Here is a 56,250-nt window from a genome sequence, read left to right on the forward strand (position 1 = left end):
CGCGCAGGACGGACAGCGCACCCGCTGCGGCGCGCGCCGCCTGATACACGGCGTGCGGCCGGCGGGTGGTTATGGCGTCTTCGTCGCGGCGCAAATCGTGCGCTTCGTCGGCGACGTCTCGACTTCCGGGGAAATGGATGGGCGCAATCGGGGCACCGCGCCCGCGCCGAGGGCACCCGCATCCCCCGACCGGCACGACCCTTCCCGCTCCTGGACGGGCCCGTGGATCGTGCCGGGCCCCGCCCCGTTCCCCCTCACCCGCTCCATCGGACCGTCCCCCCCGTCCGCCGGTGTCGACCCCTGGACCGCGCCCGCCGCTTCGGCGGGCGCCTAGGGGTTCGTCGCCGGTGAGACCCCTCCTGTCACGCCCGGCCGCTCAGCGGCGCCGGCGGGTGGGCCGGCTCAAACGTGGGCAGGGTCGGGTGAATCAGGTCGACATATTTCATGCCCGCTCCGGTGTTGAACAGGACCACCCGCTCGTCGGAACGGATCAGCCCGTCCTGGACCAGCGCCTTCAGCGCCGAGTACGTGGCCGCTCCCTCCGGGCAGGCGAACAATCCTTCCGCGCGGGCGAGTTCTTGCATATCGGCCAGGATCTGCTCGTCCGTTACCGCATACGACGTCCCGCCGCTGTCGCGGACGGCCTGCAGGATCAGATAGTCCCCGATCGCCTCGGGCACGCGGAGCCCTGCGGCGACGGTGTGGGCGTCCTTCCACGGCTCCGCATGTTCTCGCCCATCCCGGTGTGCGCGCACCATGGGCGCGCAGCCCGCCGCCTGCACGATGACCATCCGCGGGCGCTGGGCGCCGATCCACCCCAACGTCTGCATCTCGTCGAAGGCCTTCCACATGCCAACGATCCCCGTCCCGCCTCCGGTCGGGTAGATGATCACGTCCGGCAGGCTCCATCCGAACTGTTCGGCCAGTTCATACCCCATCGTTTTTTTGCCCTCAACGCGGTAGGGCTCCTTGAGCGTTGACATGTCAAACCAGCCCTGCGCCTCGACCCCACCACGCAGGCTTCGGCCGGCGTCGTTGATCAGCCCGCGGATCAGAAAGGTGTGTGCGCCGCACACATCGCACTCCACCTGGTTCACGTGCGGCACGTCGACCGGCATCACCAGATAGAGGTCGATGCCGGCCCGAGCGCAGTAAGCCGACGCCGCCGATCCCGCATTCCCCGCCGACGGCATCGACGCCATGCGGACCCCGAGCTCCTTGGCCTTGCTCACGGCCGTGGAGAGCCCGCGCGCCTTGAACGAGCCCGTGGGATTGAGCCCCTCTTCCTTCACGAAGACGTGGGTGAGCCCCAGCCGCTTTCCGATCGCGCGAAGAGGCAGCAGGGGCGTCATCCCTTCCCCGAGCGTCATCACGTTCGCCGGGTCGTCGATCGGCATCAGCTCGCGGTAGCGCCACATCGATAGCTCGCGGCCCGCGAACTGCTCGCGCGACACCTCGGCGCGGACCCGGTCCAGGTCGTAGCGGGGGAACAGCACTTTGCCGCACCGGGGACACACGTTGTGCAGTTCCTGCGCGGAATACTGCGCGTGACAGTGGGTGCACTCCAGGTGGTGCAGGTATCCCATGAGACCCCCCCAAGCGAAAAGGCCCGCGCCCGGGGGCACGGACCATCAACTGGCAGGTATTATATCATAAACGCTCAGCGTTTGGAAGAGGCAGATGAGGTCTATCGACACAATAGACCACACCGACATCGATGAAAATGCCGTTGCAAATCACTCCTGTCGCGCTTTCCACCGGAATTTCCCGTAGACATCGACTGGGGTGCGAAGGGAGTGTCCCGCGCCGGCCGCGGTCGAAGAGCTGGGTAGCGGTTAGACTGGGGACTGAGCGATGAACTGCAGCCAGAACCGGGGGACGCCTCCGGTGATCTTGGCGTCGCGCATGGCGGGCCGAACGGCCTGTGCCAAGGCGTCCGCGCCGATCTCGAGCGGCACATCGGGCAGCGCACCGTGGACGAAGAGGGAAAACTGCCCGATATCCTCGAGGCTCTCCGGGGAGAGCGTCACCTGGTGGAGCCGCCACGAGGGCTCCACAAACCCCGCCGCGCTCACCAAGGCTCCATACTCCTCAGGGGTGACCCATTTGAGTGAATCGGTCCGCTCGGTCCGGAGAACGGAAATTCCGCGCTCTCGGAGGTAGTGGGCAGCCCGAAGGACCCAATACCGATAGAATCGTTCTGTCCCCGGGGGGTAGCAGCCCCGGAAGAAGGTGGTATTGAAGGCAAACGTTCCGCCCGACCGCAACACCTTGCGAATCTCGCTCAGCACCTGCCCTTTGTCCTTGATGAGGTGAATCGCGTTGCAGAAGACGACGACGTCGACCTGCGGGACGAGGCGGCTCAGGTTTTCCGCGCTCCCTTGGATGAATTCGACCAACCCGGAGGCGATGCGGCGCCTGGCACGATCGAGCTCGGAGATGGAAGGATCGACGGCATAGACCAGACCCCGGCCGTGCTCCATCAGCTTCTGGACGATCAGCTCGGTGACCGCGCCGGGGCCGCAGGCCAGATCCACAAACCGGTGACCGAGCTCGCCCACCCGCTCGACGAGCCAGCGGTTGACCTCTTCGAAGAACGGGTGGCTGGCAAAGCGGGAAAACCCATAACGGTCGTTCTCCGCAGCGGTGGCCTCGACGTCCTGCGGGTACGTCTCGCTCACGACTCCACCCCCACGCCGGTGTGTCTTGAGTATATCCGCGGGGACCGTCCGCGACAACCCCAGGGGCCGCCAACGACCGGCGTCAAATTACTCGCCCGTCGCCACGGCCTTTGATTCGCGGCTTGCGATCGCGACGTAGATCGGATTGCGGAGGTATCGCCCCACCATGGTCCTCACCGGGTCCGGCACGGTTGAGGCAAAGAGCGCGGTCTGCCGGGTTGACGGGGTCCGCACCAGAATCTGCTCGACGTCGGACCGGAAACCCATCTCAAGCATGCGATCCGCGGCATCGAGGACCAGGAGCGTCACGCTGCGCAGGGTGAGGGTCCCACGGCCCAGATGATCGAGGACGCGCCCGGGAGTGCCCACGACGATGTGCGGCTTGTCGCGCAGGTGCGTCACCTGTCGGGCGCTTGGCTCTCCCTCGGAGATGGCGACGATCCGCAGGCGTGTGTGCGCGCCGAGTGCCCCCAGGGCGGCGGCGACTTCGCGAGCCAGATCACGGTTCGGCACAAGCACGAGCCCCTGAACGGCTTTGCTCCGCGGATCCAGGCGCTGCAGCATCGGGATGCCGAACGCGGCGGTTCGTGCGGACCCCGCCTCGGCCCGAGCCACCAGGTCCCGGCCGGTCTTCAGCGCCGGGATGACCTGTGCCTGTATCGGGGTGGGCGAAGACCATCCCAGCTCGCGGATCGCCTTCTGGAGCCGAGCGTCGACCAACCCGTCGAACCCTACCCCACGCGCTTGTCCCGCCATCAACTCCACCCACCGAGGTTCGCGCCATCGACCCAGACGGACCTACGTGGGAGGTCCCGGGGACAGGTACAACGGGAGAGCCCAAGCTCTCCCGCCGTCAACGGACGCAATTTTGAGTTGGTCGGCATCTGTGGCCCTATTATTCTATAATAGAGAGGCTCGGCGGTCAAATAGCGGGAGGGACGGTGGGTGACGGCGGCGCGGAAACGGGCGGTGCGGCAAGAGCACTCCGGCAAGGCGCAGCCGACGGCATCCGGGAAGAGCCGTCCGGGGGCGGTGGCCCCTGCACCCGACTTCCGGTTGGAGATCCGCGACACCCAGGCGGTTCGGTCCGGGCTCCTCAAGTGGTTCCCATACGAGTATGCGGGATCGCCCGCCACCGTCGAGATTACCACGGATGAGTTCACGGCGGTCTGCCCGTGGTCGGGGCTCCCCGACTTCGGCACGGTGACCGTCCGGTACCTCCCGCGCGCGCGGGTGTTGGAACTGCGCTCGTTCAAATACTACCTCCTCACCTACCGCAACGTCGGGATCTATCAGGAGCACGCCGCGAACAGGATCCTCTCGGACCTCGTGCGCGTCACGGTGCCAAAGTGGTTGGAGTTGGAGCTGGATTACCGCATCCGCGGGGGCGTGCACACGGTCGTCCGCGCGCGCTGGCCGACCTGACCCGTGGCGCCACGAACGGCCCGCATCGCAGAGATCGGCGTGGTGGGGGCAGCCTACGCGGCCCTCACCCTGCTCGTGGCCCCCGCGTCGTACGGCCCTCTACAGTTGCGCTTTGCTGAAATGCTGAAACCCCTGGTGATCTGGGAGCCCGCGTTGATCCCGGCGTTCGTCATCGGCAATTTCCTGAGCAACCTCCCGAGCCCATTCGTCGGGCCGTGGGAACTCCTCTGGATGCCGCTGGCTAACCTCGTCGGTGGATGGGCCGGCTGGCGGGTCGGGCGGGTCAACGCCTACCTCGGCGCCACCGTGTACGCGGTCATCATCGGCGCCGCGGTCACGACGATGCTCTCCGTGCTGCTCCGGGCGCCTTTCCGAGCGCTGATCACCCCGCTGATCGGAAGCGAGGTGATCCTCTTGATCGCCGGGGTCCCCATGATGCACCCCGTGCACGTCGCGCTCCAACGGCTGCGTGGGCGGACGGCGGGGAGCGCCGCGCCTCGCTAGCGGGCGGCAGCGCCAGCCTCCGAGTTCAGCCGGGTCGATCCGGGTCAGCGTTCCTCGGGCGGCTCGGGGGGACGTCGCTCGTGCCATGGGGTTGCCCGCTCATAGGCATGGGCGATGGCGAGGATCGTGGCCTCGTCCATCGGGCGGCCCACGATCTGCAGCCCAATGGGCAGGCCGTCGTCGCCGAAGCCGCACGGAACCGAGATCGCAGGAAGCCCCACGAGGTTGATGAGCCGTGAGAACCGGGTAAGGAAGCCGCGCACTTCGATCTGGCGCCCACCGACCTCGAGCGTGCGCTGGCCTATTGGCGGCGCCGTGGTGGGCACGGAGGGAAGAACGACCGCCGCGTAAGGGGCCAGCCATTCATCGACCTCGCCCAGCAGCAGCGCGCGAACTTTCTGGGCGCGCAGGTATTGGCTGGCCGTGACGAAGGCTCCCTGGCGCAGCAGGTCGAGCGTCTCCGGACCGTAGTCCCCGGGCCGCTCACGCATCCATCCCTCGTGCACGCTGGCGGCCTCGGCCAAAATGACGGCGGTGGCCGCGGCCCGGGCTTCGTTCGGTCGGGGGAACGGGACGTCCTCCAGCCGCAGGCCCAGGGATCTCAAGACCTCGAGCGCGGCGCGAAACCGGGACCGCACCTCCTCGGTCATCTCCTGATGGTACTCGTCGTCGAGCACACCCAGGCGCCCACCCCGGGGGGGCCCACCGAGCCCGGCGTAAAAATCCGGCACGGCATGGCCGAGGGTTGACGGATCGGCGGGGTCCGGGCCGGCGATCGCCCGAAGCACCAAGGCGGCATCCTCCACGCTCCGGGTGAGCGGCCCGATGTGGTCGAGGGTCCACGAGAGCGGAAACACCCCGTGGCGGCTGACGCGGCCGTAGGTAGGTTTGAGCCCCACCACGCCGCACACCGCCGCCGGGATGCGGATGCTCCCGCCGGTGTCCGTCCCCAGTGACACCGGACCCAATCCCGCGGCGACGGCCGCACCTGAGCCCCCGCTCGATCCCCCCGGAATGCGGTCGATGTCCCACGGGTTGCGTGTCGGACCGTAGTGCGGATTGTTGGACGTCACCCCGAACGCGAACTCGTGCAGCGCGTTCTTCCCAAGAAGAACCGCACCCGCCTCCCGCAACCGCATCGTGACGGTGGCGTCGCGGATGGGGACGTGCTCGGCCAGGATCCGCGAGCCGCACGTCGTGCGCGTCCCACGCGTATCGATGAGATCCTTGAGCGAAACGGGAATCCCGTGCAGCGGTCCCCGGTACTGCCCGCCGGCAATCTCCCGTTCCGCCTCCCTGGCCTGGGCCAGGGCCACATCAGCCGTTACGGTGATGAACGCATTCAGCACCCGACACCGCTCGATGCGAGCGAGGAGCGACTCCACGAGCGCCACCGGCGAGAGCGCCCTGGCCCGGATCTGAGGCGCCAGTTCGGCGGCGGTCGCGTAGGCCAGTTCGCTCACCGGGGGCGGCTTCCCGGGGTCATCTCCCCCCACGGTTTGGGGGTGAACGCCGGCTCCAGATCGGCGATCGGCAACGCCGTCAACCGGTCGAGGTCCACGTAGAGGGCGTCCACAAGCGGGAGTAACCGCTCCAGGTCGACTTGGGTCATCCGGACCCCGGCCAGGTGCGCGATCCGCCCCAGGTCACCGATCGTGAGCATGCCGGGCGCGCCCCCTTAGACGCGCGCCCGGGCCTGTCCGACCTGCACCCGCTTCCAGGAGAGGAGCACGGCAAGGGAAATGATCACGGCGACGATGATCTCGGGGATACCGTGGGTGAAGGCCACGGTCCACGCCACCTTACCCGGCAGGTAGTGGCGGGCCACACCGAGCCCGAGCACAAGGATGGTGTTCGTGGCGGTGCCGACGATCGCGGCGACCGTGATTCCCCACCACTCCCCGGCCCGACGGGCGGCGAAATAGGCCCAGGCGGCAAAGACGCCGATGAAAATCCGTGGCACGATCGCCACGATCGGATCCTTGAACATCGGGGTCGTCGCCTGCAGAAAACTATAGATGCCGAAGATGATGCCGATCAGTCCGCCGACGATGGGTCCTTCCAAAATCCCTCCGATGATCGCCGGCACGTGCATGATCGTGGCGTTGATCCCGGTCGGCATCGGGATAAAACCGAGACGGGTGGCTCCAAGGAAGATGGCAATCGCCCCGAGGACCCCAGAGATCACGATCCCGCGCGTCGAGAGCCCTCCCTGACGTACCTCCTGCATCTCCTCACCCCCTCCCGGACCTCCCCGTCAGGAACCCGGGGCCGGTTGCCGGATGTACTGGCACATTCCCTGCCGGATCTGAGCCCCCCTGCCGCCGAGGCCGCCACTCGCCGTGGCGGGCGTCACGCCTGGAATCGCCCGCGCCTAGAAGGGAAAGCGGACGAACAGCATGGCCACAAGAAAGGCCAACGCCGCGACGGGGGCGAGCCAGTCCAGCGGCCGCCCGGGGAGAATGGCGTAGGTGGTTCGACCTTCCCCCCCCATATACGCCCGCGCTTCCATCGCGACGATCAGCTCTTCCCCGCGGCGGAGCGCGAACGTGAACAAGGGGACGAGGACGGGGAGAAGACGCCGGGTGGCCGCCACGAAGTTCCCGCGCCGGCCGCGAATGGTGCCGCCGCGGGAGGCCTGGGCTTTCAGGAGCCGCTCCGCCTCCAAGGCAATCGTCGGGATGAATCGAAGCGCGATCGTGACCACCAGGGCCAGTTCGTGCGAGGGCACCCGCAGCCGCCGGAAGGGACGGAGCAGCCGTTCGATGCCGTGCGTGAGCTCGGTCGTTCGGGTCGATAGGGTGAACACGCTCGTCACGAGGAGCAACTCGACGAAACGCGCTGCGGAGATCACGACCAGGCGGGCGACCGCCGCGGTCACGACAATCCACCCCCAGTGAAAGATCACCGGGCTGGTGGGATCATAGTTGCGGCCGAAAAACAGCAGCTGCAGCAGCGCGAGGATGAGCAGGAGCGGAACGGCCGGGATCAACCCGCGCAGGGCGTACGAGAAGGGGATGCGGCCGAGCACCACGACCGCCGAGCAGGCGATCAGCAGAGAGGCATTGCCGAGAATGCTGGGCGTGAAGCTCACCGCTGCGGTCAGCAGGACCGCGGCAATGATCTTCGCCCGCGGGTCCAGCCGGTGCAGGTACGAGCCGGTCGGCAGATACTGGCCGATCGTAATGTTGCGCAGCAGCTCGAACTCGTTCACGGACCCTCGCTCAACAGGGGCGCCAGGGCCTGCTCGGCCTCCTCTACGGTCAGCGCGTCGCCGCGAACGTGGTACCCTCGCGCGCGCAGTCGCTGGACGACCTGGGTCGCCTCGGGGGGGGCGAGGCCGAGTTCGGCGAGGCGCGCGCCGTCGACGAACACCTCCCGCGGGGTGCCGGTTGCCACCACCGCTCCGTCGTGCAGGATGTAGAGGCGGTCGCTCAGCCGAGCCACCTCCTCCATATCGTGCGAGACGAGCACCAGCGTCATCCCCTCGCGCGTGCGGAGATCCCGGATGCGCCCCCGAAGCTCCTCGCGGGCCCCCGGATCCAACCCCGACGTCGGCTCGTCGACCACCAGCACCCGAGGCCGCAACGCGAGCACGCCGGCAAGCGCCGCCTTTCGCAACTCGCCGCCGCTCAGCGTGAAGGTGTACCGGTCCTTGAAAGCGTCGAAGGGGAGACCGACCGTCTCCATCGCCCACCGGACACGTTCACGGATCTCGAGGAATGGAAGGCGAAGCTGGCGGGGTCCGTACGCGATGTCGTCGCCGACCAGGCGCTCGAACACCTGGGTCTCCGGTTCCTGGAAGACGAGGCCCACGATGCGCCTGACGGCGGCCAGATCGACATCCGGCCTCCCCAGATCATGCCCCGCGACCAGGACCCGGCCGCGGATGGGACGCATCAGGCCGTTGAAATACTGGATTAGGGTGGACTTTCCGGACCCGGTCTGGCCGATGACCCCGACGGCTTCGCCGGGATAGATGTTCAGGCTGATGCCGCGCAGGGCTTGGTGCTCGAACGGGGTCCCCGCCATGTAGGTATGCCAAAGGTTCTCCACCGCGATGAGCGGAGACACCCCCGGCCGCGCGGCGGTGAGGGTTCCGGCGTGCTCCCCCCGGTCGATCACCGGGGAATCGAGGCCCGTGCCGCCACCGCCTGCACCATCTCATCCACGGTCAGCAGGCCGGCGGGAAACGTCGGGACCCGGCGGTGCAGCCTGCCGGCGAGCGCGGCCACAGGGGGGAGGTCGAGCCCGATGCGGTGCAGCTCATCCACCTGGGCGAACACCCTGCGCGGCGTCCCCGCCAGCCGGATCGTCCCTCGGTCGAGGACGATCACCCGATCGGCCACGGCGGCCTCGCTCATCAGGTGGGTGATGGTCACGATCGCCGTCCCGCCGCGGCGCAGGGCCGCGACCACCTCGGCCACCTCTCCTCGCCCGCGCGGGTCCAGCATGGAGGTCGCTTCGTCGAGGACCAGGCACTCAGGCTGCATGGCCAGCACGCCGGCGATAGCCACCCGCTGCTTCTGACCGGCCGACAGCAGGTGGGGCGGACGATCTCGTGCCTCCCACATTCCAACGGTCTCCAAGGCCCGGCGAACCCGCCGCCGCAACTCGGCGTGGGGCACCCCGAGGTTCTCGGGGCCGAAGGCGACGTCTTCCTCCACGATCGTCGCCACCATCTGGCTCTCCGGGTGCTGGAACACCATTCCAACGGTCTGCCGGATGGCCCGCAGGCTGCCTGGGTCGGCGGTGTCCATGCCGCGGACTCGGACCGTTCCGCGCTGGGGCCGCAGCAGCCCGTTCAGGTGGCGGGCGAGGGTGGATTTCCCGGACCCGTTCGGCCCGATGATCGCCAGGTGCTCGCCCGGGGTGACCTCAAGCGAGACGCCGCGGAGCACCCGGGCATCCGAGCCCGGCTCGCCGCCTTGCGGCGCCCCGGCGGCAGATGCGGCATACGAAAACTCCACGCCGTCGCAGACGATCAGGGGGCCCGGCATCAGGCGGCACCGCCGAGAGCGTAGCAGGCGGCCACGGCGAAGATCCGGCAGGCTTCGACGAGGTCGGTCACCCGGATAAACTCATCGACCTGGTGAGGAATCGTCACGTCTCCCGGGCCGATCGTCACGATGGGAATGTGGGCCCAGGCGTGCAGGAAGGTCCCATCGGTGGCGCCGGGCACCCCTCGGTATCGCGGCGGCCGGGCTTGGACCCGCCGGCAGGCGTGCTCGACCGCCGAGACGATCGACGCGTCCCGGGGAGTCTCCGTCCACGGCCGCTCCTCGAACACCTCGAGGTCGCCCGTGCAGCCCGGGAGGGCCGCGACCGCGGCGTCGACGGCCGCGGCGAGGTCGCGGCGGATCTCCGCGTCCGCTTGACCAGGAATCGTTCGGATATCCAGTCCGACCAGGGCCTGATCGTGCATGACGTTGAGTTGTGCCACGCTCCCCGCCGCCAGCACGGTGGGCGTGACGCTGGGCTCGCCGAGCAGCGGATGGCTCCCGTGGCGCGCCACGTATCGCTCCTCGAGCGTCCGCATCCCGGCGACAAACGCCGCCGCCGCTGGGATGGGGTTGAGGCCGCTCTTCGGCATCGCGCCGTGCGCCATCTTTCCCCTGAACCGCGCCAGCGCCCGGAGCGCGCCCTTCTGAACGAGGCAGATGTTGTTGGCTTCGGGCTCGCAGATAATCGCCCCGCAGGCCCCCTCAGCCCACCCGTTCCGGATGAACGACTTGATGCCGAGCATCATCCCCTCTTCGTCGGCAACAACCGCGATCCGGATCCGGCCGGGCAACGTGACCCCGGCGTCGCGGATCGCGCGCACCGCGGCGATCGCGGCGGCGACCCCCCCCTTCATATCGGCAGCCCCCCGCCCGTAGAGGCGCCCGTCGGCGACCACGCCGCCGAATGGCGGTACCGACCACGCCGAGGCGTCGCCCTCGGTCACCACGTCGCTGTGACCTTCCAGAATCAGGAGCGGTCCCGCCCCCCGTCCTCGCCAGTCCCCGATGACGTTGGGGCGACCCGGAGCCGCTTCCTCGCAGTGCACCTCGAGCCCGAGCCGCCGCAACTCATCGGCGACGAGCGACGCGGCGGCGGTTTCGTTGGCGAGGGGATCCTCTGGCCGGAACACGCTCGGAGTCCTCACCAGTCGGCAGGCCAGATCGATGAGATACGGCTCGTCAACCGCCGTCACCACCGCATCGACCGCCGTATCGAACGCGCGCATCGAGGGGCTCAGTAGATATTCGACTGCCGCACCCGCCCGGTATAGTCCCAGAACACGCTCTTGATCTCAGTGAAGAATTCCAATCCTTCCTCCGCCATCTCCCGGCCGCCGACGCCGCTCCACTTGATGCCGCCGAACGGGATCTGGGCCTCACCCCCAACGGTGGGGGAGTTCACGTGGACCATGCCGACCTCGACGCCGTCGATGAAGCGCATGATCGCGTTGGCGTCGGACGCGTAGATCGAGGAAGAGAGACCGTAGCGAAGACCATTGGTGACCGCGAGGGCCTCGTCGAGGGACGCGACTTCGATCACCGACAGCACCGGGCCGAAGATTTCTTCCCGCGCGATCCGGTGGCCGGGCTGGACGTCCGCAAACACGGTGGGCTCGACGAAGTATCCCCGGGCGTACGCACCATCGGCCAAGCGCCGACCTCCGCAGAGCAGGCGCGCGCCCTCGGCCCGCCCGGCCTCGATGTAGCCGAGAACCGTGGTGAGCTGGTGCGAATCCACGAGCGGGCCCATGCCGACGCCGGCCTCCAGACCGTTGCCGACGCGGATGCTCCGGGCCCGATCGACAATCGCGTCGGCGAGCCGCGCGCGCACGTCCCGGTGCACCACACATAGGCTGGTGGCGGTACAGCGCTGGCCGGTGCTGCCAAAGGCACCCTGGACGATCCCGGCGACCGCGAGTTCCAGATCGGCATCGGGCATGACGACGACAGCGTTCTTGCCCCCCATTTCGCAGGTGACCTTCGCCAACCGGCGGGCCGCGCGCGCGTAGACCTCTCCCCCAATCTCACAGGACCCGGTGAAGGAGACGGCCCGCACCATCGGATGGGTGACCAACGCATCGCCAACTTCGGGACCCGGCCCGACGATGATGGTCAGCACGCCCCGCGGGAGCCCGGCCTCCTCGAGGATATCCCGGTACCGCTGGGCGACGAGCGGCGTCAACGATGCCGGTTTGAGGATGACGGCGTTTCCCGCCACGAGGGCCGGGGCGACCTTCCAGGCCGGCTCCGCCCAAGGGAAGTTCCAGGGAGTGATCACCGCGACGACCCCGAGCGGTTCCCGCAACGTCATCAGCACCGTCGTGGGCATCTCCGACGGCCGGGTTTTGCCGCCCATCCGAAAGCCCTCGCCGGCGTACCACTCGAGCAGAGCAATCCCCTTGAGCACCTCTCCGCGTGCCTCGCTGAGGATCTTGCCTTCTTCGCGAGTGAGCAAGCCCGCGAGTTCGTCGAGCCGGGACCGGGCAAGCTCGGCCGCCCTCGCCAGGACACGCCCCCGCTCCGGCGCCGGGGTCGCGCGCCAGATCCGATACGCCCCTTGGGCCCGCTCCACGGCCCGGATCACATCCTGCGCGGTGTGCTGCGGAATCTCCGCCAACACCTCAGCGGTATCGGCGGGGTTGGTATCGATGACCGTGCGGGGACCTCTACCCCCGGTCCCGGCACGCCGAGACTCTGGAAGATCGCGGGTCGTGCTCATCCACGCCCTCCTTCTGGTGCGCATCGGCGGGTTTCCGGGCACCGGCGGCCGTGTTCAGTTCCGCCTGAGGAAAGTCCTTCCGCGGGAAGCGTTCGCGCAGGCGCGCGCGTTACGCACGGTGTGGGCAGTTTCGCCGATTCGTAGGGAGGAGTCGGGGTGCAGGGACAACCACTCGAGCACGCACGGGCGAAGGGGTTCGCCAGCCCTCCGCCGCGGAAGATCAGGGGCCCCATTGTCGATGTGCACACACACACCACGGAGCCGGCCACGAATCACGAGCTGATCGAGGCGGCACGGCTCTACGGGATCACCACGCTTGTGGCGATCGCCCCGCTCGACGTCGGCCGCGCGATACAAAACAGATACCCAAAGGAAATTGTGCTGGCGGTCCGGCCGATTCTGAATGAACCAAACGGTCAGATCGCGCTCCTGGACCGGGCGGTGGAAACCGTGCACCAAGCCCGAGCGCTGGGCGCCCCGCTGATCAAATTTTGGTTCGCCCCCCGAATCCGCGATCGGCTGGACTTTCTCCTGGACTCGCCACGGTTGGATCCGGTGTTCCGGGCGATCGATGAAGAAGGGCTGGGAGTCCTCGTACACGTCAGCGATCCCGACCGGTGGTTCAAGCATAAGTACGACCCCGCCAAATACGGGACGAAGGCGGACCAGTACCCAATGCTTGAGACCCGGCTCCGGCAGTTCCCGCGGATTCCATTTCTCGCGGCGCATATGGGCGGGGATCCGGAACACCTCGATCACCTGGCAGACCTGCTGACCCGGTACCCGAATCTCTACCTCGATACGAGCGCCACCAAATGGATCGTCCGCGAGCTCGGCCGGCAGCGGGAGGCCGCGCGAACCTTCTTTCACCGGTGGGCGGACCGGATCTGCTTCGGGACGGATCAGGTCGTGCTCAAGGAATCCGATCCCACCCGGTACCTCGTACGGTACTGGGTGCACCAGATGTTTTGGGAAACGGATCTGCAGTGCCCGTCGCCGATCCCCGATCCTGACAGCGACGGGCCTCCCTCGCTACGCGGACTCGATCTGCCTGAGGGCGTGCTGGGTGAGATTTATTCGAAAACCGCGGAACGGGCCTTCGGAATTCAAGCCCGCCGACCTGAGGGAGCGCAGACGCACTCCACAACGAAGACCGCTAGCGAATGATCAAGTGCCCGGTGGCCCAAAGGGCAAGGCCAATCAGCGCAAGGATCCCTGCGAGAAGCACGACCTTCACCTCCTCCCGAAACTTCTCTCGCCGCCCTGTATCTTACCCCGTGGGGGTCCCGGTCAAACTTTACGGTCCATCCCCTTGGTCTCCCCACCGCGCCTGCGCCCGCTAAGGCTCGAGGGCTTTCTCCACGTCCTGCCGAGTGAGGTCTTCCCCAAGTTCGCCCGACCACCGGAGCAGAGCCTGCACCACTTCTTCCTGGGCCATCCCCAAACTCGATGTCATCTCTTGGACGCACATCTCGACCACATACTCCAGGCGCCCGCTCCACCCGGCATCCTTCGCCTCGGCGATCAGGGAGACGACGACACCAGCGAGCAGCGGTTCGGCCCAGGCGCGGCGATCACTCGCAGCGTCGGGAGCGGCCGTGGCCCCCTTCCCCTCTGCCATACGGCCGTCATCCTCCACAGTGCACCTCCCGTTTCCATCCCCCGCGGGCGCCTCGCCGATGCCCGCGGTCAGCCGGCACGCCCCCCTGCGGTGCGGAAGAACACCTCAAACCCCAAGAACAGCACCCCGGCCGCACCGCCGATGAGCCCCACATACCACAAGAACGGCCGCCGGACGATCGCCGCTACCGAGCAAACCACGATTCCGATCTGAAAGAAGGCGACGGCGAGGGACAAGCGTTGGTACCGCTCGTCAAATCGCTGCGCGACGACTTTGGCCTCATCGCGCTCGCGCTCGCGCGCTTTCGCCTCCTTCGCGATCTCGTCTTGGTCGAGCGCATACCGCTTGATCTCCTTCTCGTACGCCGTGACCTGCGCGGCCGCCCCCGGCGTCGAGTTCAAACGCAACACGTCTCTCTCGACCTCGAAGACGTGTCGTTTGATGCCTTTGGCCTGATAGAAATTCCACTGGTCTGATGCCAGATTCTGGGCGATCGCCGCCCCGTTCAACTCGGCCAGCGAGTGATGTGCGGCACGCCCGGCGAGCAGGCTGCTCAGCGCCGCACAAACCGCGAGCGCCGCAGTGGTGACGGCAATCGCGGTGATCAACCACGCCCCGTGAGCGTCGCCGGCGCCCTCCAGGCGCGCCTCGACTTCGAACCCTTCTTCGCTCATCTAACATCTGTTCGGGGTTACGTCTGCGCACTCCTGCGGCGCCGACGCGTGGGGAGCGCTACTGTTGCGGGATGAACGTCCCGGTCCAGGTTGTCTGGCGATGATGGATCAACCCGCCGACTTTGTACCGCAGCATCCCCAACAGCCGGCCGATGACGCCGGCGCGGCCAACGGCTGCCGCGGCCACAACGGGTGACGTGGCAAGGACAGACGACGGCGTCCGAACCGTCAGCGTGCCGATTTGCTGCCCCTGCTGGAAGGGCGCGATCGGGCGGACGCTGATCTCCTCTGAAACCGTGATTGGAGTGCGATCGTCCCGCGGGAGGATGACGTCGAGCGCGTGGGAGGCCGCCAGCGACAACCGCCCGGCGTTCCCGCCGTAGACCCTGATCGCGTTGGGCACGAACTGCTGCCACGGCACCGCGACTATCTCGTATCGGGCAAACCCCATGTTGAGCAAGGCTTCGACCGCAGCGGTGCGGCGTATCAGGGTATGCGCCCCCATCGTGACGGCGATGAAGCGCAGCCCCCCCTGCCGTGCGGTGGCGACGATGTGATAGCCCGCTGCTTCGGTGAACCCGGTCTTCATGCCGTCGACCCGCGCATCCCGAAAGAGGAGGTTGTTCCAATTTGCCTGACGGATCCCGCCGTACGTCTCGTAGCGAGGGCTGGTGTAGGTTAGGGCGTCGGGGTACTCCACCAAGATCTGCCGCGCCAGGTGGCCCATGTCCCACGCGCTCGTGTGCTCGCCCGGGGTCGGAAGCCCGTGCGGGGTGACAAAGTGAGTGTCGTGCATGCCCAGGCGGGCCGCGGTCGCGTTCATTTCCGCGACGAACTGCTCACCGGATCCGGCCAGGGTTTCGGCGAGCGTCTCGGCCGCGTCGTTGCCGGAGGCGATCATCAACCCGTGCAGGAGTTGGTCGACCGTGACCGTATCGCCCGCGTTCAAGAACATGCGGCTGCTGCCCGGAGTGCGCCCAATCCGCCACGCCTCGGCGCTGACGGTAACCGGTGTGGTCAAGGCGATCCGACCGGTCTTGATCGCCCCGAGGGTCAAGTAGAAAGTCATCAGCTTGTCCAGGCTCGCCGGGGGGCGCTGTCGGTGGGGATCCGTGGCCGCGAGGATCTGTCCGGTGGACACTTCAATGAGCAGGGTCGAGGGCGGGCCGGGCAGCCCCACCTGCCGGGGAAGGACAGCGGCGCCAGGGCGCGGCGCCGCCCACGCCACGACGGCGGCTCGAGGGCCCACCCCCACGAAGGCCTGCAGGATCATCGCCAGAATCACACCAGTGCCGAGCCCCCGGATGCCCATCGCTCGCCTCTCCCTCCTCACCGGTCCATCACCAGGATGCCGCGCAGGCCGTCCCCGCGGTCGAGCGCGGCCACCGCGTCGTTGACCCGATCCAGCGGGTACGTCGCCGTCACGAGCTCGTCCAACAACAACCGCTTCCCCTGGTAGAGAGCGAGGAGTCGCGGAATATCAGCCCGAAGGTGCGCGGACCCGTAGAAACAGGCGTGCAGCGTTTTCTCGTTGAGGACAAACGCCGGCCCGCCAACCGCATACTCCTCGCGGGCGGGGGGAATCCCGACCGCGACCGCAACGCCGCCCCGGGCGAGGCTATCGACCGCTTGCCGGACGACCGCGGCCCGGCCGATCACTTCAAACGCATAATCGACCCCGCCCCCGGTCAGGTGCTGGATCGCCCGCACCGGGTCTTCCTCCGATGCCAAGACGGTGTGGGTCGCGCCAAACCGCTTCGCCGACTCCAGGCGGTGTTCGAGGAGGTCGACGGCAATGATCGTCGCCGCCCCGGCGAGGCGCGCCCCCTGCACGACATTAATGCCCACCCCTCCCGCGCCGAAGACCGCCACGCTGCTCCCGGGCCGTACCCGCGCCGTGTTCACCACCGCGCCCACCCCCGTGGTCACGGCGCACCCCAACAGCGCGGCGACGGTCAGCGGGACTTCCTCGCTGATCCGCAGGACCCCCGCTTCGGGAACCACCGCCATCTCCGCCCACGACGACACGCAGGTGAAGTGGTGTACCTCCTGCCCGCGCCACCGCAGGCGGGTGGTGCCGTCCGGCATCTTCCCCCGCACCCGGTACCGCATCTCGCAGAGATGGGGCCGCCCCGTATCGCAGTACCGGCAGCGTCCGCAGGCGGGGGCAAAGAGCAGCACGACGTGATCCCCGGGACGGACCGACTCCACTCCCTCGCCCACGGCGTCCACGATCCCGGCGGCCTCGTGCCCCAGGATGACTGGCAGGGGCATGGCTAGGTCGCCTTTGATGTAGTGCAGGTCGCTGTGGCACACTCCGGTAGCCAAGATCCGAACCGCGACTTCGCGGCGACGCGGTCCCTCGATCTCCACCGTGTCGATTGCCAGCGGCTTCCCCACCTCGTAGAGCACGGCGGCGCGCATGCGCGTTCACCTCTTCGAAGATGTCGAAACACTGTTCCCCCTCCCCGCAGGGATTCCTCCGGGAGGAGGCGAACGCTACGAACGCATGGGTTCCGCCCGCTCCGCTCCTCATTGAGCCGCCTCCACTCCCACCCGGCCCTGGGGAATCTCCTCCTCTTGCTCGTTCCGGTCGTGTGGGGACTGAACTTCATCATTATTAAAGCCGCGCTCAACCAGTTCTCCTCACCCCAGAGCTTCAACGCCCTGCGCTGGATCCTCGCCTCGGGCATCCTGGGGATCGCCGTCGCGGTGCGCCGGGACTCCCTTCGGATCGCTCCCCGGGATTGGGGGAGGATCATCGCCGTCGCGATCCTCGGGAACGTCCTGCAACAGGTGACGTTCATCAACGGGATTCGGCTGACCACCGCCGGTCACTCCGCCCTGATGATGGGGCTTTCACCCCTTGTGGTGGCGCTGGTCAGCGCGGCGAGGGGTCTCGAGGACGTCCGGGCCCGGACCTGGGCGGGGATCGGCCTTTCTCTCTTCGGCCTCGTCATCTTGGTGCGGCCCGCGACCGACCAGGGAGGGTCCGGGATGTTCGTCGGCGACCTGCTGACGCTTGCCTCAGCGGCCTGTTGGGCCGTGTACTCGCTCTTGGCACGGCGGCTCACCCTCGCGTATTCCCCGACCGTGGTCACGGCCGTCGCCATGGGAACCGCCACGATCGTCCTCGTGGCCATCGGCCTGCCGGACCTCCGCACTCAATCCTGGACCTCCGTCCGTTGGACCGGGTGGGCCAGTCTGGCCTACTCCGGGGGGCTCACGATCGCGTTCGGATATCTGGCCTGGGGGTTGGCCATCCGGCGGGTGGGATCGACCCGCACTTCGATCGTCTCCAACCTGACCCCGGTAGTCGCGCTGATCGCGGCGTGGGCACTGCTCGGCGAGCGGTTGGACCCATGGCAGATGCTCGGGGCGGGCATGGTCGTGGGAGGCACCGCGCTGGCGCGGGGAGGAGATGCGGCATCATCGTAAAGCTTGCGGCAAACCTGCAGGAAATCTTCCGCAGATCTTCGAAGCGTAAGGCGGGGGGGGAAGTTCGGAGGGCAGGCTAGGTCCACACCAGGGGACGGAGGGGAGACATGGATCTGCGGGATTTCGTCCACAAGCTCACCGATTTCATTTGGGATCGGGAACACCAGAGTCAGAAATCGGTCGACGCCGCGATCCTGAGCTATGTCCAGGATGCGGTCATCGCCGAGCTCGAATACCGACGACGCATGCAGGATCTCGATCGAAGGATCGCCGAACTCGACGCCTTGGCCGTGGCCGGCGTGCATTCCTAGGGCAACACGGGTTCCCTCATCGAAGCCACGGCGCCCACCGACCACGGAGGTCGGTGGGCGCGTGATTTGGCGCGCGATCCGCGGGAGGGTCGCCCGCGGCGGCAATCCGAATCCCCTGTCGAGTGGGCCGGCTTCCTCGTCTGAAGCCCGCCGCGGCTCATTCCGAAGACTGTCCCTGTCAACGCAAGGCTGCCGTTCCATCGGGGTCGTCTAAGCCTCCCGGCCGACGACCCGGAGTCGCACGGCGCGCCAGCCAGGCGACGGGCACCCACGGGAACGGGGCCCGGATCCCTCGGGAGCCACCCGTAACGATCCTCGACCGCGCCCGCCGGCTCGCGCCAGATCACGGCATGGCCACGCCCTACCCTCCCAATTACCTCCTGTGATCCTCCTTCGGCATCGAGGACCGACGCGTCTAGGTCGGGTGCACTAAGGGCATGGAGGTAAGGAGCCTTCATATCGACCTTGTCGTACTTGGGAGGGTGACCGATGCGCTCGTTCCGCTTGCTGTCGATGATCGTCGCCGTGATCCTGGGGACCTGTGGAGTTGTAGCCGCGGGCGCCCAATCGCCGGGCATGCAGGTGGCCGCGGACCCCAGCGGACGGTTTACGATCAGCTTCCCGTCGGGCTGGAAAGTGGTCACCCGAGAAAACAGCCTCCCGGCGATCATCGGGGTGGCCCCCGACGCCCCAGGGGGGTTCCACGCCAATGTGAACGTGGTCGTCGAAACTCTCCCAACGGAACTGTCGGCCAAAGCCTACGCCGACCTCAGCGAGCCCGCTCTCCGGGCGATGTTCCACGATTTCACGATTGTCGACCAGGGCCCCGCCAGGATCGCCGGTCGAGGAGCATATTACCGGTATTTCACGTGGCAGCCGAACCGCGGGGGCGTCCTCTACCAAGTCCAAGCCTACTTTACGGTCGGCGCCAAGGGCTTCGTACTCACGGGGACCACCTTGAACGACGACACCCGCATTCGTCGCGATTTCAGCCTGATTTCCCAGATCTTCGAGACGTTTAGGCCGGCGTCGAGCCGCGCCACCGCTTCGTCCCGCCGCGTTTCGCTCTAGGGCCGCCTTCGCGCTCGGCGGCCGGGCTTTGGGTCCGTCCATCTCCCGGACCTGTGGGACCACACCGCCACCTCGATGATACGCGCTGGAGAGAGCGCGGGGGAAGCTTGAAGGCGAAGGCGTCGGGGTGAATCGCCGAGGCCAGAATCTCCAGGCCATCGACGAGTCGGGGACCGGGACGGTTGAAATACGAAGACGCGTCGGTGAGATAGACGCGGCCGTTTCGAACGGAGGGGAGATCGCACCATCCGGGGCGGGCGGCCATCGCGGGGAACTCACGGCGTGTGCGGGCGAGGTCGAACCCGCACGGCATCAGCATCAGCACCTCCGGGGTTGAGGCGGACACCACCTCCCACCCCACCACGCGGGACGGCTCGCGGCCGTGCCCGAGCACGTCCAGGCCACCCGCGGCCTCCACCATCTCGGGCAGCCAGTGCCCACCGACATAGATCGGGTCGAGCCACTCCAGACAGGCAACCCGGGGGCGCACACCGGTGGCCCGCGCCCGGGCTCGCACCGCATCGATCCGCCCTTGCAGTCGGTCGACCACCGCCCGCGCGCGGCGCGCGGTCCCGGTGAGCTCACCGATGAGCATGATGTTGTCCAGCACATCGAACAACCCGTGCGGCTCCAGCGAGACGAGCTTGGGCTCCCTCGCCAGAAGGTTTGCCGCGTGCCGCACGAGCGTGTAGGCGGGGGCACACACCGTGCAGAGTTCCTGGGTGATGATCAGGTCGGGAGCCAGCCCGGCCAGCGCCGCCTCGTCCAGATGATACACGCTCCTGCCGGTGTGGACCGCCCCACGGATCCGGGCCTCGATCATCGGGCTGGGCATCGAGGGACCGACGATCGCCTCGCTGAGTACGGGCTTCCCGCGAACCCCCGGCGGAAAGTCGCAGTCGTGCGAGATGCCGACAAGAGCGTCGGCGAGACCGAGCGCACAGACGATCTCGGTGGCGCTGGGGAGCAGCGACACGATCCGCACAGTCATATCCCCCCAACCGGGGTCCGCTCACCTGCCCGGACGGGCACGGACAAGCGGTTGAGGGGCGGTGCCAGCGGGCAGACCCATCTTGCGTCATAGGCACATGACGGATTGTACGCAAAATTGAAGTCGAGGATGAGCCGCCCGCCCTCCGCCGCGCCCAGATCGGCTCCCTTGACGGTGTCGAGGAGGTAACGGCCCGCACCGTACGTTTCGGTGCCGCTAGTGACATCGCGAAAAGGCAGAAAGAGCCCCCCACCATACCCCCCCAGCCAGTACAGCTCGAGCTCGCACCGCGATCCCCACAGGTCGAACCTCGCGATGGCCGTCCGGGTGAACGGGTACGCATCGTCTCCGCTGGTGGGGATGGTGCAGGGAACCGGGGTCGTGTCGACGATCTCCCCCAGCACCCGAGCGGAAGGATCGTACTCGAAGTAGAGGAGGCCGGCGAATCCGCCGCGCCGGGCGTCTGGAATCGGCGACATGGGGTGCCCGGCGAACAACCGATTCCGTACGGCGCGCCAGCCGTCCCAGGCCGCGGCCGGGTCGGGAGAGGCGCGGATGTGCTGGTACAGCTCGAACACCTGACGTTTCCAGTCCAGCAACTCGAGTCGTTCACCGATCATCTTACCGTCCAGTCTAGCAGATCCGAAACCTCACCACGCCGCGACTGGGGAGAGGGCTTCGCGTCCCCCACCATGAAGAACGCTACGGGGACGAGACTTGGATCATGGGGAGGATGACGTGGGTCCTGAGGAACTGTGTTGGACGCCGGCCGCCGAACTGGCGCGCCTGATTCGGGCAAAGGACATTTCGCCGGTCGAAGTGGTCGAAGCGGTCCTCGGCCGGATCGAGCGTATCAACCCCGCGATCAACGCGTACTGCACGGTGGCCGCGGACCAGGCGCGGGCCGCCGCCCGAGACGCGGAGGCGGCGGTGATCCGCGGTGGGCCCCTGGGCCCGCTGCACGGGGTGCCGTTCTCGATCAAGGACCTGACCCCGACGAAGGGCATCCGCACGACGATGGGATCCAAAATCTTCGAGGGCAACGTGCCGGAAGAGGACGCGCTGCTCGTGGAGCGGCTGCGCGCCGCGGGCGGGATCCTGATCGGGAAGACGAACACCCCCGAATTCGGCTGCAAACCATTTACCGACAACCGCCTGTTTGGCGCCACCGCCAATCCGTGGATGACGACGCATTCGGCGGGAGGGTCGAGCGGAGGAGCCGCGGCGGCCGTGGCCGCCGGTCTCGGTCCGCTCGCGGAGGGGAGCGATCTGGCAGGGTCGATCCGCCATCCCGCGGCGTGGTGCGGCGTCGTCGGCTTCAAACCTTCGCAAGGACGTATCGCGCGCTATCCGAACGCGGCGGCGTGGAACGCGATGTCGACCAACGGCCCGATCACCCGCACGGTGGGGGACGCCGCCGTGATGTTCGCCGCCATGGTCGGCCCGGACCCGCGGGACCCTCTCGCCCTCCCCCACACCGGCGAGGACTGGGCCCGGCTCCCTCAGGGAGCGAGCATCCGGGGAGCGCGGGTCGCCTGGACGCCGGATCTCGGCGGGGCGACGCCGGTGGATCCCGCCGTGGCGTCGATCTGCGAAACCGCGGCGGGGGCCTTCGCGGACCTGGGGTGCTCCCTCGAGGTGGCCTCCCCGGAGATCGGCAGCATCAAGGAGCCGTTCCTCGCACTGAACGCCGCCCTCCGCCAGGCCACGGTCGGCAAGTACCTTGAGCGATGGCGGGATCAGATGGATCCGATCCTCGTCCGCCGGATTGAGATCAGCAGGACCCTGACCACCGAGGACATCGGACGTGCGGAAGTTGAGCGGTCGGCCTACCACCAGCGCCTGCGCCGATTCTTCGAGCGCTACGACCTCCTGGTGCTCCCCACGACGACCATCGCGGCATCCCCGCTCGACGCCCTCCTTCCCAAGGAAATCGCCGGCCGCCCGATCCACGACCACCTCGACATGCTGATCCCGACCTACGCCTTCAACCTCAGCGCGCATCCGGCGCTCTCGGTTCCCTGCGGCTGGACGGAAACGGGTTTGCCGGTGGGCCTCCAAATTGTCGGTGGGTGGCGGCAGGACGCCCTCGTCCTACGGGCCGCGGTGTGCTTTGAAGCAGCCGCCCCCTGGACCAGCAAGCGGCCTCAGCTGAGGTAGCGAACCGCGAAGGAGCGCGAATCGCCATGGACTACCGAAGTCTCGGCAATACGGGATTGCGCGTGTCGGCGCTCGGGTACGGATCGGGAGCGATCGGCGGATTGTTCGTCCGGGGCGATCCCGAAGAACAGCGGCGGGCGGCGGCCCGGGCCCTCGACGCGGGGATTACCTACTTCGATACCGCGCCGAGTTACGGCGACGGACGCTCCGAGACGAATCTCGGCCGCGTGTTTCGGGACCTGGCCGCCTGGGGGCGCGTCGTCGTGGGAACGAAGGTCCGCCTCCGGCCGGCCGACCTCCGGAACCCTAAGGACGCGGTCCTCCGATCGGCCACAGAGAGCCTGAAGCGGCTGGGGCGCGATTCGATCGACCTGCTGCAACTTCACAACCCCGTGCGCGCCGACGGCGGGGCCACCGGCGGGAACGCCCTCGACCTCGGGACCGTGCTGGGGGAGGTCGCCGATGGATTGCACGAAGCGTCGCGGCAGGGGCTGGCCGCCCACGTCGGCCTCACGGGATTGGGGGAAGCCGCACCCCTCCTCGCGGTGATCGGGTCAGGCCGGTTCGCGACGATCCAGACGTACTTCAACGCGCTGAACCCGAGCGCGGGGTTCGCGGGCGCGAGCGGCGGCGGGCAGGATTTCGGTGGACTGATCGACGCCGCGGCGGCCGCGGCGATGGGCGTGATCGCCATCCGGGTGATGGCGGCGGGAGCGGTGTCCGGCGCGCCGGAGCGGCACGCCAACGCCGGGGACCCCGGAGACCCCCTGGCGCGCGGCGCCGAGTACAACCGGGATCTCGAGCGGGCGCGCGGGCTCGTCGCGCTCGCCCGGGAGGTCGGGGTGGAAGGCCCGCTGGAACTGGCCCTGCGCTTCGCGCTGGCCAAGCCGGCGGTCTCCACCGTGCTCGTGGGGTACTCGGACCTGGCTCAACTCGAGGACGCGATCCGCTGGACCGCGCGCGGACCACTGCCCCCGGATGCCGTCAACCGCACCCTCGCCGTTGCCCGGTAGCGGAATCGACCTCCCACCCCCGCTCCCCCGCGCTCAGCGGACGTCCTTCGAGGCCGTCAACGAAAACATCAGGGGAATGTCCCCGCTCCCGGGAGGCAGCTCCCAGCAGCCGTCCGATCGTGCCTCCATCCAGGGGAGCATCGCCCATCCCATGAACGGGTATTCCTCGAATGTGTCGATCCGCAGCCCGGCGCGGAGGAGCGATCCGATGATATCCGACATCGAGTGGACCCACTGATAGGTCACGCTGCGAATCGGGGCGTCGGGGGCGGCGTACGAACCATCGCGCTCCACCCGCATCGGCTCGCGGCGGTGAAAATAGGGGTAGCCGGGCCGGAGCTCCCGATCTGAGCGTGCGTCGTCGAAGGTCAGGGCGAACGGGTGGGCCTCCACGATGCAGAACCGCCCGCGGGGGCGGAGGAAGCGAGCGATGATCTCCGCCCACCGGCCCAGGTCGGGCAGCCACCCCAACACCCCGTGCGAAGTGAACACGATGTCGAATTCGCCTTGAAGCCGCCCCGGCAAATCGTACAGGTCGCTTTCGACAAACGCGGCGTCCGGCGCCACCTCCTCGGCCAGCGCGCGCGCGGCCGCAATCGCCTCGCCGGAGAAGTCAACACCCGTCACCTTCGCCCCCCGTCGCGCCCACGCGAGCGTGTCGAGGCCGAAGTGGCACTGGAGGTGGAGCAAAGACCTGCCGGTAACGTCGCCGAGCAATCGGACTTCCAGGGCATCCAGGCCGGCACGGTCGCGGCGTCGGCCGGCCTTGAACCCTTCCACATCGTAAAACGGCCCCCGCAGATGGTACCGGGCCCAGGTGTCCCAGGTGGATTGATTGACCTTAAGATGGCGGTCCATCGATGGCCCTCCGGACCGGCCGCCGTGGGAACCGGAGGCGGCGGGCTCGTTCGAGCAGGGCTTCGGGGGCGGCGAGCGACCTCCTGGAGGCGGGGCCCCCGACCGGCTTCCCGGGACCTCAGCCGGTGATCAGGAGGGGGGGTCTCGATCCATCGCGATGAACGCGTCGACGGTCCCGGGGTCGAATTCCCGCCCGACGTGGTCGCAGATGTACTCCTGCGCCTCCTCGGGGGTCCAGGGCGCGCGGTAGGGGCGCTGAGAGCAGAGTGCGTCCCAGACGTCGACGACCGAATAAATCCGCGCGGCGATGGGGATCTGTTCGCCCACCAGGCGGCGAGGGTAGCCGCTCCCGTCCCACTTCTCATGGTGGCAGTACGGGATGTCCAGTGCCGGGCGAAACTGGGTGATTGGGAAGAGAATTTCGTAGGCATAGGTGGGGTGGCGACGGATCGCCTCCCACTCCTGCGCGGTCAGCGGACCGGGCTTGAGCAGAACCGCGTCCGGAATCAACATCGTCCCGATGTCGTGCAGCAGCGCCCCGCGCCGCAGGTGCACCAGCACTTCCTCGTCCAGGCCGAGCGCCCGGCCGAGCCGGACGGTGAGGTCGGCCGCCCGGGCGCTGTGTCCCTCCGCCTGCTGCTCTCGCATGTCGAGTGCCCGGGCCCACCCGGTGATGATGTCGTCGTAGGCCGTGCGCAGCTCGGCCCGTAACTGTTCGCGCAGGCGCAGTTGCTCCCCGCTCTCGGCGGGCAGTTCATGCATCCTCGAGGTCACAAGGTGGCCTCCACGCCCCGCTACGCCGGGATCGGACCGCTCGACCCCAGGGGCGAGCCCGGCGCACTTCCGGTGGGTGTCGGGGCGCCCGGATCTCCGTCAGTACCACGCCTTCAACCAGCCGCGCAGAACCGCCGATGCACCGCCTCCGTCCTTCAGCGCTTGGAGGGCCAAGGCCCGCACCTCCGGCCGGCTCGACTTCTCCGACGCCAGGCGCGCCAGCGCGGAGGTCTGGTCCAACTGTGCCGCCAGCATGGGGAGGTACGCACGCTCCAGCGCGGACCCCCGCAGGGTCCGGAGCTTCTTGACGGATGTCGTCGCCACCCCCGCCCGTCGCTCGGCGGGGCCCGCCCCCATCGCCTGTAGCAGGGAGAGCGTCTGCCGGACCTGGCCGTTCTCTCGCTCAACGAAGTCTTGATTCCACCGAAGGAGATCGGGGTGATCGGCGTACAGGGTCGCGGTCATTGCCATCTCCACGGCCTCCTCGTCCGCGGGGACCAGCGACTGCAGGAAGGCGATGTCGAACGTCTGCCCGCTCAGACCCGAGAGGCGAGCAAGGGTCGCACTGGGAGCGGACGTGGTCGAGTTTCCCACCGCCACCGTTGTGGTCAGCATCAGAATCGCCAGAGCCAACGCCATCCGCATCATACACCTCGCAGCTGTTGAGGCTTTAGACCGACTGGGAAAGTCCGGCACAGGTATGGTGCCCAACGCCGGCGGGGGAAAGACCTGGTAAACCGCCGCCGTCGGTGCCGCACCAGGATGTCGCCCGGCGGGCGCGAACTCAGATGCCGGAGGTGAATCGGCATGTCACTGCCGCGGCTGCAACACGTCTCGTCCCCGTATCCCGCCGGGAGGCAGGGCGACGTGCGGGCATTCTACGGGGCGCTGCTCGGGCTGGCAGAGGTGCCCATCCCGCATACCCTCGAGCACCGGGGGCTGGTGTGGTTCTCGGCCGGCGCCGGCGGGGTCGAGATGCACTTCTTCCCGGGCGGCCCCGACCCCGAGCACCCGCGTCACCTCGCCTTGGAGATTGAGGATCTCGGGCAGCTGCGGAGCCGGCTTGAGACTGCGGGCTATAAGCCCTACGACACCATCGCGATCCCGAACCGACCGCGCTTCTTCTGCCGCGATCCATTTGGGAACCTCGTCGAGTTCACGACGATCCTCGGGAGTTACCTTCGGACGCCGGCGACCCCCTGAACCCGGCCGCGGCTTACTCCCCCGGCACGAGATCGAAGAAGGCCCAACAATCACGCTGCACGGTCTCGCCGGGGGTCCACGCCACCTCCCGGTGAAAGATCGGCCCGTCGAACACAAACGTGTGGAACTCCCCGTTCTCGCCGCACGGATCGACGGTCGGGGGGAGCGCAGCGAGCAACCCGCGATCGAAGCGGCGGCCGGCGAAGGAAGGGTCCAGGACCCGGGTATCGACGCAGACCACGACCGCCCGGTAGCCGCTATCGACAAACTCTCGAGCCAGCCTGTCCGTTTCGCGCTTCCAGATCGGAAAGATCGCCCGCATCCCCTCCCGGGCCAGCCACTCTTCTCGATACCGACGGATGTCCTCGAGGAAGAGATCGCCAAAGGCGACCGTGCTGAGCCCCTGCCGTCGATAGCCGTCGAATGCCTCCTCCATCCGGGACTGGTACGCTTCGTTGGTGGCGTTCGGCGGGATGGGGACGAGGTGGAGGGGAAACCCCAGGGCCGCGGCCTGGCGTTCCAGGAGGACGCGACGGACTCCGTGCATGCTGACGCGATCGTACCCCTCCGTGATCGTCGAGAGCAGTACCTCGACCCGATACACGCCGTCCCGAATGAGCTCGGCCAGGGTCAGGCAGCTGTCCTTCCCGCCGCTCCACGATTGCAGGATCCGCGTCGTCACATCCCCCTCTCCGACCGCGCGTCGTCGCCGATTCCCGGCGCCGCCGCGCTGCTCCACGACGAGAATTCGCGACCGATCTCGCGACTCATCCCGGATCGCGAGCCTTGCAGGAACGCCGCCCTGTTCGCATTGAACGTTCCCCGTGGTTGGGACCCGCATCACGGAGAGGCAGAGCGATGAGCCACACCGAGCAGACCGGGAACGCGCACCCGCCGCACCAGGAGGTCGCCACGCTCGCCGGCGGATGCTTCTGGTGCATCGAAGCCGTCTTCGACGACCTGAAGGGCGTCAAGATGGTCGAGTCGGGGTACTCCGGCGGGACGGTGACCACCCCCAGCTACCGGCAGGTATGCAGCGGGACCACCGGACATGCGGAGGTGGTCCAGATCACCTTCGACCCGACGGTGGTCTCGTTTCGGGAGATCCTCGAGGCGTTCTTCTCGGTGCACGATCCAACCACCCTCAACCGACAAGGGCCGGACACGGGAACACAGTACCGCTCCGCTATCTTCTACCACACTCCGGCGCAGAAGGCGGCCGCCGAGCAGCTGATCGGGGAGCTGACCGCGTCGCGGGTGTGGCACGCCCCCATCGTCACCGAAGTCACGCCGTTTACCACCTTTTACCGGGCGGAAGACTACCACCAGGAATACTTCAGATTGAATGGGGAACAGCCCTATTGTCGGGCCGTGGTCGCGCCCAAGGTGGCGAAGTTCCGGAAGCAGTATCGGGACCGGCTGAAATCGTCCGCGGGCGTCTGACGCCCGCCAGCGGCGACCGGCGCATGGCCGATGACGTCGGGGCGGGCCGGCGGGTCGCCGTGGACACCGCGGCCGATGCGCTCGTGGAAGCCTTGCGAGCGGCCGGGGTGGAGCTGATCTTTGCCAATCTCGGCACCGATCATCCGCCCCTGATCGAGACCTTGGCCAAGTTCCACGCCCTCGGCCGACCGGCGCCCAAGATCATCCAGTGCCCCCATGAGAGTGTCGCGCTGTCCGCGGCCCACGGATTCGCTCAGGTGACCGGACGGCCCCAGGTTGTCCTGGTCCACGTCGATGCCGGAACCGCCAACCTGGGAGGGGCCGTGCATAATGCGGCCCGCTCGCGCATTCCAGTGCTGATCCTGGCGGGGCGGACGCCGTTCACCGAGCGCGGTGAGCTGAAGGGGAGCCGCGATAGCTACGTCCAGTTCCTGCAGGACGTCTACGACCAATCCGGCATCGTCCGTCCCTACGTGAAGTGGGAGTACGAACTGCACCGCGGCGCGAACATCGGGTTGGTGGTGCAGCGGGCGCTCCGCCTGGCGGTCGCCGATCCGGGGGGCCCCGTCTACCTCACGGCCCCGCGGGAGGTCCTGGAGGAGCCCATCGACGCTGTCGACCTGCCGGACCCCGCGTCGTCCGTGCCGCCTGTGCCGACGATCCCCGACGGTGCGGCCCTCCGCCAAATCGCCCGGTGGCTCCGCGCCGCGGAGCGGCCCGTCGCCGTGACCAGCTACATCGGCCGCCGCGCGGCGGCCGTCGGCGCGCTCGTCGCGCTCGCCGATCAGTTGGCCCTTCCCGTGGCGGAGATGCTGCCCCGAGCGTACATGAACTTTCCAACCGACCACCCCCTCTACCTCGGCGCCGGGTGGCACCCGCGCCTGGGGACGGCCGACCTCGTCCTGGTCGTCGACTGCGATGTGCCTTGGATCCCGTCGGCCGCACAGCCGGCGGCGGGGGCGCGGATCATCCACCTCGACCTGGATCCCGTCAAAGAGGATCTGCCCCTCTGGATGTTTCCCGCACATCTCTCGGCTCGGGTCGATGCGGCGGCGACGCTCTCCTGCCTCGTTGAAGAGCTGCGGTGTGGCTGGACCCCCGACGTGGAAGCCCGAGTCGACGGCCGTCGCCGCGCCCTCGAGGACGAAGCCGGTGCGCGGCGCACTGCCTGGCGGGACGCGGCTCCGCCGCCGCCGCCCGGCGGCCCGATCACCGCGGCCTGGCTGACCCGGTGGCTCGGCGGCATCCTCCCCCCCGACGCGATCGCGGTCACCGAGCTCGTCACGCACGCTCCCGAAACCGCGCGGCACCTGCCGCGATCACTCCCCGGGTCGCTGCTGTCGGCCGGAGGCACCAGCCTGGGCTGGGGGTTGGGGGCATCGATTGGGGTCAAGTTGGCCCGCCCCGAGGCGGAGGTGGTCTGCCTGGTGGGCGACGGGTCGTTCCTATTCGGGGTGCCCTCGGCGGCGCTCTGGACGAGCCGGCGATACCACGCCCCGTTCCTCGCCATCATCTACAACAACAGGGGCTGGGCGGCGGCGAAGAACGCCACGCGGCGCCAGCATCCCTCGGGGTATGCCGTGCGTGGGGGGGAATTCCTCAGCAGCTTCGGCGAGGGGGTGGATTTTGCCGCAATCGCCGCGGGCGCGGGCGGATACGGGGAGCGGGTCGTACGTCCTGAAGATGTTCCGGCGGCGGTGGACCGGGCGCGCCGGGCCGTCCGTGAAGGGCAGACCGCCGTCCTCGACGTCACGATCACACCGGTGTGAGGGAGGATGAGCTTGTCCGCTCGAACGCACACGCGATCTCAGGGGTCACGCTGATGCCCCGGCGCAAGCCGACGAGAACCGATCGCCGTTCCGCCGCCTCGGGTGCGCGACCGAGGCTGAAGCCCCCGGGCCTCATCGTCAACTGGCTGAAAGGGGACCCGGTCGAGACCCGGGCAAACTCGTGGCTGGAGTGGACCGGCACGTGGGAGCTGGACGCGGTGTTCCTGGGTGCGCCGTTCGACGGCGCCGGCACGGTCCGCTCCGGGTCGCGGCACGCCCCCGATGCCGTTCGATCCGCGCTGCCCGGGTACACCACGTACAGTACGAGCGATGGCGTCGCGATGGATCATCTGCGCGCGGCGGACGTCGGGGACGTCGCGACGATCGTCACGGATATGGAGACGACTTTCCGGAACATTTCCGACGCCACCCGCTTCCTCTCCAAGCGCGGAATCCGGCCGGCCATAATCGGCGGGGACAACTCCATCTCCTATCCGGCGGTGCGCGGCCTGTGCGAGGGGCTCCGGAGGAAGACGATCGCCCTGATTCAGATCGATGCGCACCACGATCTCCGTGAATCGCACCTCGGCGCGTTGTCCAGCGGCGTGCCCTACCGCCTGCTGCTGGAGCGGCATCCCGACCAGGTCCGGGGGTCGCAGATGACCCAGATCGGCATCGCGGACTTCAACAACAATCCGACGCACCATCGCTACGCCCAAGCCCACGGGATCGCCGTCCTCTCCAACATCGAGGTGTGGCGGCGGGGAATCCGGCACGCGATCGACGTGGCGCTGGACCGAGCCGGGGAGGCGGACGCGATCTACATCAGCATCGACGTCGACGGCGTCGACCAGTCGAGCGCTCCGGGGACCGCCGCCCCCAACCCCTTCGGCCTCGACGGCCGCGACGTGATCATGGCCGTGCGCGAACTGGCCGCCCAACGAAAATGCGCGGGGCTGGAGATCGTGGAGCTCTCGCCGCCGACCGACCACTTCGGCATGACCGCGAACTGGGCCGCCGCCGTCGTCATGAACTTCTTCTACGGGCTGGCGCAGCAGAAGGCGCGCTGAAGCCCGCGCTCACCGACCCCCGCCCCCGCGACGGGCGAGGTACCGCCCGGATCCCCCCGGCAGCCGCAGCGTGTCGCCATCCAAGAGCACCCGGCCGCGAAGAAAGCTCATCACCGGCCACCCGCGCACCCGCCGGCCGTGATACAGGGTGTAGCCGGATCCACCCACCTGGCCCTCGCTGCGGATTTCCACCTCGCGCTCCGGATCGATGAGCACGAGGTCGGCATCCATGCCCGGAGCGATGACCCCCTTTCCGGCCAGGCCGAAGATGCGCGCGGGGGTCGCGGCGAGGACGCGGGCCAGTACTGTCGGCGGGATCCCGCGCCGCCGGCACGCATCCCACATGACGGGCAGCATCGTCTGCACGCCGGGAGCGCCGTACCAGCACTCGAAGATGTCGCGGAAGCCCCCGGCCTTCGTCTCGCGTGAATGGGGGGAATGGTCAGACCCGATCACCTGAATCCGCTCAGCGGAAAGATGGGGCCACAGCCCGGCGGCGGTCGCGCCGTCGCGCAACGGCGGTGAGATCTTCGCCAGCGGACCCCACCGTGCCAGTTCCTGATCGGTCAGCTCCAAGTACTGCGGGCAGGTCTCGGCCCACACCACCTGTCCTTCGCCCCGCGCCGCCGCGATGAGCTCGACGCCCCGCGGCGTGCTGACGTGCACCATATAGAGGGGGCAGCCCGTCAACCGCGCGTACTGCAGGGCCTTGTGGATCGCCAGCCATTCCGCTTCGTCCGGGTGGGTCCACAGAAAATCCGCCGGGGCGACCCGCCCGCGGGCTCGCTGGATGGCGATCCGCCGATCGATCACTTCCCCGTCCTCGGCATGCACCAGCAACAGACCGCCCGCGGAGGCGATGGCCTCCATGGCGGAAAGGAGGTGGCCGTCGCTGGCCATGCGGCCGATGGACCGATAGGCCAGGAACAGTTTGAAAGACGGAATCCCCTCGGCGATCAGTCGGGGGATCTCGTCCAGCACCCCGTCCCGTTCGGCGAGCCACGCGTGAAAGGAAAAATCAACGACGCCCTCGCGCGCGCCCAGATCGCGGAATTCGTTCAGCAGGTCAGAAGCGGAAACGCGCTCGGCCGCGCTCGGCAGGAGGTGGACGATGGCACTCGTTGCTCCGCCGCGCGCCGCCGCAGCCATCGTGATGGGGAGCGCATCGACATGGTGGCTGTGGATCTTGCAGTGGAGGTGGGCGTCGATGACGCCAGGGAACACAACTCTCCCTTCCGCATCGATGGTCCGCTCGGCCGCCTTGAGCGTCCCCGGCGCGCCGAGCGCGGCGATCCGTTCGTCGGCAATCCCGATGTCGAGCCGACGAACCGCGTCGGGGGTCACCACCTCCCCACCCCGGATCAACAGGTCAAACCGCTGCACGGGTATCTCTCAACGCGCCAACTTCCCACCTCGGACAACGGCTCCCCACGATTGTCCTACTCCCTCGATGTCGTCAGCCACATCTCAGGCCTGCCGAAGGTCGCAGCCGTCTCGTTCGCCGTCCCCCGGCGGTCTCGAGACGTGCTCACCTCCGGCTCGAGCCAGGTTCGGTCGTTGCGTGACCCGTTCCTGCCCCCAACGGCAGGGGCGGTCGATGGTGCCCATCGAATGGAATTGCGGTCTCACGTCTGACGCCGAGGGCAGAGGGCTCACCATGAACACGCGGCGAGTGGTCCTCATCGGGGCGGCCGGATACATCGCCCAGCGCATGCTTCCGGAGCTCAACACACGATGGGAGTTGGTCCCGATCGACGTTCGAACGGCCGCGCGGGACGGGAAATCGATCCCGGGGCTGGTGGTCGCGGATCTCACTCGGCCGGATCGCAACGAATACCGCCAACACTTCCGCGGCGCCGACGCCGTGATTCACTGCGGGTACGTCAGCGCCCCGGGCCTCGATGCCACCACCTGGCAGGACAACAGCGATGCCAAGTTCTGGGCGGAGTACCAAAACGTCGCGTTGGCCTACAACGTCTACAAGACGGCCCTCGAAGAAGGCGTCCGCCGTGTGGTCGTGGCCAGCTCCAACCACGCGGCGGATTACTACGAGCGCCTGATCTGGCAGGAGAAAATGGAAAGCGTCACCCCAGACATGCCGCCCCGGTCCGACAACTGGTACGGCTGGGCCAAAGGCGCCTACGAGCTCTTGGGGTTCGTCTTCGCCACGGGCCAGGTCGAGGGCCGAAAGCTGGAGATCGTCCAATGGCGGATCGGCGCTCCGAGGGATGACGACATCGATCGAGTGCAGCGGGGGAATATCAAAGCGATGCACCGCGCTCTGGGCGCATATCTCTCCCGACGCGACCAGGTGCAGCAGGCGATCCGCATGGTCGAGACCGAGGACATCACCGACCAGCACGGCGTGCCCTTCTTGATCGTCTACGGCATCAGCGGCAACACCCACCGCTTCTGGAGCATCGCCAATGCCCGCCGGACGATCGGGTATGAACCCCAGGACGACAGCCAGGTGAACTTCGCCGACCGGATTGCGGCGATTGCTCGGGCGACCGGCACCTGAAGCGGCACACCGCTGCGGCAACATCCGCGGCCGGCGGAAGATCGGGCCATCGGGGATCCAGCATTGCCGCCGCGCGCGCCACCGCATTTCGCCGGCTCGGGGGCCACGGCCGGCGTGCAAACGCCGTCAGAGGAGAGGGACCTGAGCAGGCAGAACAAGCGAAGAGAACCGGTTTTGACGTCATACGTTGCCCAGGGGGGATAGCGCGTATGGCCACAAACACCGTTCCCGGGGAACACGAAGCCATCTACTATCCAGAAGATCGCCTGCCTTGGCTCCAAACGACCTTCCTCGGCATCCAGCATGTCATGGCCATGTTCGGGGCCACGGTGCTGGTACCGCTTATCCTCGGATTCAACGTGAACACCGTGCTCTTCTTCAGTGGCGTGGCCACCCTGATCTTCCTCGCCATGACCGGGGGCAAGATCCCGAGCTACCTCGGGTCTTCCTTCTCCTTCATCGGATCGGTCCTCGCCATTCAGGGTGGTGCCGGGCACAATCAATCGCTCGCCTTCGGCGGGATTTTCATCGCGGGCGCGCTGTACTTTCTCGTCGGAGTGGTGGTCCACAAGGCCGGGGCTGAGGTCATCCGCTTTTTCATGCCTCCGGTCGTCACCGGCACGGTCGTCGCGGTGATCGGCCTTGCCCTCGCGGGCGTCGCCTGGGCAAACTACTCCAAAGGCCTCTTCACCGCATCGATCACGCTGCTCGCCGCCGTACTGGCGAGCGTCTATCTCCGCGGGTTCCTCCGGCTCCTGCCGATTCTTGTCGGGATCATTGTCGGCTATCTGGTTGCGGTGGTCGATCCGTCCTGCGCCGCGGCGTCGGCGGGCTGCCATGTCAACTTTGGCCTGGTGACCGGGGCGCAGTGGTTTGGCCACCCCCAGTTTAGTTTCCCCCCGCAGTTCAGCGTGAGGGCACTGAGCCTGTTCTGGTTCATTCCCATTGTCCTCATCGCGGAAAATGCCGGTCACATCTATGCCATCAGCGGCTTGATGAAACGGGACCTGAGCGGGTCCCTCGGTCGGGCCTTCATGGGGGACGGGGTCGGAACGATGCTCAGTGCGCTCTTCGGGGGCACCGGAGAGACCACCTACGCGGAGAACATCGGAGTCATGGGCGTCACGCGGGTGTTCTCGATTCCGGTATACATCGTCGCTGCCGTGGCGGCGCTGCTGCTCGGGTTTATCCCAAAGTTTGGCGCTTTGGTCGACAGCATTCCGGTGAGCGTGCTCGGGGGCATCGAATTATACCTGTTTGGACTCATCGCCGCGATCGGAGGCAAGATTTGGGTGGACGGTCGCGTAGACTTCTCCAACCGGGCCAACCTCGCCACCGCGGCGATTCCGCTCATCCTGGCGGCGGGCGGAGCAAGCATCAAGCACGGCGCCTTCGAGCTCAACAATCTGGGACTGGGCGCCCTCGGGGCGATTATCCTCTACCAGATCCTGAGGCCTGGCATGGCCGACCGCGGGACGTCCAGCGCCCCCCCAGGCGTCCCGGCGGCCGCGAGCAAGCGGTAGACGTTAAGAGAGGCGACCCGGGGGGGCAGCGAAGCTCTCCTGGCTGATTGCCGCCATCCTCCGGGGCAACGGGGGATCATGGGAGCACTCGCCGGGAGGGGGGGAACCTCGGCCTCCCGCTCATCGTTGCGACTCAACCTGGCGCCCACGCGACTCGCTTCCATTCCCGGACCGGTGTGGATGAACCGAGGGGTCGGCGAGGTCTTGCCTCGGACCGCGTTGTGAACCGGCCCGTGGGGGATTAGCGCAGCGATCGAAGCCTCGGATCAAAGGCATCACGGACCGCGTCCCCCAGCAAGTTGAACCCCAATACCGCCAGGAAGATCGCCACCCCAGGAAACGTCGGATACCACCACGCGTCGACCATATAGCTGCGCGCCTGAGCGATAATCGCCCCCCATTCGGGTGTCGGCGGTTGAGCGCCCAGCCCGATAAAGCTCAAGCCTGCCGTTGCGAGAATCGCATACCCGACATCGATCGAGGCCTGAATCACGACGGTCGTCCCGACGTTTGGCAGGAGATGGCGGAGGAGGATGCGGCTGCCGCCCGTCCCGACGGAGACCGCTGCGAGGACGAATTCTTGCTGCCGCAGCGAAAGGAGCTGCCCGCGAACGAGGCGTGTGTACCACGGCCACCAGGAGAGCGCGATCGCGACCATCGCGTTGTACAAGCCCGGCCCGAGCGTCGCGGCAATCGCGATCGCCAGCACAAGCCGCGGGAACGCCAGGAAGACGTCGGTGGTGCGCATGATCGCTTCGTCCGCCCAGCCCCCCGCCGACCCGGCGATCAAGCCCAACCCGACGCCCAGGGTCATTGCGATCGCCAGCACCATCGCGCTGACGCTGAGCGAAATGCGCGCACCGGTCATTACGCGGCTCAGCAGATCCCGGCCCAGGTCGTCGGTCCCAAACCAATGGCGTGGCGACGGTGGAAGGAGCTTGTCGGCGACGGAGATGCGCAGAGGATCAAACGGCGCCGCCGCCGGGCCGAACAGCGCCAACAGAATGAGAAAGATGACGATGGCGGCCCCGATCCACGCCGCGGGAATCTGGGCAAGGAGCCGAACCGACCGCGCAAGATAACTAGTACCGTATGCGCGGGTCGATGAAGGCATAGAGCAGGTCCACCGCGAGATTGATGAGCACGAACGCCACCGTGAGGAGCAGCGAGGTGCCCATGATCGCCGAATAGTCCAGTGCGGTGATCGCGTTCACACTGTACAATCCCACTCCTGGCCAGTTAAAAATCAACTCCACCAGGAACACCCCGCCGAGGAGACCGCTCGCGTACAGGCCGAGCACGGTGACGATCGGGATCAGGGCATTCCGGAGGCCGTGCCGGAGGAATATACGCGTGGGGACAAGGCCCTTCGCCCACGCCGTTCGCATGTAATCCTGGGAGAGCACTTCGAGCATCGTTGAGCGCGTCATCCGAACCGTGGGAGCGAGCGACGCGAGGGCGAGGGTCAGACTAGGGAGCGCCAGGTGCGCCAGCGCGCTGCGCAACCCGGCGAGGTTTCCCGTGGCCAGGCTGTCGATCACGTACAATCCGGTCAGGTGGGACGGCGGGAGCGCCGTGATTCCCAGCCGACCGGACAGCGGGAACCACCCCAACCACCTCGACAATCCGAGCTGCAACAGGAGCCCGAAGAAGAAGATCGGAAAAGAGAGACCACTCAGGCTGAGGACCTGGGCGATCAAATCGATCGCGCTGCCACGCCGGATCGCCGCGATGATGCCAAGAGGGACCGCGAGCAAGATCGTCAGCACCATCGCAGATACCGCAAGCTCGATCGTCGCCGGGAAGTACTGCATCAAATCGCCCGACACCGAACTGTCGGTCTGCATGGACACACCCAGGTCCCCACGCGCCAGCTTCGCGAGATACACCAGGTACTGCTCGGGCAGGGGGCGATCCAAACCAAACGCGTGGCGCACGGCCGCAATCTGCTCGGGCCCAGCGTGCTCGCCGGCGATCAACTTGGCAGGGTCGGCCGGCACGAGATGGGTGAGGGAAAAGAGAAGGAGGCTCACCCCCACCAGGAGGGGCGGGAGCAGGGCGAGCCTCCTGAGAACGTATGCGCCCAATCGGCGGAACGCTCTTAACTCTTGTGGATCGCGTACAAGTCGAACGTATTCCCCAACAACGGATTGTAGACGTAACCCTGGACGTTGGACCGGACCGCCACCTGGTTGATCAGCGTGCCGATGAAGATTGCCGGCGCCTCTTGCACGATGATCTTCTGGGACTCCTTGAAGAGCTGGGTCCGTTTTTGTTGATCGGTCATCCCATTCGCTTGCGCCATCATCTGCTCGACCTTGTCGTTGGCGTAGAAGCTGAAGTTCCACCCGGCCGATCCCCACGCGTCCTTGCCGAACGTCGCCAGGATCATCGCCGAGGGGTCCGCGTAGTCCGGATAATTGCGGACGGGCAGGAGGTCGGGCGCGGTCTCGGGCTTCGCGGCCTTGTCCAGCAGGACGGATGAGGTGAGCTCCTGGATGTTGACGCCGATGTTGAGAGTTTTGAGCTGTCCCTGGAGAATCTCTGCGGCCTTGCGAAACGTGGGGTCTCCGGCAAAGAGAAAACAGCTTAGGCTGAACCCACCGTTCGGGTGGCTCGACTCACTGAGCAGCTGCTTGGCTTTCTGCATATTGAAACTATATGGTTTGTCGGACGCTGACAGGTGCGCAGGATCATTGTTGGGCAACGGACCGTACAGCGGATCGAGGTGCCCGTTGAAGATCAGGTCTTTTGCGCTCGGGTAGTCGAAGGCGTAGGATAGGGCCTGCCGGATTTTCGGGTCTTTGAGCGGCTCACGCTGACAGTTCATCGCGATGTAGAAGATGCGCATCGTTGGGAACTCGAGAATCTTGATCCCAGGTTCTTTGACCACGGCCTGGATGACATCGGGCGCCACGACCGTGAGGACATCGGCGTCACCCCCCTCGAGCATCAGGCGCTGGGTGGATGCCTCGGGCACGATCTTGAAGATAATGCGCTTCAGGTGAGAACCCTGCCACCCGCCCCAGTACCCGGGGAACGCCGATAGCACAACCTGCCCGGCGCCCTTGTCATAGCTCTCCAACACGTAAGGCCCAGTGCCGACCTCGTGATCCTTGAGCCACCCCTGGCCAAGGTCGTCCCCCTGGGCGTGATCCGCGATCGCCTTTGGGCTGACCATCAGGGCCCCGGAGACCGCGGCCAACTTGGCGACAAACGCCGCGTCGGGGCCGGTGAGCGAAAACCTGACCGTCAACGGGTCGGGGGCGTCGACCTTCGCCACGGTCCCCTTGAAAGCATACGCCAGCCCGCGGTTAATCTTGATCAAGCGCTCGACGGCAATCTTCACGGCCTCCGACGTCAATGTCGTGCCGTCGTGAAACCGCACACCCGGGCGGAGTTTGAAAGTCCACTCCCGTGCATCCGGCGTGCCCTTCCAAGAGGTCGCAAGCCGTGGAATGATCTCGGGGGTACCGCCTTTCAGGGACACGAGGCCCTCGTAGAATCCGCGTGTAATCACCAGGGTATTGTCGTACACGATCTGAGGGTCGAACGTCTGCACCACCAGTCCCTGCGCAACGGCCAGCGTATCCGGTCCGACCGCAGCGGCAGCAGCCTTCCTGAGCTGGAACAACCCCCCGAGCCCAGCAGCGCCTGCCCCGAGCACGGCGGCGCCCAGTCCTGCCGTTTGGAGCAGGCTCCGGCGGGAAAGTCGATCACTCCCTGTCATCTTGTCCCTCCTCCGGGTCTGTGCCCCACCATGATGGGGCCGTCAGGTGCATGGCGCCGGAAATGCCGCGAATCGGGCGGACTGCTCGCGGGGGAGGCCATCCAGCCGATTGTGGGCGTGAACGACGTCGCCAAGAGACCGCCGCGATGTTCTTCCGCGGTCGACTCAAGCCGGCGGCCCCACCGGGAACGCGCCCAGGGAGGCTGATACGATGTTGCTGCAAATCTTCCACCGCAATTGGCCGAGACGTTTCGCTGACCGTTGCTTGGAGTCCTCCAACGGAATGGCAGACGTTCCGCGCCGCGCGCCCCCCGCCGTTCGAATGGAACGCGGGTCCAGTGGAGGGTAGTAGATTACGGCTTCTCAACTCACCCGCGCAAGGCAGCGCTCCACCGCAGCGCGGGCTTCGCGTAGCGCCGCGATCACGGCGTTCCGGCCCCGCACGAGGTCCACCAGCAGGAACCTGGCCGCATCACTCTCGCGTGGGAGCGAGGCCAATCTCCGGGCCGCGGCGAGCCGCGGGAGGAACTCGTTGTCGAGGGCCGGGTCATGTGAAAACCGACCGGCGGAGGTGTACGTCGCGGGAATCAACGTGCGGCAGAGTGCCAGAAGACAGGCGTTGATCTCTCGGGCGCGGACCCCGGCGGCGCTCGCCGAGACCTGTTGGAGCCGTCCGCAGGCATCTTCCAAGCCGACGGCGGCGGCGGTGGCGGCTGAGAGATCAAACGCGCTCCCCGCCTCGCGTGCGAGGCCTTCGAGGCTCGCCCGAAGGTCCGCGGCACCGGCCAACGCGTTCAACGGCAGCAGTTCGCCGCTCAGCCACCGATCCACCACCAGGGCAAAGATTTTGGCGTCCCGCACGAGGCGCACCGGGTCGATCTTGTCAACCGTGTCGTGGGGAGTGTGCCACCACCACCCCAAACTCCCGTCCGTTTGATGGGAAAGCGAACCGAGGATGGACGGGATGCCCACGCCGAGGAACGACTGGTCGGAGTCCCGTCCGACGCGTTTGCCGTTGAGTTCGGCTTGTGCGACCTGCCGGACAGCCCACGCACCCAGCTCCAGAGTCTCGGGCATGGAGTTTGTGACGAACCGGTCGGCGGCGATCCCGCCGACGGAGTCGATATTCACATGGGCTACGCAGTGCTCAGCGAGGTCGAACCAGTGATGGTCCACGTACCACGCGGACGAGGAGTACCGCCCGTGCGAGTGCCCGGACCAGAATGCCAGCCGCAGGCCGCGGCGAAAATCTGCGCGGCGGGACGCGAGCACCCGGGCAACCTCCAACATTGTGGCGTTGGCGCTGCCGTTGTCCATCGCCCCCAGGTGCCACCCGTCCAAGTGCCCGGAAAAGAGGACGAACTGCTCAGGATCGGCCTCGGAGTGCCCGGGGCGAAGGTCGGCAATCACGATCGGGGTATTGGTCCACTTGGTCTCCACGGCCGCTGTCATGTGCACGTCCACCCGGGCTTTGGCGCACAACTCCCGCAGCATCTCTCCGTCGGCACGATGGACCGAAAGCAGAGGGATGCGGGGAAGCGCCTGGATCGTGCTGGCCGCCGGATTCCCCCAGATCGGCGAGACGCACATCTCGTGGGCGTGCCTGCCGCTGATGAAGATCAGACCCCGCACCCCCGCTCGGGTTCCTTCAACCGCCTGTTCGGGAGTCGCCATGTCGTCCACCAGGGCCACCTTCCCCTTGGCCCCCGCACGGGCGTACTCGTCGGGGGTGCCCTTGCCGACGTACACCAGCTCCCCGATGACACCGGAAGGATCCGTCTTCACTCCCATCGAGTGCGTGATGCAGAAGATTTCCCGGCTCTCCGGGGCAGTCATCCGCAGCGTCGCGGGGCCGGGGAGGCTGATGTAGGCGTCGTGAACGAGAATCTGGGTGGTATATCCAAACTCCCGGAGCTGGCCTTCCACATACGCCGCGGCCGCCCGTTCCTCGGCGGTGCCGGACAAGCGCGTCCACTTTGCGATGGTTCGATGGTATTCGACGAGGTGCGATGGAGAGATGAGCTTCAGGTCGATCACAGACGTCCCTCCTCCAACCAACCCTGACATGGGGCGGATCCCTATGCGTCGTCGGGAGCGGGAGGTCCTGGATTCGATATCAAAGATGCTGCATCCCACGTCCGCTTCGGCGACCGCTCAAAGATCTTCCGCTCCGCGAACCGATCAGCGGCCGATAGCGAATGCGGTCCCCGGAACTGCCGGCCGAGACCTGCAATGAACCCGCACCCTCCGCGCCCTGCCGGTCATTGCCGAAAATACTTGCGAGGGTGAGTCCCCCCTGCGCGGACACCCCGATTGCACTTATTCGCCCCGGAACTGAGGCGCTCGCCTATCTCGGAAAGCTTGGATCCCCTCGCGGGCATCGTGGGAGGAGAGGATGCGCCGGGCCCAGTGCTCTTCCAGTTCCGCGGCCTGATCCACCCCTTCGCGATACTGACACCGTACCCCCTCCTTGATCGCTTGCAGCGCGAGGGGAGCGCCACTCGCCAGTCGCTCGGCGACCCGCCGAGCCTCGCCATCGACTTGATCATCGGGGACCACCAGGCTCACCAGGCCGAGCTCCGCGGCCCGCTCAGCGTTGATATCGTCACCCAACAACAGCACATCCAACGCCCGATTGCGCCCAATATAATGGACGAGGCGCACCATACCCAGGCTCCAGGTCGGGATAATCCCCAGATAGGCGTCCCCCGCTCGGAACTTTGCGCTCGTCCCGGCAAGGCGAATATCGCACGCCCAGGCCAGCCCCGTCCCGCCGCCGATGCACCAGCCTCGAATGGCGGCTACGATCGGCTTGGGGAATGTCTCGATCTCTTCCACCAGACGGCGACCGGCGTCGCGAAGGCCGCGGCCCCCTTCATCGCGGGGTCGCGACTCCTCGTTCAAATCCGCCCCGGCGCAAAACGCGCGAGGTCCCGATCCCGTCAGGATCACTGACCGCGTCTCCGCTCGGCTCCGCACCAGGTCGAAGGCGGCGTGAAGTTCCCCTAACATCTCCGCCGTTAACAGGTTGAGGGGGGGCCGGCTGAGCGCAATCTGAGAAACCCGCCCACTGTGGGAGAGCACGAGCGTTGTGAACATACCGTCCTCCCTTGTCATTGTGTCGTCCGCTCAAGATCGTGGGCACCACTCGGTTTGGCGCGCATGGACGGCGGGACCCGATTCGCCATGGCCGTGAACACACGGTCACCAACACGCCTTTGACGGAAGCGTCGCAGCAAAGCCTACCGGTCAGCGGCGTGATTCACCCGCATCAGGTACCGGTACGGATCGCTGGTCATCACCGCGCCGCCCGAAACGAGGAGCACCGTTCCCGACACCCAGGCCGCTTCATCGGATGCAAGGTAGACAGCGGCGGCGGCAACGTCGGCGGGCTGACCGACTCGGCGCAGCGGGTAGAATGCCGCACGATCGCGCCGATCCGCGTCCTTGGCGAGCCACGCCGCGGTAAGCGGTGTCTCGACGACCGCGGGCGCAATCGCGTTCACGCGGATCCGGTGCTGCCCGAGTTCAACGGCCATCGTCTGCGTAATGTTGTTGAGCGCCGCCTTGCAGGCGCCGTAGATGCCCTCGCCGCCCGGAGCAGCGTAGAGGCTGTCAATCGAGGAGAGAAAGAGAATGACCCCCCCTGAGGCCTGCCGCCGCATCACCCGTGCCGCAGCCTGGGCCCCAAACACCTGCGCCGTGAGGTTCAACCGAAGCATCTGCTCCCACCCCGTCTCGGTCACCTCAAGCCATTCGCTCGTGCTTCCTGGGGCCTCGGTAAAGCCCCCGGCGTTGTTGACCCAAACATCGATCTTTCCAAGGCGGGCAACCGCGGTCTCGGCCGCGGCGCCCAGCTGGTCTAAAACGGTAACATCCGTAATCTGGATTACCGCCCGCCGCCCCCGCGCTTCGATCAGGCGCCCCACCTCCTCGAGGCCATCGCGGCTCCGGGCGGACAGGACAAGATCGGCGCCCTGCTCGGCGAAGGCCAACGCGATCGCGCGGCCGATTCCCCGGCTCGCCCCCGTCACCACACAGGCCTTGCCCGTCAGCGAAAACATCTCTCCACCCTCCTCGACGTGGTCCGCCGTCCTTCTGGACGCGGCCGGCGTTCCCCTCGCTCCGGGTTGAGGTCAACGAAGCCAGACACGGCGACCCCCATGGATTGCGGGATGCCGGCATGGCGTCCTCCCCTTGGTTGTGGCGCCGGGACCGGACCGGCCCAGTCAACCGGCCGGCTCCAACAAGACCCGGCCGATCCCAGAACCCAGCGATTGGGCAGAGGTATCCGAGCGCAGACGCCCAGGTCAAAGCGAGAGCAAACAAGTGGTTTCCGTTCTTCTACCAGTCGATCTCGGGGCCCTCGGAGGGTGAAGCTATCGGTCGTCTAGCTGAATGAACGCGCCTCGTCCCCCCGGAGGCGTGCCGCTCGGTGCACGCGCACGGCTGCTCCATAGCCGACGATGAGCGGGTGTGGATGTTCGGCGGCCGAATTGGCTTGCGGCAAGAACAACGTGGCGAGAAAGAACGGATGGCTCGGGAGCTCCACGATCCGTGCCTCCCCCTCCCCCCCCACCCCGCTGACAATCATCCCGCCCGCCTCAAGCTGCCGCCGGTACTCTGGGTTCACGCCGTAGTTGCAGTAATAGGCTTCTATTGACTCCTCCGCCCCGTAGAGAGCGGCGGCGCGAGAATTCGGGAGGATGGTAACCCGCTGCTTCTGCCCCACGAGCGAACATGCCAGCGGCGTAACGACCAGGCACTTGCCCTCGGGGTCGGTCTCTGCGTGATCCGCATCCTCGAGCCCGAGGACGTTGCGCGCGAACTCAACGATCGCGTGCTGAAAACCCCCTCAGGTTCCGACCAGCGGTACGCCACGCTCGCGTGCATATCGAATCGCCCGGAGCGCCCCAACCATGCTGCGGTAGGGGCTGGCCGGAGCGATCCAGAGTCCGTCAAAGCCAGCCAAGCGTGCTGAAGGATCCCGTCCCACATCGTCGGTGCCGATCCACGCAAAGTCAAGGTCGGCGTGGGTTAGGGCGGCGTTTGTGAATTGATGCGTTTCGTTGCTCGGGCTGTAGTCACCAATGACGCAGATTTCCGGACGGACCACAATCGCCACACCAGGAGTATATCATAAGCGGATGGGTCGGCTCTTCCCCCCTCGCAGCCTACGCCAAGAGACCCGGTGGATGGATGACGGACGCGGGCGCATCGAGGATGATTCAGTGTGGGGGCGGAGAGTCACCCGCTGCGCTCAATCGAACACGACGGTCTTGTTCCCGTAGCAGAGGACTCGGCGCTCCAGCCACAGCCGGACGGCCCGCGCCAGCACGAGTCGTTCCAGGTCTCGCCCCTTGCGCTGGAGATCTTCGACCGTGTCGCGGTGGGTCACACGGACAACGTCCTGCTCGATGATCGGTCCCTCGTCGAGCGCCTCCGTCACGAAGTGGCTCGTGGCTCCGACAAGTTTGACCCCGTGCTCGACGGCCTGATGGTACGGCCGCGCCCCCGGGAACGCGGGAAGAAAACTGTGATGGATGTTGATGATTCGAAGCGGGTACGCCTGAACGACGCGCGCGCTGAGAATCTGCATGTATCGTGCCAGGACGACCAGATCGACACGCTCCGCGGCGAGCATTGTGAGAAGCTTGCCTTCCTGCTCCTCCCGCAACCCAGGGGTGACCGGCAGGCAAACAAACGGCACGCTAAAGAGCTCCGTCAGTGGCCGCACGGTTTCGTGGTTGCTTGCCACCACGACGATATGACCGCGGAGCTCCCCGGCCCGCGCGCGGAGCAGGAGGTCGATCAGGCAGTGCTCCAGTTTGGACACGAGAACAGCAAGGCGCGGCAGCGGCTCATGGCCAAACAGCTCAAAGTCCATATTGAGATCCGTCATTAGCGGCCCGAGTTGGTCGCGAAGGGCGGTAAAGGCAAGGTCCATCTCATCCATTGCAAATTCGATGCGCTGGAAGAACATACCAGCAAGGGGATCGATATGCTGGTCGGCGTGCAAGATGTTGGCCCCGTGGCCATAGAGAAACCCGGTGATCGTGGCCACCAATCCCTTACGGTCTGCGCCGCGCGCCAGCAGCACCGCAGTTCGCCGGGGGGCAGAGCGGGTTACCATGAGTCCTCTCCATCTCGTACCCGGGGGCGAAGGGACGGCCACCCCCACAGTTTCAGGATCGAGCCCGGTCGGCAGCACGCGCCCGTGCGCGAACGGCTCCGCACCACTGGGCGCCTAACCCGACCGGGCCTCGGGCCTGCGCTCGCCGGTGAGGCCGATCCTACCACCCGCCGTACGCAACCCAGCCGCCGTCTACCGTCACACATGACCCCGTGATGTAGCTGGCGTCGTCGGACCCGAGGAATGCAGCAACTCTAGCAACCTCTTCGGCGGTCCCGAAGCGTCCCGCCGGGGTTCGCCGCTCGATATCGGCGTTCGTGTAGTCCCCGGACCCCTGGTCGCGTTCATCCATCGGCGTCTTGATGTACGCTGGATCGATGCTCACCACTCGAATCCCATGACGTGCCCACTCTGCAGCAAGCACCTTAGTCAGTCCGATCAGGCCGTGTTTGCTGGCGCAGTAAGCTGCACGCTTCGGCAGGCCTACCTCTCCCAGAATCGAGGAGATGTTGAGGATGACGCCGCTTCGTTGGGGGATCATCACCCGCGCGGCAGCCTGGGCACAGAAAAACGCCCCGGTCAAGTTTGTGTCAATCGTGAGCCGCCAACCTTCCTCCGGCAGCGCCTCGGACGGACCGATCATCGACGTGCCGGCATTATTGACGAGGACGTCCAAGCGATTCCACCGCTGCTGAGCCGTCGCCATCATGCGGTCCGCGAACGATTGGTCGCGTACGTCGCCCGCGATAGCGACTGCATCGTGTCCTTCTTCCCGGAGAGCGCGGGCGACCCGTTCTCCCCGATCTTGGGAGCGAGAGTTGACGACGATGCGTGCGCCCTCGCGGGCGAACGCCCAAGCGATTGCTTCGCCGATCCCCATGCTTGACCCGGTAATAACCGCGACACGGTCGCGCAGCCGCATTCCTCTCCTCCTCATCCGCACTGACTTCCCGGTGGGCTACATGCGCACCTCGCCGCGAGCCGCCAACAACTTCGCCTTCCGCACCGCCTCAATGCGCCGTTCGGCCAACAGATCGGCCGCCCGGTACGTGGGAATCCGCTCTTGCCGGGAGACGCGGATGAGGGAGGACATCGTCTCATAGATCCTCGACACGTTTGTCATGGCGCGCTCCCGGTTGAACCCACCGGGGTTGAGCCGATCGGTGTCGAAAATCGTACCCCCCGCGTTCACGATGTAGTCGGGGGCGTACAGAATGCCTTTGGTCTCAACTTCCTGGCCGTCGCGTTCTTCTCGCAGTTGGTTATTGGCCGATCCGCAGATGATCTTGACCTTGAGCTGCGCGAGCGTCTGCGTGTTGATCACTCCGCCCAACGCACACGGGCAGAAGATGTCGGCTTCCCGGCCGATGATCTCATCTGGGTGGACGGAGGAAACCGAAAACTCGGCCGTGACCGCTTCTACCTTCTCCCGGTCGATATCGGTGACAACCACCCGCGCGCCTTCCTTGACCAGGAGGGGCACCACCTCCGACCCGACCGCGCCCAATCCCTGGATGGTTACGGTACGTCCCTCGAGGGAATCGCTCTCGTAGACGGCCTTGGCACACGCTTTCATCCCCTGCACGACCCCAAAGGCTGTGGCCCCTCCGATGGGGCCCGCACCCCCCCAGGAAGCGGGGAGGGTCACGACGTAGGGGGTTTCCATCCGCATGTACTCCATTTCACGAAGGGTGGTCCCGACATCCTCACCCGTGATGTAGATCCCACCGAGCCGATTGATGAAACGCCCCAACGAGCGAAATAACATCTCGCTCTTCTCTCGCCGTGGGTCTCCGATGACGACGCACTTTCCCCCCCCCAGATTCACTCCCGCCGCCGCGTATTTGTAAGTCATCCCGCGCGCCAAGCGGAGGGCGTCCTCAATGGCCTCCATTTCCGATGGAAACGTCCACATGCGCGTTCCACCGGTGGCCGGGCCGAGGGTCGTGTCGTGGATGGCGATGACGGCCCGCAAACCGACGGCCTTGTCCTGACAGATGAATACGTTCTCGTAATCGTATCGCTCCATGTATGCCAGGATGGAGTCCATTCAACCCCTCCCAACCCCGGGGGACGCACCATTCCCCGCCAGAGGCACAGATCACCGGCGGCGCAGAGGGTCGTCCCCGACTGCAGGAAATCTTCGTCAATGATTCCGGGTCCAAAAAGCCCAATCCTCTCCGTCCGCCGGCGGGCGAAGGAGGAACACTGCCAGCACGGCACCGGGTCGCCGGCGCCTCACCTCACGGCAATCGTTTGAGCACCCGCCCTCCGTCACATGCGGCCACTCCGGCAAACCGAATTGCCGGGCACCACGACTTCCCGGCCGATTCGGCTCCCGTTTCGAGCAACGATCTCCCGGGCCGAGCGGAGTTAGGAAGAGGGGAATTTGAGGCCGTGGACCCCGCGATAATCCGCGGGGGGCAGGGGTGTCCAACCTGACAGCAGTTCAGCCGCCGGGCGATATACCTCCACCGCCAGAGGCCGGCAGGTCGAGAGAGGATCACGCCGTTCCGGCCCCCACATCGGTACGGACAAATCTCCGTGCGGGCATGTGGAAATCGCACAGAGTAAATCCATCTCCGCGAAAAACTCAAAGAAATCCCCGGTCTTTGCCGGGCTCCCCTTGGCAAAGTACCGCCCGTCGCGCCTCAATCCGGTGACCATGAAGATGTTCAGCACATCATGCACATCAAATTCGGTGAGGCGATACGGGGCTACGGCGCGCACCAAATTCGAGTGGCAGGAATAGTCAAATTCTTCCCCGTTCAGCATTTTGTGAACGTAGGGGTCACACCGCGTCCCAAGCAGGTCATGGCATCCCGCCCCGTCCGCGTCGATCCCATAGCCGACAGTATCGTTTGTGATTGTCAGCATCGGTCGGAGGTACGGGAGACACGACCACAGCCGATCAAATGTCGTGACGTGCGTGCCGTGCAGCTGCCGAGTCCTGGCCGCCCAGAAGCGCTCGCGCGGATTGTGGCGATTCCAGGCATTAAAATCGGCCACCTGCGGGCCCTCGATCACGACAATGCGGCATAGGTGGCCGCCGGGAACGGTCCAGGCCTGTCCGGACCGGCGCGGGACAACCATTCGCTCAACGAGGGTGCGTTTGCCGATATCGTGGGCGAGCCTGTTGTAGAACGTTTGGTCGACGTCAAGCGGTGTTCCCGGGTTGCGATCATAGAGAGCCCTCGGTTCGACCACGATGCGCCTCCTCGGAGCGGACCTGGCGGGCTTGCGTACCCGTTGGCATGACGGGGGTCGACCCTTTTCCACCTGGACGGAAGGCGATCAGATCCGCGGCCCACCCCCCACCCTCCTTTTACCGCCATGAGCCTCGGTCCCTCTCATGCGGCACAATTGCGCGTTCGTCATGCGGTGATCGGAGCGGCACCAACAACATGCCTCACGATGCCGACCGCCTATGGGAGCGTGGGGTTTTGATGTTACGCATTTCACGTACCGCATTCCCATGGGTGACAAATGGAACGAGCGACAACCAGAACAACAGGCGCAGATCCCCTCGAGATCTTTCCGTCGATACGATACACCCACCTCACCGCCTTCTGTTCCCTATCGCGCCCGCAGGCGGCTTCTTTGCCGAGAAGTTGGCTGTTTGCCGTTCTCCTTCAGATTAGCGCCCGTATTCATCGTGACGACGCACCCAGTACGGGCCCCGGCCGCCTTCGTCTCGACCCTTTGGCACTAGGTCAAGGTAGTGATAGTCTACATTGAGCATGTCGATGCCCCGGGCGTAAGCCGAATACGTGTGGAATACTCCGCCCGTTGCGTCCTTGAAGAACACGCTGACCCCCTCTCGCTCCGATACCCCCGGATCTTGTATCGTGAAGTTGTAAAAAGCCGCTGCCCTCGCCAACTCCTGCGGCGTGAACGATACGTGGTAGTCGGAATTGAAATCGGTCTCCGCCGACGAGACCCACTTGAAACCCCAGCTCATCCGCTTCCGGTACGCCGCCAACGTGCCGTACGATACCCGAGACACCGCAACCATAGTGACATCGCGTTGGTTCAGATGCACAATGACTCCATTGAAGTTGTCGGCCCAACGCGAACAGTGCGGACATCCTTCCTTCCAATCCGGGGCAAACATGAAGTGGTAGATAACCAGCTGGCTCCTCCCGGCGAAGAGCTCCGACAACGTCTCCTTGCCGTTCGGCCCCTCGAAGGAGTACGGTTTGTCGACGCGCTCCCAGGGCAGGTCGCGCCGATCCTGACTCAACTGGTCGCGCAACCGTGTGAACTCCTTCTCTTTGACCAGAAGCCGCTTACGCGCCTCGATCCACTCGTCCTTGGACACCACAGCATGATGACCTGTCATGTCGACCATAAGTACCTCCCCCTAGGTACCAACCATGTCTCTTTGTTGGAGTGCAAATCAAGCGGAAATCCACTCATCGTCCTTGCAGTGACTGGATCACCATCTTACCGAAGGAGCTGAATCATACCGAGTTCCATCCAGCGCGCGGCGTTTTCCCACAAACAACGGGATCGCGGCCTTGCGGTTATGCGCGCCCACGTGACCCGGCTCAGTCCTCGGCTTTTTCCCGGCCAGCGTCGTCAATCGCCTCGAATCGGTGAGCGTCGGGCGAGATAGCGGGCGAGTTTATCCACGATCTGCCCCCATCCTCCCTGGTGACGCTTTACCTCATCGGCGTTGGCGAAGCGCTCGTGCGTGAGGACGAGTTCGCACGCACTGCCGCGCTCGAAAAGCTCGACAGTGACGAGCGTCGGTTGGTTGCCGGTGGTTTTGGAGATCCACGTAAAAGCGAGTTTCGACGGCGGCTCGACCACCAGATATTCCCCCGTATGGTCGATCGCGCGGGTGCCCTTCATGACGATCCGATACGTACCCCCGCCACGGGGGTCAAGCTGCGCTTCGGCCGTGACGATTTCTCCGGGGCACATCCACTCGCCAATGCTCTTCGGGTCGATCCAGGCCGCGAAGACCTCTTCGCAAGACGCCTGAATGACTTTGCGTATTACAAGCCGATCTCGTCGCTCCTCCTCAGCCACCACACGGACCCCCGACGCGAGTGTGTCCCACCCCTCATCCGGTCTGCGCGCCGCGTCGATCACGTTTTCGCTTGGCAACGACATGTCGTTCGAGCGCCTCCAGCCTCGCCTCCCAGAACGCGCGGTGGTGCTCGAGCCAATCCGTCGCTGGGCGCAGTGCCCTCGGCTCAAGGTGGCAGTAGTGTTCACGGCCCACCACTACCCGGCGGATCAGTCCGGCGCGTTCAAGTGTCTTGATGTGCTTCGAGATCGCGTTGAGGGAGACCGGAAATGGTCGAGCGATCTCTGTTACCTTTGCGGGCCTCCGGGCAAGCGCAGCGAGAATGGCGCGCCGCGTCGGATCGGCCACCGCTGTGAACACCTGATCGAGCAGGCCCGGATTATATTCAACCATATGGTTGAAGTATATCCTGGCCCCCGCCGTCCCGTCAAGCTTGTGCGTAAGAATCCCTAGTGGCTCAGCGGCCCCCGGAGGGTACGCCTCGAGGGGATTCACCCTCGAGATGTCGAACACGACCAAACGGTCGCGGAACTGCAGAAAGGTCTGCGGCGATCGGGAGTATCCGGGGAGAAGGCGCAGCCATGCGCACGACCGGCGTTGAACCCATCCAGGATGTCGCTCATCTCGCCCATGTCGAAATACAGACTCCCCGGATGAGTGAGACGCTTGCGTTCTTCACGACGGTCATTGGCCTTCAGGAGAGTCGCCGCGAAGGCGCCTCCGTGTTTCTGCGGGCGTGGGGAGATTACTACCATCATACCTTGAAGATCACGGAAGCCGACCAGGCGGGATTGGGACACGTTGCGTGGCGGGCGGTCAGCCCTCAGGCCTTGGAGCGTCGAGTGAAAGCCCTGCACGACGGTGGATGGGGGCGGGGGTGGATCAAGGGGGACATCGGTCACGGTCCGGCGTACAGGTTCGTCGATCCAGCCGGGCACCCCATGGAGATCTTCTACGAGGTCGAGTGGCACGAGTCACCCGCAGCGTCGCATACCAGGTTAAAGAACCAACCGGACCGGCGTCCCATCACCGGCATCGGGGCCCGGAGGATTGATCACGTCAACCTGTCAGCCAAGGATGTCCGGGCAAACAGCCAGTTCATGCAGGAATGCATGGGGTTCAGGCTGCGTGAGCACATCGTGCATGATGGGCTTGAAATAGGCGCGTGGCTGAGTGTCACGCCGCTGGTACACGACATCGCCTATATGCGTGACGTTTCAGGGGCCGATGGTCGTTTCCACCACGTCGCCTTTTGGCTGGATGACTACGGCGACCTCATCCGGGCGGCCGACATCCTCAGAGAATCTGCCGGGCACATCGAGGCCGGTCCCGCAAAACATGCCATCACGAACGCTTTGTTCCTGTACCTCTACGAGCCGGGCGGAAACCGCCTGGAGCTGTACACAGGCGGATACCTGATCTTTCCCCCTGATTGGCGCCCCGTGACCTGGACGAAGGAAGATCAAGATCTACGCGTCTGGTGGGGTGGCGATCTGCCTGAAAGCTTCTTTACTTACGCAACGCCGGTGGCACCGGCGAAGGCCAACCTTCCCGCTTAGCCTGTATCCATTGGGACGCCGGAACCCGTCGTAACCAAGGGGATATCTGCCACCCCCAGTTCTCCTGGGGGCTTGCGGGAGATGATCCGACCCGCGACGATGCAGGTTCCCTCATCGTCCATCAGCCCCAACCCCCGCCGGAATGCACCCACACCTGTATCCTCCGCTGCCCCGGAGTGGGTACAATTGAAACCGTTGAATGCTTCGCTCGTCGTGGCCGCACGGCCAACGGATCGAAGTCGGGGGCGCATCATGAAGATCAACGGGGAAACAATCTGCTGTGAAGTTGAAGGGCAGGGTCCACCCGTCGTGCTCATCCATGGGTGGACCTTGAACCTCCGAATGTGGGATAGGCAGATGAAGGCATTGAGCCGACGGTTTCGGGTTATTCGCTATGACCGTCGAGGCTTCGGCAAATCCAGTGGGCGTGAGGACCTCCAGTGGGATGGGGCGGATCTCGAAGAACTGCTTGATCATCTCGACATTGACAACGCGCATATCCTCGGCATGTCTCAGGGCGGCAGCGTTGCGCTCCGGTTCGTCCGAACTTTTCCCGCCCGGGCGCGCTCTCTCATCTTACACGGCAGCATCCCGCCGGAGGGCTATCCGCTACCGTGGACGGGGCCCGATCGCATCCCCATGAGCGAGTGGCGGTCTCTTGTGAAGAAATCGGGACTCGACGCTTTCCGCCGAGACTGGAGCACTCATCCGATCATGCGAGTCCCGGACGACCGTCACGACGTCCAGGTGGCTCTTGCAGACATGATACAAGCGTATCGCGGTGAGCGCTTTCTGAACCCTGCAAAACCCTCCGGTCCGATCGGGCCCGCCACCATGGATGACCTTCCGCGTCTCACCCTTCCCACACTGGTGGTTATCGGCGAGACCGACGTCCCGTATCTCCAGATTGCCGCGCGCATGTTTGCGTACTATTTGCCAAACGCGCAGATGGCTGTGATTCCAGGTGGTGGACACATGATCAACTTGCTAGAACCTGAGCGGTACAATACCACGATCCTTCGCTTCCTTGAGAACACTCAGATCACCGGGGGCGAGGCCGGAACCTTCAAGTGATGATAATGAATCACCCGCATTCTCTCCCAGGCAAGGCCCGACCGAGAGAGCGTCCCCTTGCGCACCCAGCGCAACGCCCCCCGACTCGGAATAAACTGTGCATGTAGCTGGCGCCTCACTGCCTCAAGACAGGTCAGCAAAGAGACGTTCAGTGGGGCGACGGTGCGTATCCGGCTTCCCCTATTCTCTTCATGAATTCCGCATGAGTTCTTGGCGGAGTTTTCACACTAGCCCGCTATGATCAGAGTCGGGATATCCTTAGAGCGCATTACCGGATGTGGGAGGGCACCAACGACGTTAACCCATATTCCTTGCGCGGGGAGGTTTCGTCATGCGCTTTCGTTGCCCAGAGTGCGGGGCTGAAACCGAGGTCATCCTGAAAGAGGGAGAAGAGGTTGTCTCTGTGTACTGCCTCAAACACAAGGGCGGGGCGGACGCCCACATACGCCCCGTTTACATGAGCAGTGTCCCATCGGCGGCCACCAAAGCCGTGCCGGAGGTGGCCTTTGCCTAAGACGCCGTGCCATTAATCATGCGCCGACAGGAGGGCCTTCGTCCTACCTACCTGCGGTCGCTAACGGAGCATACCTGTTATGCTTTCGGCAGATGAAAAGCTACGCGGCGTTCCTCCGGGGCGTGAGCCCGATGAACACGAAGATGCCGGAACTCAGGCGGGCATTTGAGGCCGCAGGCTTCACGGACGTAAGGACGGTTCTCTCGAGCGGGAATGTGGTCTTCAGTGCGCCGCCGGCGTGGGAAGCAGCGCTCGAGCGCAAGACCGAAGCGGCGATTAAGAAGCACCTCGGTCACGCACACCTCACCATCGTGCGCCCGATCGATGCGCTCCGCAGGATGCTTGCGACGAACCCCTACAAGTTTTTCCGACTGAAGCCCGGCTCGAAACGAGTCGTCACGTTCCTGCGCGGGAATCCGCATGCCCGGTTCGCACTACCGATCGAACTTGATGACTCGCGCATTCTTCACAGGAAAGGCGGGGAGGTCTTCAGTGCCTACGTCCCAGGTCCCGACGGACCCGTGTTCATGAGACTCATCGAGAAAACCCTCGGCAAGGATCTCACAACGCGCACGTGGGAAACGGTTATGAAGGTCGCAAAGTGAAAAGAAGTGAGTCGACCTTCGCGCCGCGTACCGCCGCTAGGGAGGGAGCGTCACGACCAGCGCATCCATTTAGCGCGCAGGTTCCAGAACGTGTTCGGACGAAGACTGTCTCGGACGGATGTTTACGGTTGAGGAGCGCGATCGGGTCCGACACGCCATCCTGAAGATGGCCCACGCGGATCCGCGAGTGGTCGCGGGTGCGATGATCGGCTCGCTCGCGCTGGGCGCCGGCGATTCCTGGTCGGATCTTGACCTCGGCTTCGGCCTAGTGGATGGGTCTTCACCCAGCGACGTACTTGCGCAGTGGACGTCGAGACTCGAGCGAGAGTTTGGCGCGGTTCATCTTTTCGACTTGCCGTCACTGTCCACCATTTACCGCGTCTTCCTATTCCCCGGGTGTCTGGAGGTCGACGTGTCAATGACTCCCGCCTCAGAGTTCGGAGCCCACGGACCCAAGTTCAAAGTGCTCTTCGGCCGCGCCGTTGAGCGGCCTCAAACCGTGCGGCCGCCGGCGGAGCATCTGTTCGGGTTGGGCGTTCACCACGCAGTACGCGCGCGTTTCTGCGTGGCCCGAGGCCGGTTCTGGCAGGCCCAGTACTGGATCGGCGAAGTCCGCAACCTGGCGCTGTCGCTGGCTTGCCGTCGGCGCGGGCTCGAGGTGCGCCAGGGTAGAGGCTACGATGAGCTTCCGGCGGAGATTTTGGCCACCTTCGAGGAAACGCTGGTACGGTCCATGAATCCGGGAGAGCTCTTGCGTGCCTTGGGCCACGTTGTCGGGGGACTCCTGCGCGAAGCGACCGAGGCGGCGGAGTTGGCGTCAAAGGTTGAAGGCCACCTAAGTCAGTTAGCGTCTCCGCGTTTCGTGGGACGGCTGAGTGACTAAGCCTGCCTTAGTCACGGCCGCGACCCCCGCAGCATGCCGCCCTCCTTCAGCAGACAAACGTGGCCGCAGAGTGGGCGGAGGGCGCTGAAACAAGATGGGCCTTCGCTTGCCCTTTTCACCGCTCTAATAGAGTCCCGGAATCAGCCGTGATGTCCGGGCACGGTAGGCATCGTACTCGTCGCCGAACTGCGTGCGTAGCAGTCTCTCTTCCGCATGGATGCGCGCGAGTATCGGCGGGATAGTCAGCGCTGTTAGTAGCACACCAATCCCCGAACGGAAGGCCAGACCCCATCCTAGCGAGTTGACGAGCAAACCCAGGTAGCTAGGGTGGCGGATGACGCCATAGACACCGACGGTGATCAAGGTGTGCCCGGGTTGGATCGCGACCAGCCCGCTGAACTGTCGGCCCAGCACGAAAACCGGCCAGAGCCGCAGCGCGCCCCCGACGGCGAAGAGAAGAACCCCAAGCCAGCGAATGCTGTCGCCGTCAAGGACCCAGAACTCCATGCGGTCCGTCCAGGCCGGCACATAGCCACCCAGTAGCCCGATCAGCGCAAACGCAGCAAGGACCCAGCGGTTGGAACGATCTTCGCGCTCGCCGGGGCTCAAGTTCCCGCCAGCAAATGATGCCACGCCAGATAGAATTAGGAGTGCAATGGCGAGCGCGATCAGCGCCCGGTGAGAAAAGAACGCCATAAACCCGCCCCAACCAAGCACGGCCAGGCCCAGAAAGGCAGCGGTGCCCACAATGATCAGCGTAAAGCGCACGGTCGGTCTCAATCGTCAAGCTATAGGCTATCACAAGGGGGCACGGGTGTCAGTCCACCGAGTGGCTAGCCCGGTCAACACGGCGCCTCGGCCGATTGTTAAGCTTATAGGGGGAACGGGACTTCCTTCGGTGAATCGCGATACACGCGACGACCTGGCTAGGGATCGAGCGCGGGCCTGCTCACGCTCACCGGCCGGCGGCGCCTGTCGATGTTGAGGCCCATGATCGACCCAGCGGGTGTGCCGGTTGTTGAGCGAGCCTTCTCAATGGGGGCCGCAGGATCCCCGGTGACGTTCCCGATCGCCGGATGATAACATTCATTGAGGCGCGCTGCTGCCATGCCATTCCTACACCGCGCTAGGCGGACGGAACCGGAGGGAGCCGAGATGATCACGCGGACAATGCTGACCGACCAACTCGACTTGTATCACGCGCGTCTGGAGATGGCTTTAGAGGGCATCACGGGCGAGGATGCACGCAGGGTCGTGGCCAAACCTCTTGCGCCGATCGTCTGGCAGATCGGACATCTGGCGGTCGTTGACGCCATCTATGTCCAGCGAGGCGGTGGATCCTACACGGTGCAGCCAAGCTACGACACCCTGTTCAAGCCGGGGACAGGTGGGGAGGCGGAGTATCCGCTGCTGGGTGAAGTGTGGGCGGCATTTTCCGACGCCCACCAGGCCCTGCGGGCTCTCGTCAAAGAAGCGGATCTAGCCAGGCCGCTCCAGCACCCCGCCGGCGCCTACACCAGCGTGGGCGGGATGCTCCTCTATGCCTGCTACCATCGGGGCTACCACGCCGGCAAGATTGGCACGCTGCGCGCGCTACTCGGCAAGCCACTCCCCATGGTGCCGCCGGCAAGACGGTGATGTTTAGGCCTAAATCCGCCACCCTCAAAAACCGTCCTCGGGGTCACTCCCGCTGCGATGAGCTGGCCACTCAACTTCTGGCTCACTGACTTCGAAGTGCAGGTCCGCGTGGGCCGTTGGGTCGTGCGCCGCGTCGCCTTCTCTGATATTCGGGAGGCGAGCGTGGCGACCGGGCTGCGCGTCCCGCTCTGGAACGAGCACTGGTGCAATTTCTGGCCACTCCGCTATGTTGTCCTCCAACGGCGGAGCGGGTGGATCGCGACCTTCATCATCAATCCGCCCGACCCTGAGGAGTTCCTGGCTG

The 56,250-nt window shown here is 66.0% G+C and carries 59 protein-coding genes (2 of these 59 cut by a window edge); 21 read left to right on the forward strand and 38 right to left on the reverse strand.

What is annotated here, in order from left to right:
• From VKV57_01030 to VKV57_01045, 4 genes are all read right to left on the reverse strand, one after another.
• Positions 1-94: the beginning of an ATP-binding protein gene (locus VKV57_01030; protein ID HLW58486.1), read on the reverse strand. The gene continues 1,349 nt to the left of window position 1, outside the view; the window shows 94 of its 1,443 coding nt (coding positions 1-94); its start codon is at positions 92-94; its stop codon lies beyond the left edge, outside the window.
• A 268-nt stretch (positions 95-362) separates the two neighbouring features.
• On the reverse strand, positions 363-1,586 hold the full coding sequence (locus VKV57_01035) for a threonine synthase (protein HLW58487.1): 1,224 nt from the start codon (positions 1,584-1,586) through the stop codon (positions 363-365).
• A 249-nt stretch (positions 1,587-1,835) separates the two neighbouring features.
• On the reverse strand, positions 1,836-2,681 hold the full coding sequence (locus VKV57_01040) for a methyltransferase domain-containing protein (protein HLW58488.1): 846 nt from the start codon (positions 2,679-2,681) through the stop codon (positions 1,836-1,838).
• A gap of 87 nt (positions 2,682-2,768) precedes the next feature.
• A complete protein-coding gene (locus VKV57_01045; GenBank protein HLW58489.1) occupies positions 2,769-3,437 on the reverse strand; it encodes a DEAD/DEAH box helicase in 669 nt (222 codons plus the stop codon).
• A gap of 189 nt (positions 3,438-3,626) precedes the next feature.
• Here VKV57_01045 and queF point away from each other — a divergent pair, with 189 nt between their 5' ends.
• Together queF and VKV57_01055 are read left to right on the forward strand one after the other, a co-directional pair.
• On the forward strand, positions 3,627-4,106 hold the full coding sequence (gene queF / locus VKV57_01050; GenBank protein ID HLW58490.1) for a preQ(1) synthase: 480 nt from the start codon (positions 3,627-3,629) through the stop codon (positions 4,104-4,106).
• 3 nt (positions 4,107-4,109) lie between these two features.
• The gene (locus VKV57_01055; GenBank protein HLW58491.1) at positions 4,110-4,610 is read left to right on the forward strand and encodes a QueT transporter family protein; all 501 of its coding nucleotides are present in this window, start codon (positions 4,110-4,112) and stop codon (positions 4,608-4,610) included.
• Positions 4,611-4,654: 44 nt separating this feature from the next.
• On the opposite strand, the gene VKV57_01060 is transcribed toward VKV57_01055, so the two are convergent.
• From VKV57_01060 to VKV57_01095, 8 genes are all read right to left on the reverse strand, one after another.
• On the reverse strand, positions 4,655-6,073 hold the full coding sequence (locus VKV57_01060) for an amidase (protein HLW58492.1): 1,419 nt from the start codon (positions 6,071-6,073) through the stop codon (positions 4,655-4,657).
• Positions 6,070-6,273, reverse strand: coding sequence for a hypothetical protein (locus VKV57_01065; GenBank protein ID HLW58493.1), 204 nt, complete (start codon positions 6,271-6,273; stop codon positions 6,070-6,072). Before VKV57_01065 ends, VKV57_01060 begins: the two co-directional genes overlap by 4 nt.
• Before the next feature lie 15 nt (positions 6,274-6,288).
• Entirely contained in the window at positions 6,289-6,840 is a 552-nt protein-coding gene (locus VKV57_01070) for an ECF transporter S component (protein HLW58494.1), read from the reverse strand.
• Between the two features lie 144 nt (positions 6,841-6,984).
• Positions 6,985-7,824: an energy-coupling factor transporter transmembrane component T gene (locus VKV57_01075; protein ID HLW58495.1), complete on the reverse strand. Its 840-nt coding sequence runs from the start codon at positions 7,822-7,824 to the stop codon at positions 6,985-6,987.
• On the reverse strand, positions 7,821-8,735 hold the full coding sequence (locus VKV57_01080) for an energy-coupling factor transporter ATPase (GenBank protein ID HLW58496.1): 915 nt from the start codon (positions 8,733-8,735) through the stop codon (positions 7,821-7,823). The genes VKV57_01075 and VKV57_01080 overlap by 4 nt, the downstream gene beginning before the upstream one ends.
• Positions 8,732-9,610, reverse strand: coding sequence for an energy-coupling factor transporter ATPase (locus VKV57_01085; protein ID HLW58497.1), 879 nt, complete (start codon positions 9,608-9,610; stop codon positions 8,732-8,734). Before VKV57_01085 ends, VKV57_01080 begins: the two co-directional genes overlap by 4 nt.
• Positions 9,610-10,839 (reverse strand): ArgE/DapE family deacylase, encoded by a 1,230-nt coding sequence (locus tag VKV57_01090; protein HLW58498.1) that lies wholly within the window; start codon positions 10,837-10,839, stop codon positions 9,610-9,612. The genes VKV57_01085 and VKV57_01090 overlap by 1 nt, the downstream gene beginning before the upstream one ends.
• Positions 10,840-10,847: 8 nt before the next feature.
• Positions 10,848-12,332 carry an aldehyde dehydrogenase family protein gene (locus VKV57_01095; protein ID HLW58499.1) on the reverse strand — a complete coding sequence of 495 codons (1,485 nt, stop codon included), beginning with the start codon at positions 12,330-12,332 and terminating at the stop codon, positions 10,848-10,850.
• 156 nt (positions 12,333-12,488) lie between these two features.
• On the opposite strand from VKV57_01095, the gene VKV57_01100 reads away from it, so the two are divergent.
• The gene (locus VKV57_01100) at positions 12,489-13,499 is read left to right on the forward strand and encodes an amidohydrolase family protein (protein HLW58500.1); all 1,011 of its coding nucleotides are present in this window, start codon (positions 12,489-12,491) and stop codon (positions 13,497-13,499) included.
• 172 nt (positions 13,500-13,671) lie between these two features.
• Here the strand turns inward: VKV57_01100 and VKV57_01105 are convergent, their stop codons facing one another.
• From VKV57_01105 to VKV57_01120, 4 genes are all read right to left on the reverse strand, one after another.
• Positions 13,672-13,953, reverse strand: coding sequence for a hypothetical protein (locus VKV57_01105; GenBank protein HLW58501.1), 282 nt, complete (start codon positions 13,951-13,953; stop codon positions 13,672-13,674).
• A 68-nt stretch (positions 13,954-14,021) separates the two neighbouring features.
• The gene (locus VKV57_01110) at positions 14,022-14,627 is read right to left on the reverse strand and encodes a DUF4337 domain-containing protein (protein ID HLW58502.1); all 606 of its coding nucleotides are present in this window, start codon (positions 14,625-14,627) and stop codon (positions 14,022-14,024) included.
• 58 nt (positions 14,628-14,685) lie between these two features.
• A complete protein-coding gene (locus VKV57_01115) occupies positions 14,686-15,939 on the reverse strand; it encodes a D-alanyl-D-alanine carboxypeptidase family protein (protein HLW58503.1) in 1,254 nt (417 codons plus the stop codon).
• A 17-nt stretch (positions 15,940-15,956) separates the two neighbouring features.
• Positions 15,957-17,051 carry a Zn-dependent alcohol dehydrogenase gene (locus VKV57_01120; GenBank protein HLW58504.1) on the reverse strand — a complete coding sequence of 365 codons (1,095 nt, stop codon included), beginning with the start codon at positions 17,049-17,051 and terminating at the stop codon, positions 15,957-15,959.
• Here VKV57_01120 and VKV57_01125 point away from each other — a divergent pair.
• The 3 genes from VKV57_01125 to VKV57_01135 all read left to right on the forward strand — a co-directional run bounded on the left by VKV57_01125 (position 16,935) and on the right by VKV57_01135 (position 19,447).
• Positions 16,935-18,065 carry a DMT family transporter gene (locus VKV57_01125; GenBank protein ID HLW58505.1) on the forward strand — a complete coding sequence of 377 codons (1,131 nt, stop codon included), beginning with the start codon at positions 16,935-16,937 and terminating at the stop codon, positions 18,063-18,065. The genes VKV57_01120 and VKV57_01125 overlap by 117 nt on opposite strands.
• Before the next feature lie 107 nt (positions 18,066-18,172).
• On the forward strand, positions 18,173-18,376 hold the full coding sequence (locus tag VKV57_01130; protein HLW58506.1) for a hypothetical protein: 204 nt from the start codon (positions 18,173-18,175) through the stop codon (positions 18,374-18,376).
• 489 nt (positions 18,377-18,865) lie between these two features.
• Entirely contained in the window at positions 18,866-19,447 is a 582-nt protein-coding gene (locus VKV57_01135; GenBank protein HLW58507.1) for a DcrB-related protein, read from the forward strand.
• On the opposite strand, the gene VKV57_01140 is transcribed toward VKV57_01135, so the two are convergent.
• Together VKV57_01140 and VKV57_01145 are read right to left on the reverse strand one after the other, a co-directional pair.
• Positions 19,395-20,438, reverse strand: a complete 1,044-nt coding sequence (locus VKV57_01140) for a cobalamin-binding protein (protein ID HLW58508.1) — start codon at positions 20,436-20,438, stop codon at positions 19,395-19,397. The genes VKV57_01135 and VKV57_01140 overlap by 53 nt on opposite strands.
• The gene (locus VKV57_01145; protein HLW58509.1) at positions 20,435-21,058 is read right to left on the reverse strand and encodes a DUF1684 domain-containing protein; all 624 of its coding nucleotides are present in this window, start codon (positions 21,056-21,058) and stop codon (positions 20,435-20,437) included. The genes VKV57_01140 and VKV57_01145 overlap by 4 nt, the downstream gene beginning before the upstream one ends.
• 118 nt (positions 21,059-21,176) lie before the next feature.
• On the opposite strand from VKV57_01145, the gene VKV57_01150 reads away from it, so the two are divergent.
• Together VKV57_01150 and VKV57_01155 are read left to right on the forward strand one after the other, a co-directional pair.
• Positions 21,177-22,598, forward strand: coding sequence for an amidase family protein (locus VKV57_01150; GenBank protein ID HLW58510.1), 1,422 nt, complete (start codon positions 21,177-21,179; stop codon positions 22,596-22,598).
• Between the two features lie 26 nt (positions 22,599-22,624).
• Complete coding sequence (locus VKV57_01155) at positions 22,625-23,611, forward strand: aldo/keto reductase (GenBank protein HLW58511.1); 987 nt, start codon at positions 22,625-22,627, stop codon at positions 23,609-23,611.
• A gap of 33 nt (positions 23,612-23,644) precedes the next feature.
• Here VKV57_01155 and VKV57_01160 read toward each other — a convergent pair whose 3' ends face one another.
• From VKV57_01160 to VKV57_01170, 3 genes are all read right to left on the reverse strand, one after another.
• A complete protein-coding gene (locus VKV57_01160) occupies positions 23,645-24,469 on the reverse strand; it encodes a methyltransferase domain-containing protein (GenBank protein HLW58512.1) in 825 nt (274 codons plus the stop codon).
• A gap of 129 nt (positions 24,470-24,598) precedes the next feature.
• Positions 24,599-25,243 (reverse strand): HD-GYP domain-containing protein, encoded by a 645-nt coding sequence (locus tag VKV57_01165; GenBank protein ID HLW58513.1) that lies wholly within the window; start codon positions 25,241-25,243, stop codon positions 24,599-24,601.
• A gap of 99 nt (positions 25,244-25,342) precedes the next feature.
• Positions 25,343-25,882 carry a DUF305 domain-containing protein gene (locus VKV57_01170; protein ID HLW58514.1) on the reverse strand — a complete coding sequence of 180 codons (540 nt, stop codon included), beginning with the start codon at positions 25,880-25,882 and terminating at the stop codon, positions 25,343-25,345.
• A gap of 168 nt (positions 25,883-26,050) precedes the next feature.
• Here VKV57_01170 and VKV57_01175 point away from each other — a divergent pair, with 168 nt between their 5' ends.
• Positions 26,051-26,446 (forward strand): VOC family protein, encoded by a 396-nt coding sequence (locus tag VKV57_01175; protein HLW58515.1) that lies wholly within the window; start codon positions 26,051-26,053, stop codon positions 26,444-26,446.
• Between the two features lie 13 nt (positions 26,447-26,459).
• Here VKV57_01175 and VKV57_01180 read toward each other — a convergent pair whose 3' ends face one another.
• Positions 26,460-27,128, reverse strand: a complete 669-nt coding sequence (locus VKV57_01180) for an ATP-binding protein (GenBank protein ID HLW58516.1) — start codon at positions 27,126-27,128, stop codon at positions 26,460-26,462.
• A 176-nt stretch (positions 27,129-27,304) separates the two neighbouring features.
• Here VKV57_01180 and msrA point away from each other — a divergent pair, with 176 nt between their 5' ends.
• Genes msrA through VKV57_01195 form a run of 3 tightly spaced genes read left to right on the forward strand, consistent with a single transcriptional unit; the run spans position 27,305 to position 30,728 of the window.
• Positions 27,305-27,889 (forward strand): peptide-methionine (S)-S-oxide reductase MsrA, encoded by a 585-nt coding sequence (gene msrA / locus VKV57_01185; protein HLW58517.1) that lies wholly within the window; start codon positions 27,305-27,307, stop codon positions 27,887-27,889.
• Positions 27,890-27,912: 23 nt separating this feature from the next.
• Positions 27,913-29,658, forward strand: a complete 1,746-nt coding sequence (locus VKV57_01190; protein HLW58518.1) for a thiamine pyrophosphate-requiring protein — start codon at positions 27,913-27,915, stop codon at positions 29,656-29,658.
• Positions 29,659-29,711: 53 nt separating this feature from the next.
• The gene (locus tag VKV57_01195; GenBank protein HLW58519.1) at positions 29,712-30,728 is read left to right on the forward strand and encodes an agmatinase family protein; all 1,017 of its coding nucleotides are present in this window, start codon (positions 29,712-29,714) and stop codon (positions 30,726-30,728) included.
• 9 nt (positions 30,729-30,737) lie between these two features.
• On the opposite strand, the gene VKV57_01200 is transcribed toward VKV57_01195, so the two are convergent.
• Positions 30,738-32,111, reverse strand: coding sequence for an amidohydrolase family protein (locus tag VKV57_01200; GenBank protein HLW58520.1), 1,374 nt, complete (start codon positions 32,109-32,111; stop codon positions 30,738-30,740).
• A 274-nt stretch (positions 32,112-32,385) separates the two neighbouring features.
• Here VKV57_01200 and VKV57_01205 point away from each other — a divergent pair, with 274 nt between their 5' ends.
• A complete protein-coding gene (locus VKV57_01205) occupies positions 32,386-33,249 on the forward strand; it encodes an NAD(P)-dependent oxidoreductase (GenBank protein HLW58521.1) in 864 nt (287 codons plus the stop codon).
• A gap of 209 nt (positions 33,250-33,458) precedes the next feature.
• Positions 33,459-34,772, forward strand: coding sequence for a solute carrier family 23 protein (locus VKV57_01210; protein ID HLW58522.1), 1,314 nt, complete (start codon positions 33,459-33,461; stop codon positions 34,770-34,772).
• Positions 34,773-35,013: 241 nt separating this feature from the next.
• Here the strand turns inward: VKV57_01210 and VKV57_01215 are convergent, their stop codons facing one another.
• The 14 genes from VKV57_01215 to VKV57_01280 form a co-directional block, all read right to left on the reverse strand.
• Positions 35,014-35,886 (reverse strand): ABC transporter permease, encoded by an 873-nt coding sequence (locus VKV57_01215; GenBank protein HLW58523.1) that lies wholly within the window; start codon positions 35,884-35,886, stop codon positions 35,014-35,016.
• Complete coding sequence (locus VKV57_01220; protein ID HLW58524.1) at positions 35,855-36,859, reverse strand: ABC transporter permease; 1,005 nt, start codon at positions 36,857-36,859, stop codon at positions 35,855-35,857. The genes VKV57_01215 and VKV57_01220 overlap by 32 nt, the downstream gene beginning before the upstream one ends.
• A gap of 14 nt (positions 36,860-36,873) precedes the next feature.
• A complete protein-coding gene (locus tag VKV57_01225; GenBank protein HLW58525.1) occupies positions 36,874-38,502 on the reverse strand; it encodes an ABC transporter substrate-binding protein in 1,629 nt (542 codons plus the stop codon).
• A 363-nt stretch (positions 38,503-38,865) separates the two neighbouring features.
• Positions 38,866-40,539, reverse strand: a complete 1,674-nt coding sequence (locus tag VKV57_01230) for a M28 family peptidase (GenBank protein HLW58526.1) — start codon at positions 40,537-40,539, stop codon at positions 38,866-38,868.
• 282 nt (positions 40,540-40,821) lie between these two features.
• On the reverse strand, positions 40,822-41,601 hold the full coding sequence (locus tag VKV57_01235) for an enoyl-CoA hydratase/isomerase family protein (GenBank protein ID HLW58527.1): 780 nt from the start codon (positions 41,599-41,601) through the stop codon (positions 40,822-40,824).
• A gap of 143 nt (positions 41,602-41,744) precedes the next feature.
• Positions 41,745-42,566: a glucose 1-dehydrogenase gene (locus VKV57_01240; GenBank protein ID HLW58528.1), complete on the reverse strand. Its 822-nt coding sequence runs from the start codon at positions 42,564-42,566 to the stop codon at positions 41,745-41,747.
• A 326-nt stretch (positions 42,567-42,892) separates the two neighbouring features.
• Positions 42,893-43,234, reverse strand: a complete 342-nt coding sequence (locus tag VKV57_01245; GenBank protein ID HLW58529.1) for a hypothetical protein — start codon at positions 43,232-43,234, stop codon at positions 42,893-42,895.
• A 528-nt stretch (positions 43,235-43,762) separates the two neighbouring features.
• Positions 43,763-44,635, reverse strand: a complete 873-nt coding sequence (gene purU, locus VKV57_01250) for a formyltetrahydrofolate deformylase (protein HLW58530.1) — start codon at positions 44,633-44,635, stop codon at positions 43,763-43,765.
• 160 nt (positions 44,636-44,795) lie between these two features.
• The gene (locus VKV57_01255; protein HLW58531.1) at positions 44,796-45,557 is read right to left on the reverse strand and encodes a glucose 1-dehydrogenase; all 762 of its coding nucleotides are present in this window, start codon (positions 45,555-45,557) and stop codon (positions 44,796-44,798) included.
• 36 nt (positions 45,558-45,593) lie between these two features.
• Complete coding sequence (locus VKV57_01260; protein ID HLW58532.1) at positions 45,594-46,685, reverse strand: Glu/Leu/Phe/Val dehydrogenase dimerization domain-containing protein; 1,092 nt, start codon at positions 46,683-46,685, stop codon at positions 45,594-45,596.
• A gap of 323 nt (positions 46,686-47,008) precedes the next feature.
• The gene (locus VKV57_01265; GenBank protein HLW58533.1) at positions 47,009-47,842 is read right to left on the reverse strand and encodes a DUF1989 domain-containing protein; all 834 of its coding nucleotides are present in this window, start codon (positions 47,840-47,842) and stop codon (positions 47,009-47,011) included.
• A 430-nt stretch (positions 47,843-48,272) separates the two neighbouring features.
• Positions 48,273-48,986 (reverse strand): thioredoxin family protein, encoded by a 714-nt coding sequence (locus VKV57_01270; protein ID HLW58534.1) that lies wholly within the window; start codon positions 48,984-48,986, stop codon positions 48,273-48,275.
• A 230-nt stretch (positions 48,987-49,216) separates the two neighbouring features.
• On the reverse strand, positions 49,217-49,672 hold the full coding sequence (locus tag VKV57_01275; protein HLW58535.1) for an SRPBCC domain-containing protein: 456 nt from the start codon (positions 49,670-49,672) through the stop codon (positions 49,217-49,219).
• A gap of 34 nt (positions 49,673-49,706) precedes the next feature.
• The gene (locus VKV57_01280; GenBank protein ID HLW58536.1) at positions 49,707-50,066 is read right to left on the reverse strand and encodes a metalloregulator ArsR/SmtB family transcription factor; all 360 of its coding nucleotides are present in this window, start codon (positions 50,064-50,066) and stop codon (positions 49,707-49,709) included.
• Between the two features lie 188 nt (positions 50,067-50,254).
• Here VKV57_01280 and VKV57_01285 point away from each other — a divergent pair, with 188 nt between their 5' ends.
• The 5 genes from VKV57_01285 (at position 50,255) to VKV57_01305 (ending at position 54,308) form a co-directional block, all read left to right on the forward strand.
• Entirely contained in the window at positions 50,255-51,232 is a 978-nt protein-coding gene (locus tag VKV57_01285) for a catechol 2,3-dioxygenase (GenBank protein HLW58537.1), read from the forward strand.
• A gap of 252 nt (positions 51,233-51,484) precedes the next feature.
• On the forward strand, positions 51,485-52,306 hold the full coding sequence (locus tag VKV57_01290) for an alpha/beta hydrolase (GenBank protein HLW58538.1): 822 nt from the start codon (positions 51,485-51,487) through the stop codon (positions 52,304-52,306).
• 331 nt (positions 52,307-52,637) lie between these two features.
• Positions 52,638-52,820 (forward strand): hypothetical protein, encoded by a 183-nt coding sequence (locus VKV57_01295; protein HLW58539.1) that lies wholly within the window; start codon positions 52,638-52,640, stop codon positions 52,818-52,820.
• 92 nt (positions 52,821-52,912) lie between these two features.
• Positions 52,913-53,425, forward strand: a complete 513-nt coding sequence (locus VKV57_01300; GenBank protein HLW58540.1) for a DUF1697 domain-containing protein — start codon at positions 52,913-52,915, stop codon at positions 53,423-53,425.
• A 118-nt stretch (positions 53,426-53,543) separates the two neighbouring features.
• Complete coding sequence (locus tag VKV57_01305; GenBank protein HLW58541.1) at positions 53,544-54,308, forward strand: nucleotidyltransferase domain-containing protein; 765 nt, start codon at positions 53,544-53,546, stop codon at positions 54,306-54,308.
• Positions 54,309-54,431: 123 nt separating this feature from the next.
• Here the strand turns inward: VKV57_01305 and VKV57_01310 are convergent, their stop codons facing one another.
• Positions 54,432-55,076 carry an isoprenylcysteine carboxylmethyltransferase family protein gene (locus VKV57_01310; protein ID HLW58542.1) on the reverse strand — a complete coding sequence of 215 codons (645 nt, stop codon included), beginning with the start codon at positions 55,074-55,076 and terminating at the stop codon, positions 54,432-54,434.
• Positions 55,077-55,463: 387 nt separating this feature from the next.
• Here VKV57_01310 and VKV57_01315 point away from each other — a divergent pair, with 387 nt between their 5' ends.
• Together VKV57_01315 and VKV57_01320 are read left to right on the forward strand one after the other, a co-directional pair.
• Entirely contained in the window at positions 55,464-55,946 is a 483-nt protein-coding gene (locus VKV57_01315) for a DinB family protein (GenBank protein HLW58543.1), read from the forward strand.
• A gap of 57 nt (positions 55,947-56,003) precedes the next feature.
• Positions 56,004-56,250, forward strand: partial view of a hypothetical protein gene (locus tag VKV57_01320; protein ID HLW58544.1) — the 5' portion only. Its footprint extends 38 nt past the window's final position; only the first 247 of its 285 coding nucleotides appear in the window; the start codon lies at positions 56,004-56,006; its stop codon lies off the right edge, out of view.

The sequence above is a fragment of the bacterium genome (assembly GCA_035307765.1).
GTDB lineage: Bacteria > Sysuimicrobiota > Sysuimicrobiia > Sysuimicrobiales > Segetimicrobiaceae > Segetimicrobium.

Excerpts from the sequence above, each read along its gene's own strand:
- VKV57_01140 (HLW58508.1), bottom strand. The coding sequence starts at position 20,438 with ATGACTGTGCGGATCGTGTCGCTGCTCCCCAGCGCCACCGAGATCGTC.
- VKV57_01120 (HLW58504.1), bottom strand. The coding sequence starts at position 17,051 with ATGCGCGCCGCCGTGCTCTACGAGGTGGGGAAGCCGCTGGCAATCGAC.
- VKV57_01240 (HLW58528.1), bottom strand. The coding sequence starts at position 42,566 with ATGTTTTCGCTGACGGGCAAGGCCTGTGTGGTGACGGGGGCGAGCCGG.
- VKV57_01160 (HLW58512.1), bottom strand. The coding sequence starts at position 24,469 with ATGGACCGCCATCTTAAGGTCAATCAATCCACCTGGGACACCTGGGCC.
- VKV57_01290 (HLW58538.1), top strand. The coding sequence starts at position 51,485 with ATGAAGATCAACGGGGAAACAATCTGCTGTGAAGTTGAAGGGCAGGGT.
- VKV57_01195 (HLW58519.1), top strand. The coding sequence starts at position 29,712 with ATGCCCCGGCGCAAGCCGACGAGAACCGATCGCCGTTCCGCCGCCTCG.
- VKV57_01295 (HLW58539.1), top strand. The coding sequence starts at position 52,638 with ATGCGCTTTCGTTGCCCAGAGTGCGGGGCTGAAACCGAGGTCATCCTG.
- VKV57_01300 (HLW58540.1), top strand. The coding sequence starts at position 52,913 with ATGAAAAGCTACGCGGCGTTCCTCCGGGGCGTGAGCCCGATGAACACG.
- VKV57_01095 (HLW58499.1), bottom strand. The coding sequence starts at position 12,332 with ATGAGCACGACCCGCGATCTTCCAGAGTCTCGGCGTGCCGGGACCGGG.
- msrA (HLW58517.1), top strand. The coding sequence starts at position 27,305 with ATGAGCCACACCGAGCAGACCGGGAACGCGCACCCGCCGCACCAGGAG.
- VKV57_01070 (HLW58494.1), bottom strand. The coding sequence starts at position 6,840 with ATGCAGGAGGTACGTCAGGGAGGGCTCTCGACGCGCGGGATCGTGATC.
- VKV57_01210 (HLW58522.1), top strand. The coding sequence starts at position 33,459 with ATGGCCACAAACACCGTTCCCGGGGAACACGAAGCCATCTACTATCCA.
- VKV57_01135 (HLW58507.1), top strand. The coding sequence starts at position 18,866 with ATGCGCTCGTTCCGCTTGCTGTCGATGATCGTCGCCGTGATCCTGGGG.
- VKV57_01285 (HLW58537.1), top strand. The coding sequence starts at position 50,255 with ATGCGCACGACCGGCGTTGAACCCATCCAGGATGTCGCTCATCTCGCC.
- VKV57_01305 (HLW58541.1), top strand. The coding sequence starts at position 53,544 with ATGTTTACGGTTGAGGAGCGCGATCGGGTCCGACACGCCATCCTGAAG.
- VKV57_01085 (HLW58497.1), bottom strand. The coding sequence starts at position 9,610 with ATGCCGGGCCCCCTGATCGTCTGCGACGGCGTGGAGTTTTCGTATGCC.
- VKV57_01110 (HLW58502.1), bottom strand. The coding sequence starts at position 14,627 with ATGAGCGAAGAAGGGTTCGAAGTCGAGGCGCGCCTGGAGGGCGCCGGC.
- VKV57_01235 (HLW58527.1), bottom strand. The coding sequence starts at position 41,601 with ATGTTCACAACGCTCGTGCTCTCCCACAGTGGGCGGGTTTCTCAGATT.
- VKV57_01190 (HLW58518.1), top strand. The coding sequence starts at position 27,913 with ATGGCCGATGACGTCGGGGCGGGCCGGCGGGTCGCCGTGGACACCGCG.
- VKV57_01280 (HLW58536.1), bottom strand. The coding sequence starts at position 50,066 with ATGGTTGAATATAATCCGGGCCTGCTCGATCAGGTGTTCACAGCGGTG.
- VKV57_01090 (HLW58498.1), bottom strand. The coding sequence starts at position 10,839 with ATGCGCGCGTTCGATACGGCGGTCGATGCGGTGGTGACGGCGGTTGAC.
- VKV57_01105 (HLW58501.1), bottom strand. The coding sequence starts at position 13,953 with ATGGCAGAGGGGAAGGGGGCCACGGCCGCTCCCGACGCTGCGAGTGAT.
- VKV57_01170 (HLW58514.1), bottom strand. The coding sequence starts at position 25,882 with ATGGCGTTGGCTCTGGCGATTCTGATGCTGACCACAACGGTGGCGGTG.
- VKV57_01065 (HLW58493.1), bottom strand. The coding sequence starts at position 6,273 with ATGCTCACGATCGGTGACCTGGGGCGGATCGCGCACCTGGCCGGGGTC.
- VKV57_01175 (HLW58515.1), top strand. The coding sequence starts at position 26,051 with ATGTCACTGCCGCGGCTGCAACACGTCTCGTCCCCGTATCCCGCCGGG.
- VKV57_01255 (HLW58531.1), bottom strand. The coding sequence starts at position 45,557 with ATGCGGCTGCGCGACCGTGTCGCGGTTATTACCGGGTCAAGCATGGGG.
- VKV57_01225 (HLW58525.1), bottom strand. The coding sequence starts at position 38,502 with ATGACAGGGAGTGATCGACTTTCCCGCCGGAGCCTGCTCCAAACGGCA.
- VKV57_01215 (HLW58523.1), bottom strand. The coding sequence starts at position 35,886 with ATGCCTTCATCGACCCGCGCATACGGTACTAGTTATCTTGCGCGGTCG.
- VKV57_01115 (HLW58503.1), bottom strand. The coding sequence starts at position 15,939 with ATGGGCATCCGGGGGCTCGGCACTGGTGTGATTCTGGCGATGATCCTG.
- VKV57_01205 (HLW58521.1), top strand. The coding sequence starts at position 32,386 with ATGAACACGCGGCGAGTGGTCCTCATCGGGGCGGCCGGATACATCGCC.
- VKV57_01155 (HLW58511.1), top strand. The coding sequence starts at position 22,625 with ATGGACTACCGAAGTCTCGGCAATACGGGATTGCGCGTGTCGGCGCTC.
- VKV57_01130 (HLW58506.1), top strand. The coding sequence starts at position 18,173 with ATGGATCTGCGGGATTTCGTCCACAAGCTCACCGATTTCATTTGGGAT.
- VKV57_01145 (HLW58509.1), bottom strand. The coding sequence starts at position 21,058 with ATGATCGGTGAACGACTCGAGTTGCTGGACTGGAAACGTCAGGTGTTC.
- purU (HLW58530.1), bottom strand. The coding sequence starts at position 44,635 with ATGGTAACCCGCTCTGCCCCCCGGCGAACTGCGGTGCTGCTGGCGCGC.
- VKV57_01315 (HLW58543.1), top strand. The coding sequence starts at position 55,464 with ATGATCACGCGGACAATGCTGACCGACCAACTCGACTTGTATCACGCG.
- VKV57_01270 (HLW58534.1), bottom strand. The coding sequence starts at position 48,986 with ATGGTCGACATGACAGGTCATCATGCTGTGGTGTCCAAGGACGAGTGG.
- VKV57_01260 (HLW58532.1), bottom strand. The coding sequence starts at position 46,685 with ATGGACTCCATCCTGGCATACATGGAGCGATACGATTACGAGAACGTA.
- VKV57_01035 (HLW58487.1), bottom strand. The coding sequence starts at position 1,586 with ATGGGATACCTGCACCACCTGGAGTGCACCCACTGTCACGCGCAGTAT.
- VKV57_01045 (HLW58489.1), bottom strand. The coding sequence starts at position 3,437 with ATGGCGGGACAAGCGCGTGGGGTAGGGTTCGACGGGTTGGTCGACGCT.